Genomic DNA, 57,671 nt, shown 5'->3' with positions numbered 1-57,671 from the left:
AAGCATTTGGAACTGATTGATTGCGTCATCCCAGCGTTGCTGTTCTTGATAGAGCCAGCCGAGAAAGTAACGAGCGTCCGGTCTATCGAAGCCGCTCTCTAAGATTTGCTCACAGAGGTCGATAGCATCATTGAAACGACCCTGGTCTTGAAAGATCTGGGCCTGCTTCAAAACCCCTGTGACCTGGTTGGCTGTAATACGATTGCGAGGCGTGCCCCCAGGTCCGTTGAGTACCTGAGATGAGTCAGGACTCATCCCACCGAAGTTTCCCGCGCTACCCATGTTACCCATGATGCCAGTGTTACCTCCGCTGATATTACCCGCTGAAACGGTATCATTTAAAAAGTTGTCGGACATATTTGCTTGAGCGTTACGCGCTTGTGCGTGTGTGTCAGAGGGAGCTGGCATGACCTCTGACGACGTTGGAGTCGGTTTCCCAGGGGAAACCCCCTGTGGTTCCGGTCCATTCATGATATAGGTGAGCAATTGCGACGCCTGGACATTGGAGCCATCGGCTCGTAACACTTCCTCACACTGTACACGTGCCGCATTCAGGTCGTTCTGCTGCATAAATCCCTGAGCGGCTGCCAGACGTTGCTGAATCATGGCTGCGATATCTTTTTTCTCAAAGTAGTAGCCAGCCAAACGCTCGTGAGGCTCGGGGCGACCGGGCGAGAGTTGAATTGCTTTCTGCCATGCCGCTTCCGCGCGTGCGCCTTGCCCTGCCTGTGAATAAAGGTCGGCCAGATGCAAATAGGCGTGATAGGCATCCTGACGCCGATTGAGTATCCCGTACAGTTCTGCGGTCTTGCTTAATGCAATGACATTGCTCGGGTCGCGCTCAAGCGCGAATGTATATTCATCGAGTGCCTTTTGCCACTGCTTCATCTGCATGTAGCAGAATCCTAGCCCACTACGTGCAGTCGCATCTTCTGGGAACTCCGTGAGTGCTTTCTGATATTCGTGTAATGCCGCACCCCACTGGCTGTCCCAGCGGTAACGGTCAGCGGCATTTACAGCTGCGCTAAAGGCTTGTTGGTTCCCAGGCATAAAATCAACTTTCTCAATCGAGAGAACTATACACCCTTCTTTGATGGCCAGGAAGGCGGCGAAATGCGTCTGGCTTTGCCTAATCAAAAATTAGCGTACTACAAATATCCCACCTGGACACTTATTTTGGTACTAAAGTACTCTAGGCAGAACCAGGGAAGAAAACGCGCGTTCGCCTGTATGCTTTACAGGGGACATAAGGCCCTATAAGCGACTCCAGGTATTGATTGGGGGATATAAACGTACCCTCCTCTTACCTGAGGTTCTTCTTACTAGCAGGTCAGTTCTCCAGGTGGTTCTCTCATGATTGCCTTTTTCGCCTGGATAGAACCTCATAAGTCTCCTTCTGGCTTAGCAAGGGAAACGCAAAGTTTGTTCCCTTCTTGTTTCCCTGCTTCTAGAAGTAAACGTTATGTACGTGCCTGTTTGGCGTTGGTGTGGTTGGTCTTTTGTAATGCGTATGCTTCAATGTGCATCGTGATGTATTACTTAGGTCTTCTACGCAAACCAACCCTCATGTGAGGGGGCTAATTGGAAGGAGCCTGGCAGAGCCCACCAGCATGACTAGTATAGACGTGCTCAGGTTCTCGTAGAAGAGTTAACCACGATAATTGATGTATTGCAGAGGGACTGGGAGGTCTTTCTCTTTCAGGAGCGTGATGACGGCCTGAAGTTCGTCGCGGCTCTTGGCGGAAACGCGAACCGCATCTCCCTGAATCTGAGCTTTGACCTTGGGATACTTGTCGCGAATCGATTTTGTAATCGATTTGGCAAGTTCTTGTGAAATCCCCTGCTGTAGTTCAATGCTCTGGCGTACACGCCCTCCCGCTGCCTCCTCCTCTTTGCCAGGCTTGAAGATTTTCAATGAGAGGCCACGACGTACCGCTTTAGATTCGAGGATGTCGCGTACACCTTTTAGGGTTAGGGTACTCTCTGTATTGATAAGGATGGTGTCGTTGTTTTGTGTAATCTCAGTCTTGGTATCTTTCAGATCATAGCGCGTCTGTATCTCACGCCGCGCCTGATCAAGCGCGTTTACGAGTTCTTGCTCGTCATACTGCGAGACGATATCAAATGAGCTTTCTGCCGCCATGAAGGTCCTCTCTATCAAGTGACATATTAGTCACGCTAGAACGTTTGTAATGTATGGTTTTTCGGCTTCTTTCTCAGGTTGAGGAAGTGGTTGGTGTTTACAAAATAGAGCCTGACATTCAGGCATGTGAGATATGTTTTCATGTGGCATTGTAAACCATTTCGCCGATCATTGCCACTCTATCCCCCAACTGGGACATCGATTTTCTTTTTGTTTCATTGTGTTTCTTCGGGCTGTTTGAGACGTCAGACTGCTTTTATGCTCTGTTACCCACTGATGCATACACATGTAGAGAATAATCTTGGGCTATTCTCTCAGTGGTTTTAGCTAGCTAGCCTGGGTCAGACATGGTTTCTCCCGGCGCGTGGCAAGCGCATTCTCTTAAAGCAAGACCGTCTGCTTGATGAATTAAGGTAATTACTTAACCTTTTTATAGTACTTTTGTCTTTTGGTGGTAGTGTCCATATCTACTTGTGGTCGACCCCTTTTCTGAGGGGAAATAAATGCTTGCACAACATTGTGAGCGGTTTTAATGCTTGCTAAATTGCTGAAAAGTGGAGAGAAATGCTTAATCGATACTGAGAATGATGCTGCTTGCACCCTTGCTTGTATTTGCCCAACGGTAATGCTAGAGTCAAAGTATGAGGTGTATGTTCCTCGCTGGTCGATATTAGTTCCTTTGCAGCTGGTTGAAAGGTAGTTCTGTGCCATAATGGCGAAGCATATAAGGACGAGATTACTCCCCCAAGAGGGCGATCCCTCACCTGCGGCGGTGACGATCTCACAGTTTTGGGGCGGCAGCGAGATAGAGACCGAAGAGCAGGCGCGAAAATTCGAGCTTCTGAGGCTAGCCTTTTTTCTTGTGAAGCTACGTAAACTGGAAGAAACACAGGCTCAACCTTTGGCTCTGGAGAGAGATGAAGAGTTGGCTTTTCGTGGTAATCTGCTGCGGCATGTTATATTTCAGCAAGTCATTACCCTAACAAACCTGAACGCACGCCAGCAGGCACTACAACTTATTGCTGCCTATCGCCATGGGTAGAGTGCTGTCTGTATTGATATTAAAGAATGTTCGTAACTAGGCAAGGCCTCTTGCTATGTTAAGGCGCCCTGTGAGTTCCGGAAGATGCTTATATCAATAGTTGGGCAATACCTGTGGCTTGCTCTTGTGTTAGTGATCCTATAATACGTATGCCGATCCCCTTTTCTGTCCAAGAGAGGCTGAAGATGCCATTGGTCTGGGCAAAGGTGGCCTTGATTCCACGCAGGTCAACACTTTGTCCTGGTATGCCTGTCAGGTTCGCGAGTGGCTTGCCTTGCGAAATTATGAATGTCTGATTGCCTTTCATATAGTTGAGAGAATAGATGGTGTTCTGGGGCGTTCCCAAGACTGTGACACCATTCAGGCTATATTCACTGTGATCTCCAGAAATGCTCAACAAGTGATAACCAGACTGCTTCTGAGCCTGCCCCAGGGTTAGTGTATCTCCATTGCTGTTTGTTGTGTTGGGAAGCAACTCTTCTTTAACACCCATTGGTGGCGAGAAGCGAAATTTGTCTGCGCCAATAGATATGTTGAGGCTGAGTGTGTCAAAGTTCAGGCTTACTGGACCAATGCCTGAGAGATTCAAGTCCATGCGCAATGGTTGCTCGCTATCCCTTTCAAGATAAAGCTCTCCCTGGTAATCCAGGCCTCCTGTAGGAGTGTTGGATTGGTTACTACTTCCCTGTGGCACAATGTGAAGCTGGTACGTTTCTCTCCCATTAATGCTGGCGTTATTCTTAACAAGCGTGCCATCGCTGGTGCTGAAAACTGAGAGAAGGGTATTGAGTAGTAACTGTACCTGCCCTCGTCCCGGGATAGTTAAAATGGAGCTTGTTTGCTGGGCTGGTCCCACATAAGCGATTTTCTGAGTGGGATCATATTGCCATAGTTTTTGTCCATCGCTGACGGTTAGGCTTCCCGTTGTGACCTGGGGAAGAGTTGAGGAGGTCACCTCGTTGCGACTCTTGCCGGGACTGGCGCTCCATTGCTGTAGTTTGATTGTGCCTGCAATCGCCTGCCCTTTGAGAGTAAGTGTAAAGTTCCCCTGTAGTGTTTTCGCTGTGTTAAGGCGTTGCGAGACTCTGTCTAACAACTGCTGACCCTGGTTCGTGGTTGTTGTTGCTGTTGGGGTGGTATCGAGGTTTGTGGGTTGTATACGCGCGCTCACATTGGCCTCTGTCGATGATGCAAGCGCACAGCTTCCCAGAATTCCTCCTGCTATGCTGATGAGTACGCAAAATGCGATAAAATGATAGAAAGAATGGCGGTGGCTAAACATTATCTATCCCTAAAAAGGTTGTGACTCCTTGCGTAACCGTAGGTGTAGAGGAGTCGTGAGCTGTTAAAAAGGTTATATAGCGAATTGCCTCATTTATTATAGCGCATATGATGGAGATGAGGCATGCCTATCAATGCTCGTGGTCAGGTGCTACACGTGAGCTTTAGCTTGTCACTTCCGCAGGAAACGCTTGGAGTGCCGGTTCAGGAAGATATCAGCTGATAGAACGAACGATTAACGAGAGGTTACCTTGAAGCTTGTGTTCTGAGTTGGTGATCCGGGGCCTCTATACGCACTTGAAGGAGCCAGGAGCCACTCATGGAAAACTGAAAGTTAGTGGTGTAAGTGCCATTTTTTTGCAATTTTGCCTCGGCCTGATTGGGACTCATATTCATCTCTGGCATCTCGCCTGATATAGAGACATGTGCATTGGTTAGTAATTGCTGTGTTCCGCTACGCACAACCTGGATAATGATAGTTGCTGGCGTGTTGATGGAGGGCGGGTTGGGGTTGACCTGGAGCGTGATTTCGTAGGGGCCAGCCTGCTGCTTCTGGATTTGTGCGCTAGCCTCGTGGGGCGCGTCTTCATAGTTGGAGATAAAAGTTCCGAACAACGCTGTCAGCACAAGGAAGCCGATACCCAATGCGAGTATCAGCATATTTCGACGTAGATGTGGCTTCATGTAGTTGCCCCACTCCGTGGTACTTTGACATAAATCTGATTATCCTGGATACGTGTTTCCAGACGCGGTAGCGCTGTGAGATACATGACTGGACCCTGCATCGGTTCGCCGTACTTGCTGAAGAGCCCACCGTGGCAGGGGCAGGCAAAACAACGCTCATCGCTATCCCATTGTACCAGGCATCCCATATGCGGACAAGTTGCCATAACCGCGACAACTTCTCCTGTTTTCTCGGCTCCATCATCCTGGTCGCGAAGCACAACGTAGCCCGCAAAGGCATGGGTTTCAAAGCGCACCGCGCCTGCACCTACCTCATTCAGGTTGGCGACACGCTCCCAGCGTGATGGAACTGTATCAGGAACAACCTGCGTAGTGTAGTAGTCCTGATGGCTCGTTCTCTGTATCTGATTTTCCGCTAGCTCTTCATTCTGTTTATGTACCACATCAGCGCTTAAGACGGCTCCTACCGTAAAGGAGGCTGCGGCAACCGCTCCATTTGTGAGGAAGGAACGTCGTGAGAGATTTGTCCTTTGAGCAGCGAAGTCACGTGTCAAAAGTGCCTGTTGCTCATGCCTGGAAGCGTAAATTTCAGTATGCTGCTCCAATTGAGTTCGAAGCTGTTGGCGTAAGTCATCGACAAAATCGGGGTCAGGTTCGACATGCTGAGTAGTAATGGAGCGAAAGAGAGAGAACACTCTTGCGATAGGATGCAGCTCCGGCGCTAACTCGCGGGGAGGCTGCGATATCTGCTCCTTATGGAGTGCTTCTATATAGTTCTCAAGCTCATCATATTCAGCATGTAGTTCCTGGTCCTCATCTGACATGTCTCACACTCCAGATACATGGCATAGCTATCCTTGCTCGGCCAGGACGTTTTCAAGTTCAGCCGCGCGTTTGAGAGCGCGAAACTGAAGGACTTTGACGTTGGCTTCACTCAGGCTCATTTTTTGTGCCGTCTCCTTAATGGAGAGGTTTAAGAGAAAACGCGCGATAAGTACATCACGATAATTGTTTGGGAGAGCATTCAGAATATGCTGTACGCGCTCGGATTGTTGGGTTGTGGCTATGATGTCTGAGACCTGCTCTTCTTTCTCCGATGGGCCCTCCCAACCGGCTTCCAGCAATGCATCAAGAGAACTAGTGGAGACGCGATAATAGTTTCGCCAGTAGTCTGCCAGAGTTGTCTGAGCGATGCGAAAGAGCCATTTTTGGATGCTCTGAGGTGTTCGTGCCTCATCTAGACCGTGCACAGCCTTCATAAAAGTTTGCGCGGTCAGGTCTTCCGCCTCTTCCCTGTTGCCTACCTTACTATACATATACCGGTAGATCGAACTGACATGATCCTCATAAAACTGTTGCAGCACTACAGTCGCATTCCGTACGCCAGGCTGCGATGCACCTTCTTTTCGCTGGTCCATAGCGAATGCCCTGTTCTGCTTCGATGTGTATAACTACGTTAGGAGTTACAGAGGGGGCGTACCTCTAATGTGAGTATAGAAACTTCGTCCAAAAAGGGATGGCGCACCTCGATATTATGCCTTTATGGGGAAGAAAAAGGTGCCAGGCTTTTGTTGTGAGTAATCAGGTGGTAGTGTATGTGGCAAATAAGGTATTCACCTGATAGCTGTTGGACGCCATTTGCTATAGTATAAAGGTATAAGTTTTATAGAGCGCTCATTCGCAGAGATATCGATGGAGTATAAGGATTGCCCCTTGATACAAGAAGGTATTTGGCTGTGTAACCAGGGTAGAGGAGCACTGTTTTATGTATGATATTGCACCAGAGGTGGTGACTATCGCTGAGGCTTGCCTGGGTGGGCTGCGAGGTCGGTCTGCGCTATTAATTGGCCCTGACGAGCGACGTGGCCCTTACGCCTATCTCTTGCGTAATGCTCAGATGCGGCAAGTTTACCAAGAAGATACACCGCTGCATATCGTCTCTCTGCTCCCAACTGTTGAGTTACTCATTAGCCTTCCATCGCCCGATGGTTCTGGATCTCGTTTTCAGCTAAGCGCAGCAGCACTGGCGACGGCATGTGATGGTCGTCGTAATCCCCTGGTAATATTCGATCTCTCGCCAACCGCTTCAGTAGAAGAACTGGCGGGATTGCTTCCAGCTGTTTGTCTCTATACGCCTGACGATTTGCGACGAATATTAATAAGAAACAGAGAGATGAAGGCTTCTTGATCCATATCGTATACTCAAGTTGTCTTATAGATATGCGTTGATGTTTTATCGGTAAAAAAGGACAGCGATGGAAGTTATAAAAATCTCCCCTCGGGGCTATTGTTATGGAGTCGTTGATGCGCTTAAAGTCGCTGATAAGGCGGCTAAAGATAGTACACTCCCTCGCCCTATTCACATCATTGGGCAAATCATCCATAACCGGCATGCTATTGAAGACCTTTCCAGCAAAGGCGTGATTACGATTGATGGTCCAGATCGCCTGTCTATTCTTGAGCAGGTGAAGGAAGGTACTGTAATCTTTACTGCGCATGGTGTCTCACCAGCCGTGAAGCAGCGAGCCCAGGAGCGTGGACTCTATTGCATCGATGCGACATGTCCTGATGTAACAGTTACACATGATCTGGTGAAGGATCTGGTCGCAAAGGGATACTATGTTATCTATATTGGCAAGAAGGGGCATCCAGAGCCAGAAGGTGTCATTGGTGAGGTTCCGGGGCATATCAGTCTGGTGGAGGTGGAAGCCGATGTCGATGTTTTGCAATTGACCGAAGAGCAGCAGCAGAAATTAGCGGTTTCAACGCAAACGACCCTCTCTCTCTGGGATACCCATCGCGTCATCAAGCATATTAAGGAGAAATATCCTCAGACAGAAGTCTATGTCGATATCTGCCGAGCGACGCAGACGCGCCAGGAGGCGGTCGCGGAGCAGGCGAGAGGCGCGGATTTGACCGTTGTCGTTGGTGATCCACGTAGTAATAATACCAACCGCCTTGTCCAGGTTTCACAGGAGAAGGCAGGAGTACCAGCGGTCCGTATTGAGGATCTCTCACAATTGGATACAAACTTGCTTAGAGGCAAGAAAAAGATTGCGGTAACGGCAGGGGCTTCGACACCAAGCCAGATCACTCGCGCCGTGATTCGCTTCCTCGAAGAATATCAGCCTGAAGAAGCAGAACAAACATCGAATATCTAGCCTCGCAAATTTTCTCCTTAAGAGTTCTGGTGTGTGAGGATGTCGGTATTCTATATCAGCCATTCTCATACACTAGCATCGAAGATCTCCAAAGCCCACTGCGCTGAGAAACTATGCTACACTTATGAAAAGACGCTGAAGAAGCGCTCAAAGAAAAGGTGTACATTGACGTTAGATGCCACCTGATGGCGTGGTTGCTGCGTTCTGCGGTCTAGCTCCGTTTTGCCTAACGTAATATCATCTCTTAATTCCACATGTACAGTACCAGGTGTAAAATCGCAGAGATGCTCATCAAAGATCGTAGTCGCGGCCAACGGATCATGAAAGATGATACTTTCTTGATGCTGAAACCATACCTCGGCGAAGTCGCGTACAGGCCTCAGTAAAGGTGCTGTACAGCGCGCGCGAAACTCGGCGGCGGGCATACGCAGTTGCTCAGTGATCTCTAACCCAATCGACCGATGAATAGGAACATTGGCGCGATAGACAATAGCGGCGGCATATGGGTCGTTGAGTACATTCCACTCCCGTCCTGGTGGCTCAAATTGCCCGCTCATCAAGATGAGGCCTTTCAGCAATTGAGGAATATCAGGTTGACTGGCAAAGAGAAGCGCGATGTTTGTGAGGGGACCAATGCCGAGCAAGAAGATCTCGCCAGGATAAGCTCGAATAGTATGATTGAGAAATGCGATGGCTTGGCCGCGTGGGAAATCGGTATCATGTTTCCAATTGGTGAGCGCGACCGCTTGAGTGGCTTGTGGCTGGCGTATAGGGGTTAGTAAGGGTCGATCAACGCCAGGATAGATAGGAATATCCTGCGCCGCGATTGTACAGAGGCTACTCGCGATCATTGCGCGCTGATATGGCTCCCCTGTCACAGTGGTAATTCCTAACAGGTCACATTGAGACTGGGCAAGCAAGTAGGCCAGGCAGACAGCATCATCAATATTGTTTCCAATGTCGGTATCCAGGATGACTTTAATACGACTTGCAGAGGGTGAAGCCATGATATATTGCTGCCTCCTTCGCTGTCTGATTCATATGCCTAATCCATTATAGCGGGCTAAGACTAGCTAAATGAGTTGGCGGGCTGATAAGAGTTTTTGGTATAATCCTAGCTGAACCACTGCCATGACATATGCTTCGTTTGTTTTCAGCAATCTCTCGGTGCTCAAGCGTTGTAAAGATTCCTGGAGCATGACGAAGTATCTATAGAAGCAAGAGGGACTAAAGAGTTATAACCATGCGTGAAATCACTATTTTCAGCGGGAGCGCTCATGTTGAGCTAGCGCGCGAAATATGCCACTATTTAGAGGTGCCCCTATCCCCAACAACTATCCGGCGTTTTGGCAATGACTGTTTACATGTGCAGCTGAATGCGAATTGTCGTGAGAGCGATGTCTTTCTCATCCAGCCTCTTGTTCCTCCGGTGCAGGATAACCTGATGGAACTCTTGCTGATGCTTGATGCCGCGAGGGGCTCATCAGCTGCGCGTACAACCGCAGTCATTCCTTACTATGCATACGCTCGCTCGGATAAGAAGGATACCTCTCGTATCTCTATCGCTGGGCGTCTGGTTGCCGACTTGCTAGCGACTGCGGGTGCGAATCGGGTGCTGGTTATGACATTACATGCCGCGCAGGTACATGGTTTCTTTAGTGTGCCGACGGACCACCTGAATGCGTTGAATGTGCTGGCGCAGCATTTCCGTAATCGCGACCTGAGTAATTCTATTGTCGTATCGCCTGACCTGGGGAACGCCAAGTCAGCTTCTCACTTCGCGCGCCTGCTTAAATTGCCTGTCGCGGCCGGTAGCAAGCGCCGTCTCGATGATAATCATGTCATTATCGATACTATTGTCGGTGATGTTGAGAACAAGGACGTGATCGTCATTGACGATGAGATCGCGAATGGCGGCACAATTATCGAAATCCTTGAGCGCTTGCGGGAGCGTAACGTACGCCGGATCTCGGTTGCTTGCACACATGGGATCTTTAGTGGCAAGGCCATCGAACGTCTGAGCCAGCAGACCGATATCGATGAAATTGTGGCGACGAATACCGTTCCTATTCCCGAAGAGAAACGCTTACCCAATATGACGGTTCTCTCTATCGCTCCTCTCGTCTCTGAGACTATCCGCCGTATCCATAATGGCGAATCTGTGAGCAGCCTGTTCGCTGACCTCTAGAAAAAACTGAAATGGGGTGTTAGGATTGGTGCAGTTCTGTGCCAATCCTAACACCCCATTTTCAACGGGTAATATACGTACGCAGGCGCTGCGATTTTTCATTCGGTAGGGGATAAGGATTGAGCAATGAGCCTGTGCTGACCTCACTCCTCTCAAGAAGAAAGCATAGATGCGCATCGAAGTTATCACGGCAACTTCGATAATTGCACTTACTTGTCTGATTCAGGCTCTCTGTGATATGCTGATTATCTGGTGTGCATGCGAATGCGCTGTTTTTTATGAGAAAGGAGGGCACAAAGATGGGAAAGTATATACAACATATGGATATGTCCGCTGGAACCAGGCTGTGTGCCTTCTCCTTTGATATTGGTTTTCTCCCTTACGCTTAGCGCTGTATGCCTGAGCGAGTTCCGCATCCTGGTTTACCTCCGACTCGACAATCCTCCACAATTTATGAAGTATCTTTTGGGGACCTTTGGTTTGTTTGTAATATCTCTCATTTCTACTAATAGGAGCTTAACGTGCAAGAATTGTCAATACGAGAGGCAGGTCTTCTCCAGGCGCAGGACGCGCCGCTGTATTATGAAGTCGCGGGACCAGATGAACCAGAGAGCGAATTGCCAGTGCTGTTTCTCCACGCGGGGATCGCGGATCGTCGCATGTGGGATGACCAGTTCGCAGCATTAGGGTCGCGTTATCGCCTGGTGCGCTATGATTTACGCGGCTTTGGCAAGTCGACCTTTCCTTCGGCGCGCTTCGCGAACTTTGAGGACCCTGCCTTGCTTCTGAGCTATTTGAATATCCCTAGAGCGCATATTGTCGCAGCCTCTTTTGGGGGCTAGTCGCGCTTGATTTTGCTCTTAGTTACCCCGATCTGGTTGCCTCGCTCACGCTTGTGAATCCCAGCGTGAGTGGTCTTCAGCCGTCTGCTGAAGTAGTGCGCTTTGGCGAGGAGGAAGGCGCGTTGTTGGAGAAGGGAGACATTGAAGGAGCGACGGAACTCAATCTGCGCATGTGGGTTGATGGCCCCTTACGCGTAGCGCAGGATGTAAATGCGACCGTACGTCAACAGGTGTATGAGATGCAGTTCCAGGCGTTTAAGATAGAGGAACCAGAGGAAGCTGAGTTGGTGAAGCTTGATCCTCCCGCCAGTGAGCGCCTGAGCGAGATTGTCGCGCCAACACTAGCGATTTTTGGCGAGTTGGACTGGCCTGAGCGCTTTAATATTGTTTCGCTGCTAGCGGGAGCCATGCCGAATGCTCAAGCATTGACACTTGCGGGCGGCGCGCACATGGTGAGCATGGAACAGCCTGGAGAGTTCAACCGCCTGCTGCTGGAGTTCTGGCGCTCGCTTGAGCAAGCTGGGGAGTAGGCCCAAATTTCTGTAAAGATAGTCAGGCTGCTCATGAAGCAAGCAGCCTGACTATCTTTATTATGCCTTGACGGGTGTTTTCTCGCTGGCTTGCTTCTGCTCGCGAGCCGCCTCAGTGGCTTTCTTGAACTGGCGCTCGTCTCGCCAGTGCTTAAAGTCGAGCAGAGTACGGTATGCCTGATAGACGAGGGGGTTGTAGACCATATCCTGAGTTGGGAAGAAGCGGAGAGGATAACCACCGAAGCCCCGCTTAAACTGGTAGACTCCCCAGAGCTCCTGACCCTCTTCGAGTAGATCAGGAATGCCCCGGAAGTTATAGTACTTACAGCCCTTCGATTTGGCCCATTGCATGCTCGTCCATTGTAGCAGGTGGTTGGGCATGAGGTTGCGCTGCTCGTTAGAGGAAGCCCCGTACATATACCAGCTCCACTCGCCTATCCAGGCAATGATGGTGCCCGCGATAGGTTTGCCCTCATATTCAGCCAGGAAGAGAGCTACATGGTCGCCATCTTTGTAGAGCTCAAGGAAGCGTTGATAGAAGTTTTTGTCGTTGATATGGAAGGTATCACGCTCACTGGTAGTCTCATAGATCTTGTAGAACTTCTCCAGATCTTCTTTTGTTTCGCCGCGACGGATGGTGATACCCTTGCGTCCAGCCAGGCGGATATTATAGCGCCACTTCTCTTTCATTTGCGCGAGAATGCTCTTCTCATCCTGGCTGATGTCGAGTACCCATTCATGGCGGATGTGCATGTGGTGAGGATTGGTACGGAAGCCGTAGCGCTGCATAGCACTGTGCCATTCACGATTATCATCGGCGACACTCGGCTCTACCTTCAGCATAAACGCGCCACGTTTGCGCGCCTCCGCTTTGACGAAGTTGAGCAGAATGACCAGGGCAGGTGAGTGTGGGTCATCTACGACGGGGCCACGTGGAGAATAGAGATAGGTTTGCCTGATAGCAGGCGCGCGCGAAACGGTGACAAGCATCCCTGCGCACAGCTTGCCCGCGTCATCAAGCACGCCGATGCGCAAGATTTCTTGCACTCCGAGCAGAGGCAGTTCGCCCCATTCATAGGATTGAGTGATGTTGCAGCAAGGGGATGACGCGATGAAGTCATTCCACTGCTGGCGATCAGTAATAATGCGGGCTTCCATGAATAAATCCTTTAATTGTCACTCTGCGTAACTCTTTGGGCCAGTAATGCTTCGCGCTAAAGCGCTTCTCAGGGGATGATAAAGTGCTGGTGAAAATTACACAACACTTTATCACCCTGGCTAATCGTGGCATGAGCCTCTGCGAGCCGCCGCAGGTTGTGAGATATCTTCTGAAGACTTACTACGACGATGGCGAAGAGGTCGTGATCTGGTCGGCGTCCTGCTGACCTTTTGCGTTTGTCTGTACTTTTGCCGGAGATGATGATTCTTTAGGCGTGGCTGGTATCTCTCCTGGCGCATCATCCTTCCGCTGGCTCTGGCCTCTGGCGGCGCGCTCAAGCTCAATCTTCTGGCGGGCCTGATGGCGCTTGGCGCGGCGATACTCTACAAGCTTGCGCCAGAGCGTATAGATGACTGGGCGATAGACATAGTCCTGCGTGGGCATGTTCAGGCGCGAGAAGCCCCCAAATCCCTTCTTATACTCATAAACGCCCCACATCTCTTCTCCTGGTTGGAGAATTTCTGGAATGGTGCGGAAGTCAAAATAACTGCAGCCACGCGACTGTGCCCACTGGAAGCAGGTATATTGCAACAGATAGGCTGGTTTGAGGTTGCGTTTCTCGTTAGAGGTTGCGCCAAACATATCCCAGCACCAATCACCAAAGCGGATCAGCATCTTCGCGGCGATAGGGGTTCCCTCATGCTCGGCAATATAAAGAACTGCATCACCCTTGCTGGCGAAGTGACGCAGGATCTCCCGATGATAATCTTTGTTATGGATAAAGAAGGCGTCACGCTCGCTGGTCACCTTAAGGAGTTCATAATAGGCGTCAAAATCGGCCTCGTCGTCGCTGGTGATTTCGCGAATGATCACACCCTTGCGTTTGGCGGAACGCACGTTCTGTCGCCAGGTCATCTTAAATTGCGCGAGCAGTTCTTCATGATTGGGGCGTATATCAAGAACCCAACTTCGGCGACCGTGGACTGCGATGGGATTGGTGCGGAATCCGAGGTTGTTATAAGCGGCAAGCCAGACATGCTCGTTGGGGTCGTCATCGGCGATATTGGGTTCGAGACGGAGCACGACGGCGCGTTCTTTCTTCGCGATCTTATGCGCCTGCTCAATAAGCGCAGGGAGCGCGGGTGAATCGGGGCTCTCCACCGTGGGACCACGTGAGCTATAGAGCCAACTTAGCTTGAGACCGGGAATACGCGTGGGCAGGGGGACGGGATTGACCAGGAGTAGCATGACTCCTATCAAGCGTCCGTTCTCCAGGGCACCCAGGCGATAAATACGGCCTCCAAGATACTTGTTGAGTTCACCCCACTCATACGATTGCAACAGGTGCCCGCGAGGTTGTCGGGTGAGAAAATCATTCCATTGGTCCCGGTCTGTGATTTCCTGGATGGTAAGAGACATAGACTTTCCTATTCTTCTCGCGTTAGCTTCTCTAAAAATTCGTTTCTGAGCAGGCTGTAGACGCGCACATCATGGTAGGTGCCGAAACGGAGGATGACCTGACGCATCGTTCCCTCATGTTTAAAGCCAGCCTTTTCGTCCGCGCGCCATCCACCGACATTCTCTTCCATATCCTGCGTCTGGATACGGTTCAAATTAAGTTCGAGAAAGCCATAGCGCAGCATCAACGTAGTGGCTTCGGTACCGTAGCCTTGGCCCCAGGCAGAGCGATCTAGAATGATGTAGAACTCTGCTGATTGATTGAGCGTATTAATATCTTTCAGCCCAACCAGTCCAATCAGGTTGTTATCGCTCTTAAGCGCTATACCGAAGATGATATGCCCGAAGCTCTTATAGAGATTCTCGATGCGCTCTTTGGCTCGCGTGTCACTGGTTGGATAGACGGAAAACCAGCGACGCACATCGGCATCGTTGAGCCAGGTTGAATAGAGATGGTTATCCTGAGATGGCTCTAGAGGCCGAAGGTAGAGGCGTTCGCCAATAACGAAAGGGTTCTGCATCTGGGTAAGATCGTCAGCCATGTAGACATCCTCCAAAACATACTGCTTCGAGGGCAGTATAGCATAGTGGCTGAAATCGAGGCAATTGAACAGGCGCATATATAGTTCTTTTGTAGCGCTCCCCGCCGTGTGCATTCGTGCGAAGCGGGGAGCGCTTGTCAGATATGCAAATATGTCTCTTGTCTTGCCAAATGGCGTGATGTGGTGTATGGTGTGATATTAAGAGAAGATACGGCTCTCTTGCCAGCGCATATGGCGTTGTGGAGTCAAGGTGGTGGATGATTGGAGGTCGTGATATGCTAGGGAATCCTCCCCCAAAGCAACAATCCTATGTTGATGATGGCAAACCCCAGGAGAAGCCTGTACAGGTTACACCTGGATTCCTGGTGAAGGCTTGCCTGCGTCCCCCTTTAAAACTGTGCTATTATAGCTTACGTTATCTTGGTCAGCATCGGCGAATTGTAGGCCTGAGCCTGCTCCTTTTGCTCATAAGTTTCGTCGTGACATTCAGGTTAACAACTCAGACGTGGCCCCTGAATATTGGGAGCGATTCCTTTCGCCTGCAAACCGATCCGGTTCGTGGGCATGACGTGGGAGATAAGATCAAAGGCTGGCTCTACGCCCTGCGCAAAGGCGATCCAACCGCTTTACAACTCGCCAGTGCTACATTCTCTACACCTCCCGATACCAGTACGCTGGCACAGTACATCGAGAGCTTAAGCGAGACTGATTCACGCCGGTGGGGCGAGATTAAGGTTCTGAGCACTCAGGCGCAGGCTGATACAACTGTCGACTACTTTGTTTCGGTGGATATTACGACGCGTGGGCCCGGCGGTAAGAATAGTGCTGTGGCCTATTTCTATTTTGCCACGGCTCCCGATGAGAGTGGTGAACACTTATTACGCGCGGATTATCTCTTTATGCGTGCGCTTGGCTAGCAGGGAGGTGGATTGTGGTTACGAAACAGCGTCAGCAGCTAAAACAGGAACAGGAGCGTGACCTGGATCGGTCAATTGATGTGGGGCTTACTCAGTTTGGACGTTTTGTGAAGTATCGCTGGCTATGGTTGCTACTTGCGGCCATTTTCGGTTGGTACTTTCTGACTTCTGTATTGCCACAGCTCACGCCTCCTAGCCTGGGCTCACTTTTCCTCTATATTATTCAGGTTGTGTTCGCGATCTTTTATGTCCTCATCCAGTTTGTTGCTATGTTCTGGTTTATGGGGCGTCCCCGTCTGTACTGGGTGATGCCAGGAGAGACCGGCCTGGGTTTTAAAGACTATAAGGGAAATCCCGATGTGTTGGAAGAGGCGCGCCGCATCGTGCGCATTCTGACTGGTATCAAAGAATACCAGGAAATGGGCGGACATCCTGTGCGTGGCCTATTGCTCTCTGGCCCTCCTGGAACTGGCAAGAGCTATCTGGCACAGTGCATCAGCACCGAAGCCGGTGTGCCCTTCGCCTATGCCAGCGCGGCTAGCTTCCGAGGTATGTTCTGGGGCATGGATGTGCTCATGGTCAAGAATCTGTATCGCAAAGCTCGACGCTACGCGCGCGAATTTGGGGCTTGCGTTGTATTCATGGATGAGTTCGATGCTATTGGCATGTCACGTACAGGTGGCGAGGGTTCTGGCGGCTCGCATAGCGGAATGGGTGGACTCTTTGGAGGTGGTAATGGTGGCCTGAACGAACTGCTCATGCAGATGGACCCGCCGCCCATTGAGAATGGCTGGCTGAAGAAGCTCTTACGTGTGCCTGGACTCTATCAGGGAAAGGCCCAGTCTCAGCCTGTGTTGACCATCGGAGCGACGAATGTGCCCCAGGCGCTCGATCCAGCTCTCCTACGTCCGGGGCGCTTTGATCGGCAGATACGTGTGCTACCGCCTACCGACAGATATAGAGGCGAGGTTATTGAGTATTACCTGAATAAGGTACGCCATGATCCCGCTATCTCGCTACCCGCGCTCGTCCAGCGCATGTTTGAGTATACTCCTGTTGCCATCAAGCATGTCATCAATGAGGCTGTGATTATGGCTCACTTCGATGGACGCGATATGGTAGCATATAAGGATATTGCCGCCGCTCAGGATAAACATGAATTCGGTATTCGCCAACTTAGTGATCTGACTCCTATTGAGCGCCGTCGCCTAGCCTATCATGAGGCTGGCCATACCGTGGCCTGCCATTACTTGATGGAGCGCGAGTTTCCCTCATATGTTACTCTGCACCGCCACGACAGCGAGGAAGGTGCCGAAGCCTTTGCGGCGTGGCGCAACAAGGAGACGGTCAAGACCAGGAGCAAGCAAGAGGTGTTGGCTCTCCTCAAGGTCTATCTGGCTTCGCGCGCTGCTGAAGAGTTATTCCTGGATATCAAGCTTAACGGCGTCGCTGGTGATCTCGCGCAGGCAACGACGCTGGCAGGTCTCTATGTTGGAGCCTATGGTATGGATGGGACTTTTGTCTCACATCATAACACGCTTAATATCACGGTACCACGCCTGGCTGAACGCGTAGAAGAGGTGCTACAGCAGCAGTTTCGCGAGGTAAAGCAACTCTTTCAAGAGCACTATGAGGCTGTGATCGCGATTGCGGAGGCCCTGATTGAGCAAGACGAGCTACTTGCCGACGATATCAAGCGCTTAATTGATGAAGCTGATGCGCGTAAGGTTATGGCTAAAATAACTTCAGAAGCCGCTTTGGCCTGAGCACTTGCTCTCCTCTTGTTCTGTCGAGGTGTATCCATATCAGATAAGATGGTGTGCGTCGCTATACCGATGCACACTATCTTATCTCTAAGCAGTGTAGGCACGAAATCACGACTGTGATAAGAGCGTTGGCGAAACCTCTGTACTATTGCTCTAGACAGTTGGTTGATTATTGGCGTGAATTTTGATAGGGTTACAATGATAGTGTTCGATATTGTTGTTCGAAATAGCGAGATGGCTCCTGCATGAATACAAATTTATTTGTTGCTAGCCCTATGTCTTCACGCCTTCAGCGATATGCTAGAACTCTTAGCACCTCAACTCTCTTCTTTGTTCTGGTCTCGCTGGCTATTTTTCTCCTGGCGTTTTTGTTGCGCCTGTATAAACTAGATATTCCTATTGATCGTGATAGCTATGATGAGGGCGTTTACTGGCAAACTCTACGTGCGATGAGTGGGGGCCACGCCCTCTATCAGCAGACATTCTATTCGCAGCCTCCTTTCTTTGTGCTCTCCATCTATCCCTTTTATCTTCTCTTCGGGCAAACACTTTGGGCGGCCCGCGCGGGCATTGCCCTGGTCTCAGTAGTGGGCTTGCTTGGCGCTTATGTGATGGGTTATGCCCTGGCTCGGCGACCCGGCGCGCTGATAGCCTTATTGCTGATGGTCCTTGACCCGCTCTATATGGCTCAATCACAAATCATCCAGGCCGAGGCTCCCTCAGTCGCCTTTATGACGCTCTCTGTAGGGTTTGCTTTTCTCTGGTGGGAGCATCCGAGCGGTCGGAAGGGTTACCTGTTCTCCGCGCTTTGTGCCATCGCGCTCGTCCTTGGCATCCTCGCAAAGCTGTACGCTTTTGCGGCCTTGGCTCCCATTGGTATCCTGATGCTTGCGCATATCTGGCGTGTCTTCCGCCAGCCAGGAGAGAAACGCTTTGTCGCCTTGCTGCCCTTGTTCAGCGCCCTTGGCTTTGCTATACTCACGACGTTAGTGGTTATGGTGCCCTATCTGGGGTCCTGGTCCCAGTTCTGGGATGGCGTTGTAAGTTTTCACGTGGTGGCGGAACATGTGATGGCAGAATCCGCCTCCAAGAATCTCTCGATGTTGAGCCAGTTACGACATTATCCCCTGACCTATGTCGCGCTTGGCGCGTTGTTCTTCGCGGCCTTGCGACGTGATTTGCGTATAGTGGCTCCCCTGGCTTGGTTTATGGTTCTGCTCTTCCTGCTCTGGAGACAGGTACCGCTCTTTGTGCATCATCTGGTCATGTTAGTGCCTCCTATGATTGCGCTGGTTGTCGTTGGGGTTGCTCCTCTGATTGATATGGTACGGAATGCTGAACTAAATGTCTCGCGCCTGGTGCGCTGGACGAGTTGGCTGCTGCTGGTGGCCGTGCTCTTTGCGGCTGCGAGCGATGCTGTTCTGGTACGTCGTGCTTTCCGTGGTTTGCCTGAAGAGACTCCCTTGAGTAAACAGGTGGTTTCAGACCTGCGCGCCAATATTACTCCTGGACGAGAGATAATGACCGACGCGCAATTTCTGGCGGCTCTGGCGGATCGTAGCACGCCTCCCTCGCTCGTTGATACCTCTACAGTACGGATTCAAACGCAGTACTTGACTGAGGATCAGTTGATTCAAGCTGCCAGTCGCCCTGAAGTGCAGGGGATACTCTTCTATACTGGACGCTTGACAAATATTGAGGTTGCGGGTTTCCATACCTGGGTGACGCAGCACTATAAGCTTGTGCGTCGCTATGATAATGGCAAGGAACTTTGGATTAAGATATGATAGTGGTAGAGGGTGTCCACTCGTAATCTGAAAGAGAGGTTATAATGCCAAAAAAGAAGACATTTAGCACTATGGAGATCATGCTGGCCTGTGTGCTAGTGGGTTCGCTAATCCTCTCACTGCTTCAAGCCCGCAGGGACGAGAAGCAGCAAGAGGATGGGCGCTAGCTGGCCCGGGCTGTAATGAGCGGGCGCGAGGATTCAACCACTTGGTAATAGCCGCGCACAAGGCTTTCCATCGCCTTATACCAGCTATAGCGATTGGCCTCAATGCGCGCGGCTTTACTCATTGCCAGGCGTTGGTCTGTTTGCGTTATTAGGCGACTCAAGTTGCGTTGGTATGATTCTACTTGCTCTTCAATGGTGAGCCCCTCCGCCGCCAGAAGAAGTCCAGTCTGCTGGTGGTGCACCAGATCACGTACTCCCTCCGCATGAAGTCCAACTACGGGTAGTCCGGACGCCATCGCTTCCAGCACCACTTGCCCGAAGGTTTCGGTATAAGACGGAAAGGCGAAGAGGTCTGCCGTAGCATATGCCTGTGCTAGCTCCTCACCACGAAGATAGCCCGTAAAGGTTACTGGCAGGTCCTCAACCTCATGCTGTACCTCGTCGAATGCTGGACCATGCCCGACGATGACCAGGTGACAGCGCTCATGGTCCATCTGGCGATAGGATTGGAGCAGGAGACGCAGATTCTTCTCCCATGAGACACGCCCTACGTAGAGCAAAACAGCTTTTTCTTCAGGCTTCTCACGGTTCTGTAGCCAGTTCGCTCGCAGTTCAGCTGAGCGTTGCCGGGGGTGAAAGAGTGTTGTGTCGACCCCACGCGGCCAGATGCGGAGATGTTCAAAGCCTTGACCGCGCAGCATCTCAGCTGTTGAAGGGGAGGGACAGAAGGTTAGCTCACATTGGTTATGGATAAAGCGGTTGTAGAGCCACATCGGACGTGTGAAAAACGAGAAACCAAAGTGCTCGCAGTAAGCGGCGAGATTGGTATGATAAGAAGAGATGAGAGGCCTGTTCAGCAGGCGGGCCGTAGCCAGCCCAGTCGCGCCCAGGATAACCGGGTCGACGATGTGAATAATGTCAGGCTGGAACTCGATGAGGCGGCGAACGAACAGGGGGCGGAAGAAATTAAACTTCAATTCTGGATAGAATGGGAGAGGCAGGCCTGCCGTTCCAACTACTTCCGCGCCTGCATACTGCTCCATCCCGCTCTCAGGGCCTAGGACCAGGACTTGATGCCCGGTCGCCTGTAAATGCTCAAGCAGACGTGCCAGGGTTCGTGTGACGCCATCAAGCTTGGGTAGAAAATTCTCTGTGATAATCGCTATGCGCATAGGACACCGTTCTGTCTTGTGGAGTGCGAGGCATGACGATGATTTATCTCTGGCTGGCTATGCCAGTGCTCTACCGCAAGCGTACCCGAAATGCATTATGGTAGCGTTATTGGAAAATTAAGCCAGGTTTAGGATTATGTAAAGCGATGGTTAGAGGCTTTCAGGCTTAATGTACCAATATGTCCTATTCTCAGCAACGAAGCGAGCATAAGCGTGATGTTTTTCCTGGGAGAAACGTTATACTTGGTAGAAATAAATAGACATATCTTTGTGTATCAATACGAATGTGAACCAGAAGTGATGTAGCGTGGCGGAAACGCCTCTCAACAATGGTAGGGAGTGATGCTGGCGTGGCCTGAGAATGAGAGGGATTGGAGCGAGGTTCTTATGCATAGAAAATAACAATAACAGTAAGTGTGAAGGAAGCAGGTAATTACCGTGAAACGTCAATTTATGCATATCAAGCCTTCGAGTGGGCAGCATCCCCCTGCGTCACCGCCGCAGGCACCCTCCCCTCAAAATCCCGGTGTTTCCCCAGGTTCCGGTGAGTTTACCCAGAATATAAATCAGAACTCAGATTTTGCTACTATGCCTGTGTCGGAGCATAATTCAGGTATTAGCAAAATGCCTATGAGCGGTCATGGCCTTCTCTCTTCGCCCTTCGTCTCTCCAAATGAGAGCAATGGTCCCACTCCCTCGCCCTTTAACAAACCGAGCGCGAGTAATGGCCCTGCCCCTTCACAGTTTAGTAAACCCGGATTTGGCCGTGGTCCTGCGTCGTTGCCTGCCGTTAAACCGAGAGAGAGCAAGGCTCCCTCCTCTTCACCGTTAGGAAATCCGAGCGCGAGCAAAGGACCTGTGCTTTCGCCGTTTGGCAAATCCAAGCAGACCGCGTCACCTGTAGCCGAGCCTGCCAGTCGCTTCCCTGGCAATACACCTTCTCAGGCTGCGCCTTTCGCCAACGTATCGACGCCTGTCGCTCCAAAACCATCTCGCCCACAGACAGGAAATCTCAATCCCGGCCCTATGAGCGTACCAGGTATACTTGGAAGTATGCCTCGTCCGCAGACAGGAAATCTCAATCCCGGCCCTATGAGCGTATCGGGTATACCTGGAAGTATGCCTAGCATGTCGGGCATTCAGGCTCCGCTGTTGATTCCCCAGGGAATGGCCTCGCGTGCGCCGGGCCAGGCGTTTCAAACGCCCCCACCCACACCTCTCAGGGGAAAGATTGGCAGGAAGAAGCGCCGCTTCCCCATCTGGGCGCAGGTCCTGGTGGCTGTCCTGACCCTCTTAGTGGCTGTTGGTGGCGTAGGTTTTTGGTACTATCAGGTAAATTTTGCCTCCTCTGTAGGTCAGATTACAGGCAGACAGGTTACCAAATTCGATAAAAATGGTAATAAGACCACTGAAGAGAGCTCGCAGAATACTGGCAACAATGGCGGTATGCTTAGCGGTGGTCGTGTGAATATCCTTTTACTTGGCAGTGACAACGATGGTAAGGGCAATGACGGCAAGAGTGGATCGCCCCTGGCGCAGACTGATATTGTAGTAACCATCGATCCTTCAACAAATTATGTAGGCATGCTCTCCATCCCCCGTGATATGCGTGTCTATATCCCCGGCAATAGCGCGGGTAAGATGGACTTTGCCTTCTCCTATGGTTATCAGAGTGGGGCTTCCAAAGATCCATATGCAGACGCCGCTGGTCTGGCCGAGGCTACAGTTGAGAAAAATTTTAATATTCATATTGACTATTATGCCTGGGTTGGTCTGGATGGCTTTATTAAAGTCATAAATACGGCAGGAGGCGTGGATGTTGACGCGCTTCATCCGATGGTCGACGATGTTTATCCTAACGATGTTAAAACGAATGATATCTATGGTTTTAAGCGTTTATATGTCGCGCCGGGCCCTCAACACATGAGTGGTATAGAGGCTCTGGAGTATGTGCGTACCCGCCACTCCGATCTCGGTGGTGACTTTGGGCGCTCCGTGCGTCAGCAGCAGATTCTAACTGCCCTCAAAGGGAAGCTTCAGTCCTCTGATACTGTGAACAAGCTCCCGGAGTATGCCAAAGATCTGACAGGCTATCTGCGGACCGATATGCAGATACCTGATGTGATCAAGATGGCGAACTTCGCACGTACTATTGATGCCGCCAAGATCAATAAACTCGTCTTGAGCCCTCCATATTCCACGTCGATCTCCGGATCATCGGACTACGCGCCTCTGTGTGGCACGATCCTGCCGGACTTGCAGAAGATGTTTGGCAATGAGGCGAGTTGTATGTCAGTGCTTGGCAATACGACACAGCCTCTATCTAAGCAGGACCAGGAATTGGCACGGAACAATCCATCCCATGTGAGTGCCAATACCTCAGACGAGGCGCTGGCTTCCGCTCAGCAGATGACTTCCATGAGCACCATGAGCGTACCCCAAACGCTTGGCGATCCCTTTGGCGTGCGCAGTCTGTTGGATCTGATGTGCATGGTCACCTTTGAGAATATCAAGGTGTAGCTGGCGGTGGGTAGCATGAGCTACGTTTGCTATCCACTGTACACTATGTTGTACATCATCCCTCACATCTTGAAGTGGCTTCGGGTTGGGAAGAACCTGTCACATGATAAATATGCAGTCAATGGGAAAATGACGATGAAGAGATATAAGAAGTATGGAGCCCTGGTCTTGCTGATGTTGCTCTCATTCAGCTTGCAGAGCTGCCTGGGCATCGGCGATAACAAGGGCGATACCTTTGAACATAAAGATAACAGCTCGATAGGTATCAACAAAACTGCGCAAGCCGTCTTTAGTGGGAAGTTCTATTTCACCATCGACCGCAATTTGTACATGTTGGACAGCCAGCGTAACCTCAAGCAGTTGACCAAAGGAATGGACGTGCGCGATCCTTCGCTCTCGCCCGATGGCAAGACGCTGGTCTTTGTAATACGACATGACAATTACTCTGATCTGGCGACCATACCTGCTGGTGGTGGTAAGGTCTCGATTATTCGTAGCGGGAAGGGTGACTACTATAAGGTACCAGGAACAGATATCGTCAAATCAAATGCAAATTGGATTAGCCAGCCTTCTTTCTCAGCAGATGGTAAGAAGGTCCTGTTTCTGAGTGATAGCGAGAAAGAGGACTGGTACAAAGAGACAGGTGTAGATGCCCCCTTGCTTGATCCCATGGTGCAAACCGTATTACTATCTGATCCATCAGCAGATCCTCAGGATGTCGCTTATGGCGATTTCGGTGCGGGCGGTGACCGCGATCCAAGTTTTCGCCCCAGTACACCTAATGAGATTGTGTATACCCATTACACCTATAATATTAAAAATCCCTCTGACCTCTTTACCCAGATCTATCTGGCGGACTCGACCTTGATTGCTCAATATCCCGGTAAATACAGACCTGGCTCGCAGAAGCAGCAGCCTGACACGGGTGTTGCTCTCACCCCCGAGGATAAGGATACGCGGAACTATCAGCCCGCTTTCTCGCCCGATGGCAAGTATATTGCCTATACGCGCAGCACCACAAACAGCAATGATATGAGCATCTATGTGCAGAAGGTTCCCACTGGCATTACCGCAACTCCAGGCGATGAGGCTGATGAGAAAGGTCTGGCAAGCTACAAGGGCGCGCAACTGCTGGTGAAGGGACAGTATGTCTGTCAGCCTGTATGGTCGCCTGATGGAAAGTCGCTGGCATACATCACCTATAACAACAATGCCTTTGATCTGTGGTTAGCGCATGTGAGCGTCGATTCCAAGGGAAAGTATAAGCTCAATGGCACTCCTATCCAATTGACTGATACAGGTAACAAGATTAACGCTGATTCTCGCCCCGTGTGGGCCAAGGCTTAGAGCAGCGTGTGAGATCTGGCTGTTTCTTCCATGCAATGCCAGAAAACAATGAACATGGACTGAATTACCAGCAGCAATTCAGTCCATGTTCATTGTTTATTAATTGTGGATTTCAGGTTGCTCCAGTGCGTGTTAGCTGTAGATGAAGAGTATTTCAAGCGATATGTTCGCCTCTCAAGCGGCTTCGTTGTGGCGCATGAATGGCATGATAGTACATAGAACTCGACGCCATAACGCATTGATGATATACTACCCTCTGGACGTATATATCCTAATTCCTTATTTTCGTCTTACTCCTTATTCGGAAACCTGAGTGCATCAGTACTAGCTGCGACAGCGACATTGGTTTTCGCATAAGACCTTACTCTTTATTTGAAAGCTTGAGCATGCTCAGGTTTTCGCATAAGACCTTACTCTGTTTCGCCCAGGTCGCTTGAGGTAGGTACGTTGAACCAATTTGAAGGCACGTTAATTGCTGGACGGTACGAAATTCGTGAGCATATCGCCACAGGTGGTATGGCAAGCGTCTTCAAAACCTGGGATCATCGCGTCGAACGCATTGTGGCGATCAAAGTCTTGCGCTCGCTTGACAAGAACGATCAGCGTGCTGTAGAACGCTTCCGCCGTGAAGCTCGCGCCGCCGCAGCGCTCGCGCACCCCAACGCCGTCACTATCTATGATTTTGTAGAAGAAGCGGGCCAGTATTTCCTGGTAATGGAATATATTCATGGTCCGACATTAAAGCAGCTCATCGGACAGCGCCGCCAGCTTCACGCTCGCGAGGCGATTGAGATCGCTTCTCAGGTTTGTGCTGTGTTGCAAGTTGCGCATGCCCGTGGCTTTATCCATCGCGATATTAAACCGCAGAACATTATGCTTGCCCGCAGTGGTGGTGTGGGAGGTGGACTGAGTGACGGGGGAGCATGGGTGAAGCTGACAGACTTTGGTATTGTGCGCGTTGCTGAGGATGCAGGTTTGACGAATAGTGGCATCGTGCTAGGTACCGCTGATTATCTCTCGCCCGAACAGGCGCGAGGTGAGACGTTGACCGCCTCTTCCGACCTGTATTCGCTGGGTGTGGTGATGTTTGAGATGCTGGCTGGCCGCCCACCTTTTGTCGGTCCAACGGCTGTCTCAATTGCTATGCAGCATGCTTCCGCTCAACCACCCCCTCTGCGTCCTTTCAATAACAATATCCCATCTGCTGTGGAGCAGTTGGTGACGCGTTCATTACAAAAGGAACCGGAGGACCGTTTTACGTCCGCCGCTGAGATGCAGCAAATCTTACGACAGTGCTCGCGTGAGATCTCGAAGCCTAGAACGGCTGCCTCTCAACCGGGACAGATGTATTCTCCTCAATACACCCCCGGCATGGATGGGCAAGGGCGCATTCCGCCTTCGGGTCGCAGTCCCTATTAAACATATTGGTGGCTTGTCATTCATGACTAGGCCCAGATGTTTTGTGTGAAGATTGATAGATTGTTGTGCTGGTGAGTCGTTGGCTTGCCAGCATTATCCATCATTGTAGAGGGAGGCATCCGTAAGGATAGCCGCACCTGTGCTTGTGTAGTGGTGCATCAGGCGGTGTTCACATATACCAAACACAGCATATACCAGTTTTGTAGGAGTGGAGAATAGTTTTATGGAACTCAAGAAGATTCATACGCAAGAGGCCCCGGCTGCCATCGGACCTTATAGCCAGGCGATCCGCTATGGTCAGTTTATCTATACTTCAGGGCAGATCCCCCTTGATCCAGTTAGTGGCGAGATCGTTGGTGAAGATGTTACCGCTCAGGCGCATCGTGTTTTGCAGAATCTTCAGGCAGTACTTCAAGCTGCTGGCTCTTCCCTTCAGCGTGTGGTGAAGACCACCGTCTTCCTGACTACCATGGATCATTTCCAGGCTGTCAATGCTGTGTACGCAACCTATTTTACTGGTGACACCTTGCCCGCACGTTCCGCTATTGCGGTCGCAGAATTGCCACGCAAATCTCTAGTTGAGATCGAGTGTGTGGCGCTGGCCGAAGAGTAACGCTATCATCTGGTAAACCGCTAAGGTTTATGCGATCGGGACTCTGGCTGTCTCAACATGATTGGCACCAACATGTTCGGATTTTCGTATAAGGAGAGGCTCACAGTACCCGCGTGAGGGTGCGGTTTGACTGGTTGGACCCAAAACGGCCCCGCAAGGGTATGGTAAGAAAGGAGGGCGGCGCATTCCTCTGATTCTGCATGGATAATGAGGACCTATGCCGCTTGCTTACGTGTGAACACTGCTACAATCTGGCGCTCAACGCTTGAGCGACTTCAACATGCGTCCCTTGATACAGTGAGCCGTCAATGGTTGCAGGGCGCACAATTACAGGCTTCAAAGGCCTCCGCCGCTGATGATGCAACTTCGGATGGGGATTCTCTCTATCTGACCTTGCAGGTGAATAATGACCTGGCTCGAGATGTTATCGAGTCTCACTGGCGTCAGGTAGTAGAGGAAGCTTTGAGCGAGGTCACAGGAGCGCCTGTTGTGCTGGTGGTTGTGCACGAACAGGAAGAGAAGAGGCCCATTGAACCTAAAGGCGTCGTTATGCCTCGCCCACCTATCCCTACTCCTCCATCATCGAATAGTCCTCTTCCCCAGCAAAATACAACTTCAGCTTATAATCTCAATGTCACGCGCTCTGCTTCTCAGAGGATGATGCGCTCCGCCGATGTGCCATACGAGGCGGACGGAGGGGCCTTGGGGACACGAGAGCAGTGGGATAATGAGCAGAAACCAGGAATGCTCACCAACAATCGCCTGAACCCACGCTATAGCTTTGATACCTTTATTGTTGGTGGCAGCAATCGGTTAGCTCATGCCGCTTCGCTGGCGGTCGCTGAGGCCCCAGGAGAGTCATATAATCCCCTCTTTCTCTATGGAGGTGTAGGATTAGGAAAGACTCACCTCCTGCATGCGATTGGGCAGCAGGGAGTGCAGACTGGGCTGGCGGTGCTCTACGTTTCCTCAGAGCAGTTTACCAACGAGATTATTAACGCTATCCGTTATCGCACAACTGAGGAATTTCGCGCCAAATATCGTTCAGTGGATATTCTGCTGGTTGACGATATTCAGTTTATCGCAGGTAAGGAATCGACAGAGGAAGAGTTTTTCCACACTTTTAACAGCCTGTACGAGATGAGCAAACAGATCGTGATTTGTAGTGATCGTCCGCCCAAGGCCATTGCCAGTCTGGAGGAGCGTTTACGTTCACGTTTTGAATGGGGTTTAGTTGCTGATATCCAGCCCCCGGACCTGGAGACGCGTATGGCGATCCTGCGCGTTAAGGCTGATGCGCTCCATTATCGCGTTCCCGATGATATTATCTCGTATGTCGCAGGTCGTGTGCAAACGAATATTCGTGAGCTTGAGGGCTGCCTGAATCGCTTGATGGCATATCAGCAATTGCACCGGGTTGACCTGACGATTGATGTTGCACGTGCCGCTATGTCGTCTTTGGGTGCTGATCATCGCGAAACAAATCTGGATGGTCGTCAGATTGCCCAGACGGTCTCTGAGTACTATAGTGTGCCTTTCGAAGCTATGTGTGGTAAGCAGCGTGATAAGCAAGTCCTTGTGCCGCGTCAGGTTGCGATGTATCTAATTCGCCAGGAGACGCAGGTCTCGCTCTTCGAGATCGGACAACTCTTCGGTGGTCGCGATCATAGTACAGTGCTCCATGCCTGCGAGAAGATTGAGCGCAATCTGAAGCAGAATCCCACCCTTCGCCAGGATGTATCAGCTATTCGTGAACAACTCCTGCGCGCCTAGCTGTCTCGCTTATCAGAAGTCCTAAAGCGTTGCCATAAAGGCTTGCCAAGGTCGATGATAGTAGTGTGTACACCATATGAAGGCAACTCTTTAGGATCTTTCACCATCTGCGGTGGTTTACAGGGATCATGGAGGCGCTATAAAGCCCATCTTACCACCTGCGGTGGTATGGCAGGGATCATAGGGTGTGGGCGGATTTGCCATTGGCAAATCCGCCCACACCCTATGATCCCTGCGAAGCACGTCAGCGCTGAGAAGTCTCTAACCTGAAGAGGAACCTATACAGAATCATTACATGGAGATGTATGTTACCACCATATACTACCTACCTGATTGACCTTGACGGAGTCATTTACCGGGGCGCAACCCTGGTACCGGGCGCGAAGGAGTTTGTTGACTGGCTTGAGCGTACCGGGAAGAAATATCTCTTCTTAACGAACAACTCCTTTGCCAGTGAGCAGCAAGTGCTGGATAAATTGCAGGGCTTGGGTATCCATAGCAGCTTGCAACATGTCCTGGGTGCGGGCCAGGCTGCGATTCGCCAGATTGCGCGCCGCTTCCCAAATGGGAGCATTCACTTGATTGGCGAGCGCCCGCTCTATGAGATCGCGCAGGCTTATGGCCTGAAGATTGTGAATTCCCATACAGAGCATGCCGATGCCGTACTTGTGGGTCTGGACCGCGAGTTCACCTACGCGAAGCTCACTGAGGCGATTCTGACCGTTCGTAACGGAGCCGAGTTCATCGCCATTAACCGTGACCCTCTCTTGCCAGTTGCTGATGGCTTTATCGCTGGAACTGGCACGATGGTTGCCGCGATTGAGGCTGGTAGCTCAACTGCCCCTGAAGTGATCGGCAAGCCGCAGCCAGCCTTGCTTGTAGAGGCTATGCAGACGCTTGGAAGCACACCAGATGAGACGGTCATGATTGGAGATGGCCTGGACGTGGATATACTCGCGGGTAAAGCCGCGAGCACCCATACACTACTGGTACTCTCTGGTCGGGCTTCGCGCGCGACACTTGAACATTCCACTATCCAGCCTGACCTGGTTTATGAAGACCTTGCTGCTGTGCTTAAAGATGTAGAGGACTAAGGTTGCACGGGGAATAGGAGAGCGGGGCATGTCATACGCGACATGCCCCGCTCTCCTATTATTTGGCCGTGTTTAAGGTATATTTATTGTTTAGAGGAAGCTGCTTTGAGCGAGTTCGTGTGCTCCTCTTCTTCCTGGCGTTGGGCTTCAACCTCACTGTAGGAGGGGGCGAGCTTCTTGAAGAGCGCGTAGCCCGTGAAGAAAGCCACAGGCCAGAATAGCACAGTGAGTACAATTCCCCCGGTGTTCTCCCAGGTAAGATAGGCTGTATGGGTTGAGGCTCCGTAGATATCGCGTAGAATGCAGAACAGTGGAACTCCATAGAGGAGAACCTTCGCGAACCAGGCTTTGGGTCCGGCTTCAAAGCGCCAGATGAGCAAGTATACCAGCGCACCAAAGACCAGCGCGGAACTGACATAAAAAGTCACGGGGAAATGGGTAATCAGATTGTAATAGTCTTGGGGCCGAATATTGAGTGGGAATTGCTGTGTTGGCTTGGGCGCGGTAAACGTATAATGCCAGAAGTGAGCCAGGTAGGCTACCAGATCGACAAGTACATTTATGACCGCCATAACCAATCCACCAAGCAGCGCTGCTACAAGGACAGCTCTCGATGGACGAATGAACAGCAGTAGCCCCAGAAAGACGACAATGATAAACGAGAGCACGAGTATAGTAAAGTCTAAGAGTTCCATGCGAGAGTCAAACCTTCTATCGTATTAAGGGTAAAGCGATTCTGATTACGGTAATGCTTTAACTAGTACCATAATAGGTAATGTGGTTCTCGTCAAGAGCGAAAAGGGGGTGGCGAGCTTGAACCTTCCAATGACTAATTGTTAGCCAAGATTTTCTAGGTGTCATCTTCACCCAGAGCGTTTTTGCGTCGCGCCTTTTGCAGAACCGTCAGCCACCGTGGGTCCTGTGAGGGTAGTTCAGGTTCTTGCAAGAGCTTGGTTCTCGTTGTGTCCAGCCATTGTAGCTCGCTTTCGAGTCGCATCTGGAGGTATGAGAAGACTAGTGAGGTATATTCGTCGACGAAGGTGATACCATCATGCTGAAGCCCGCGTATATGATTGAGGAGTTCTTCAGATTCTTCACGTCGGGCTTGCAGGTGTTCACGTAGGATGGAACGGTCTGCTCCCGCGATTCCCCAGAAGAGTAGTTTGACCAGAAGCTCGTCACGCATAGGGAGGGGATACTCGGCGGCCTCTTCCATCAGCCAGCGTTGTAATTCGTGCCAACCTTTTGCGGTTAGCTCATAGACCTTGCGCTTGCGACCGTCCTTCTCCTCCTGCTCCATCCGCACCAGGCCGTCTTCTACCAGGGCTTTGATACGCGGATAGATGCTACCAAAGCTCAGGGCTGAGAGCAAGCCGATGCTGCCTTTTTCTACTTCAGCGCGCATATCATAGCCTGAACTGGGAGCCAGGCCAATAATCCCCAACACAATATGATCAACTAACATCACACCGCTCATTCCATCACGCCAAAGAGGCTAGTGGTCTCTCCAAACTCTGTCCGTAAGATGTGCCGCTTGCGGCGCTTTACTCTTCATTATACCATTAAGCCTGGGGATCGTCATCGAGTAATGATGCTTCATGTTGTTGGAATTGTATGCTATGGGCTATGTTATACTCAGGATAGAGACACGTACGATTTATGAGGTATAAGGTAAGCTTCCACATATTCGATATTGCTTACCCAAAAGGGTCCGTGCGCGACATTTTTTCACTTCATTCGTTTATAGTGGTAAGCAGACAAATTCTGCGACATCACTGCCTCTGCGCAAGGACCATAGAACGTGTCTAATAGACAGAGGTGTAAGTAATTCATATCGATAATTATTAGGCAATAAGTAGCGCATGGGCCAGGCTAGAGGAGGAAGCCTGGCTGACGAGGTGGAGGCTGTTCGGAGCATCAGCGGGGAGCCTCCAGGGCCGGTCACAGCCCTGAGAAGTAAGCACACAAAACTGGGTGGTAACACACAGGCCAAAGTGTTTACGGTGCGGTAGCAAGAGCATATATGTGTCACACACTCCTTATGTGTAGACAATAGGGAAGTTATGCGCTTTTTTAGACATGGGAGCGTGGAAGCGCTCTTGTGCTCCTAAAGCGCGCATGCTCGGCTATGCTGTGCTCTGCTACAGGTGAAGAGAAAGGTTTCTTCCTCATATGTGCGGCATCATTGGCTATGTTGGACCTGAAAGCATTGATGTTACTTCTATTCTGCTAGATGGATTAAGCAAACTCGAGTATCGCGGATATGATTCCGCTGGTATTGCCGTTCTCACAGCCGCTGGCAAGCTTGAACTCCACCGTCGCGCTGGAAAAATTGCTAACCTCGCCGCATCTGTCTCCAATGGTTCGCGTCCTGGGGCTGGTACGCTGGGTATCGGTCACACACGTTGGGCAACCCATGGACGCCCTGATGACACTAATGCACACCCCCATACAGACTGTAGTGGTACATTATCGCTTGTCCATAATGGTATCATCGAAAATTATGTCGACCTGCGCCAGGAATTGATCGCGAATGGTCATGTCTTCCAGTCTGAGACTGATACTGAGGTCCTGGCACATCTTGTTGAGCACACCTACTTTGGTGAAGCACAGCGCGATCTACCTCAGGCGCTCCAAATAGCGCTGAAGCGCGTTGAAGGTACCTATGCCATAGCGGTTGTTAGTCGCGAACAACCCGACCTACTGGTAGGTGCGCGCCACAATGGGGGGCCATTGATTGTGGGCTTGGGCGAGCGCGAGAACTTTCTAGCATCCGATATCCCTGCTCTCCTTAAGCATACACGCAACATCATTGTGTTAGAAGAAGGTGAAATCGTTGAGCTACGCCCGCATAGCGTCGTAATTACTGACTCTGCTGGGAGTAAAGTACTTCGTAAGCCGCTTGCTATTGATTGGGATATTGAGGCTGCTGAGAAAGGGGGCTATTCCCATTTCGCGATCAAAGAGATTAATGAGCAGCCAGAGGCCCTACGGCGTGCTTTGTTAGGCCGCGTACATCAAGGTGAGCTCCGCCTGCCAGAACTGGATGCCTTACGTGCCTCCGGTACTCTGGATAATATTCTGCGAATTGTCATTGTCGCCTGTGGCTCATCATATCATGCTAGCTTGCTAGCCAAATATGCTATCGAAAAGTGGACGCGGATTCCGGTTGAGGCAATTACGGCCTCTGAGTTTCGCTATTGTGAGCCTATTATGGGGCCTGACACATTGTGCGTGGCTGTGACGCAGTCGGGTGAAACTCTGGACACAATTGTGGGTGTTCGCCAGGCGCGTGAGCATGGTTCACCTGTGATCGCGATTACTAACGTTGTCGCCAGCGGAATTACACGTCTCTCGGACGCCGTACTTTACCTGCACGCGGGACCCGAGATCTGTGTTGTGTCTACTAAGACCTTTGTTAACTCAGTCTCTGTCCTCTACCTGCTAGGTCTCTATCTGGGACAGCAGAATGGACAGGTGCAACCCGAGCAAATGCGTAAGCTCCTTGATGAGTTTGAGCGATTGCCTGGACAGATCCAGGATATCCTCGATAAAGCAAACGCCCCTGACGATATCATTGCTCCCCTGGCTCAAAGAATGGCTCAGGTCCGTAGCATGGTTTTCATCGGGCGTGGCGTGGGCTACCCGACGGCCTTAGAGGGAGCGCTCAAGCTGAAGGAGATTTCATATATCCATGCGGAAGGCTTTCCAGCAGGTGAGCTCAAGCACGGTTCTATTGCCTTGCTTGACCCTGAGACGCCGTTGATTGGTATCGCGACTGCTTCGCATGTCTATGATAAGATTGTTAGCAACATCCAGGAGGTGCGTGCTCGCGACGCGCATGTCATCGTTGTTGCCACCGAAGGGGACGAGAAGATTAAGCAACATGCTCACGATGTGCTGTATGTGCCGTCTGCTCTGGAAGCCTTTAGTCCATTGCTGGCGACCATCCCACTGCAACTCTTTGCCTATTATGTTGCTGTCGCGCGCGGATGCAATGTTGACCAGCCTCGCAATCTCGCCAAATCCGTCACGGTCGAGTAAGCGAGAGCGAAATCCCTTAATCGAGACCTGAATAGCGTAAAGAAGAGAGTTTGCAAATCATTACAAGCTCTCTTCTTTGTTTATGCTGTTGTGCTCTGACTCTTGAGTCTGGATAGTGACAAGAGTGTGATGTTCCATATTCGCAAGCAGCTAAGCAGCATGAACATTGCTATATCGGCCAATGGCTTTCTTGAAGGTAATAATAAAAGCCCCAATTCTCACAAAAGTGAGAATTGGGGCTTGAAGTGTTGCTGGAAAGGGGAGGTTACTCAGTCATATCTCGACGGCTGTAGAGAAGGTACCCACCGAAGAGAAGGATGAAGAGATAGATTAACAGAATAATGAAAGCGGTGCCAGGATTCATAACGTCAGCACTACTGGGGGGGGTTGGGTCATGGAAGAGTAGTGCTCCTGCTCCATTTAGTACCGTCTGAGTGACGGATCCAGGTAGCCATTCCACGATATGCGTGATTGTTCTTGCTGCGTTCACATCGAAGAGGCTGGCAAGGAGCATGAGAATACTGCGCACCAGGATCTCAAAGATTTGATAGCCAAGAGCGACGGCTGTGCCCGCGATAGGGTTGCGCCCTAATGTGGCAATGAATACGGCTATGGTGACAAAGAAGTAGATGTTGAGAGTATGAGTCAGCCAGTATAGCAGCAAGCTACCCCAATCACCGCCTACTGGTAAGGCCATCTTCACACCAAAGGCAGCGCCAAGGATGAGCGAGAGCAACAATCCGACCAGGAGGGTGATACCTGTCACCAGGAACGTAATTGCCGCAAGCGAAAGGAGTTGTGCCGTATAGACCTGGGCACGGCTCATGCCACGCCCAAGTAACTGGCGTTGGATGCCGTAAGTGTATTCGCTGCCAATCAGAGTCGCAGCTAGAATTGGTAGAAGAAGGGGGCCTAGCGAACTCATGACCGCGCTGAAGTTTCTAAACAGGCTAGGGTAGGCTAGCAGATCATGTTTATTGATGGCAAGGAAGATGCCAAGCATGATGAGTAGCGGTAGGATATAAATAAGCCCCAGGATTTTGCTCATCATGCGTCTGCGCATCTGGTAGACATTCCACCCAACCATGCGCCAAACCTGTGTGAGCCAGCTACCGCTAGGTGTTACCTGGATGTTGGTAATCATCGAATCGGCTTTCATTAAGCATTCCTCCCTTGCCCGGTTGTTGATAATTGTTGGATATGGGCACTTGATTGTGTGCTATCTGGCGCCTGGCCCTCGGTTAATTCCAGGAAGAATTTCTCCAGACTTGCCTCCTGACGGCGAATTTCAGCGGCGTAGATGCCTTTCTCGCCCAGGAGAGCGTTGATTTCCATTGCGTAGTCAATGGGTGCCTCTACTTGTAGGAGAGTACTTCCCACCGGGGCCCAGGAGCCTGGTTCGGCCTGAATGCAACCTGCGCTCTTTAGCCAGGGGGTCTGGGCTTGCACTTCTCTGAGCACCTGTTCGGCCTTGTGAGCTTGATCGGGATATTTAAAGCTCAAGAGAATGCCCTCTCGGTCTGAAAGCAGTTCGTTGACACTTCCCTGTACCAGTAGTTTTCCAAATTTGATGATGGCGACGCGTGAGCAAACCTGTTGAATTTCGTACAGAATGTGGCTGGAAACGATGACGGTAATACCTTGTTGTGCGAGTTGCCCAATGAATTTGCGAATTTCAACAACACCAGCGGGATCAAGCCCATTGGTCGGCTCGTCCAGAATGATAAGTTCTGGTTGACTGAGCAGTGCCGCGGCGATACCCAGGCGCTGTTTCATGCCGAGCGAATATTTTCTGTAAGAATCGTTGGCACGCTCAGCCAGGCCAACCTGTTCTAATACTTCGTCAATACGTGCATGTGTCATGCGATTGTTGGCCAGGCCTGCGAAGGTTGCCATGCCACGCAGGTTTTCGCGACCCGAAAGGAAGGGATAGAATGTTGGTTGCTCAACGATTGAGCCTGTTCGGCGTAGGGCCTGGAGATATCCATGCTTATCTGATGAGCGCTGATCTAAAAGGGTAATCGATCCATGATTAGGTTGAAGTAGACCCAGTACCATACGGATCGTTGTAGTTTTTCCCGAACCGTTGGGGCCTAGCAGACCAAAGACATCGCCTCGGAAGACCTCTAACGCCAGGTCGTCGACAGCGGTACGTGTGCCGAAACGCTTTGTTAGATGTTCTGTGCGTAAGATTGCTTCTTGCTGCATTTATAAGTTCCTACTCTCGTTGAATTAACCTATCTATGAGTATTAAACGATGACAAGAGTATCGCCTAACATAACATCTTTTGTTATCAGCCTACAGCATGACCACCTTCTCGTCTAGGACCTTGCTGTGAAGGCGCCTGCTTATGACCCACTAGTCCTATTTAGAACCATCCTTCACTTGCTTTGGCTCCCAAGGATGAGAGAATATCGGTAATCTTCGCTGATACTTCTTGATCCAGAATGGGGTTGGGTATTGAGGCGTTATCTTACAGGCATAGAGTGAAGTGTAACAAAATCTCACTCGTTTGGTTGATGACATCTAGCGTGCGGTATTTGTAGAATGGAGGGCAAATTGTAGGAATGCGCCAGAGTTTGTCTGGCGGGTGGTAAAGGGTCGCTTTTATGCTCAAGTCGACACAGATTAATAGCGCTCCTGGTCTTCAGACTACTATCCAACAACTTGGGAGTTACCGCTTGATTCGGCTCTTACGATGCGGGGGATATGCAACGTTGTACCTGGGTGAACATCGTTATTTGAAGACGCAAGTTGTACTCAAACTACTCAATACCTGGTATGCGACTGAGAGCGATGTGCGCTCGCTGCTCTCTGAGGCAAGACTGCATGCCTGTTTCCCCCATACGCATATCGTACGTGTCCTCGACTTTGGCAAAGCGGAAGATATTCCCTTTATGGTCATAGATTATGCGCCTCATGGAACGCTGCATGAGCACTTCCCGCAGCAGCGAGTAGTCACATTACAGGTTATATTGCCATATGTTCTTCAAGTGGGGTTGGCTCTACAGTATCTTCATGACGCTGACATTGTTCATGGAGATGTAAAGCCGCAGAATATCTTATTGGGGCCAAACTTTGAAGCCTGGCTGTGCGACTTTGGAGCGGCCAGATCGGTAACCCAAAGTCTACACTTAGGGGATGAACAGATACCACGTGGTACGGTCCTGTATGCCGCTCCTGAGCAGATTCGTGGACGGCCTGAGCCTGCAAGCGATCAATATGCCCTGGGTGTGATGTTATATACCTGGCTTTGTGGTCATTATCCCTTTCAGGGGAGTGCAACGCAAATCTGTCATCAGCATTTATATGCTGAGCCGAAAGGGATGCGTGCGTTTATGCCCGAGATCCCTGATGCGATTGAACAGGTAATTCTACGCTCACTGGCAAAAGAACCTTCCCGCCGCTTCTCCTGTATCGCGACCTTTATGGATGCTCTCCAACAGGCTACGTGCTGCCCAGCTTTTCGTCACCGTACCCCCCTTATGTATGTGCGCTCGCTTTTAACAAAGCTGCTGTCTCGCGAAAATAGTTAAAATGTAAAAATGTTGTATTTAGGGATGAAATTCTCTGTTATGTCGCCCTCTGTGCTATTCTGCCCCGCTCGTAGATAAAATTTGCCCTCAGCTAGCTTCTCGATGAAATCGATTGTCGGACGTTTTGACGTCTAACTGGGACCGAGGAGTCTCGTGTTTCTATGCATTAATAGCTGAATGTAATAAATCGGTTTTATTTAAAGGAGATAAATGGGTGAGTGCCTCACTCTATAGGGTTGGTTTACGCTAGCTTGGTAGAATGAAAAAGGAGGAGATAGGATGTAAGCTTTTGGCAACATACAAAAGAGTGATGTGTAAGGTCTTTTGCGATAACCAACACCTTCATCGTCGTTAGCGTTGATGTGCCTGAGTATTTGCATAGAGATTAAGGCGTAAGACTGAATCTCACTCTGAGGTAGGAGAGTGTAAGTGATGATAAATGTAGTGATAGTGGATGACCATGGAATGGTACGTGAGGGATTACGTCACTTTCTAGCCGAGGATCCTGAGATCGTAGTTGTGGGCGAGGCAAGTGATGGAGCCAGTGCTTTGCAACTCGTACAACGAGTCCGCCCGAGTGTCGTCTTGATGGACGTTATCATGCCTGGTATGGATGGTATCGCAGCCACAGCCTCTATTCATAAATTGTGCCCTGAATGCCGTATCATAATGTTGAGCAATCATGTTGAGCGTTCAATGGTCATCCATGCAGTCAAGGCAGGGGCGGTTGGCTATTTGTTGAAGGACACAATGGCGGAAGATTTGTGTCATGCGATAAAAGAGGTTATGCTGGGAAATGTACAGTTTTCGGCCCAGGCGTCTATGTATCTCTTGCACGAAGTGCGTGAGCCTCATTTACCCGAAACGCTAACAGAGCGCGAGGCCGATGTTCTCAACTTGTTGGCTCAGGGGCGTTCAAATAAGGATATTGCGCGCCATTTACATATCGTTGAGGACACGGTGAAGACGCATGTGCGACATATTTTAGCAAAGTTGGGTGTGCAGAGCCGCACCCAGGCAGCACTATACGCGACGCGTCTCAATCTAGTTTCCTCACGGGAATCTGAGGAGAATGTGCAGTTCACTGAAGTATCTGGTGTTCGGCCGCTTTAGGCGCGGTGGTGAGCGTGATGTGAGTTGACACTCTGCATCTCTAGATGATGTGTGTAGACGTGGGTGCGTGGTGGCGTGTGGCTGAAACTCAACGTTTAGTTTTTCCGTAATGGAGGCAAGACATTATTGAGCGACACACGTATTTGGGAAGGAGGTTTGAGCTAATGGCTATGACGCAGAAGATTGTTGCGGTAGGTGTCTTTGAAGAAGCGGAGAAAGCCAGGAGTGCAATTGATGAGCTTCGGCGTGCTGGTTTTAGCAACGATGAGATTGGTTATCTCGCACACGCACGCCTGGAGGGGCTTTCAGAGGCTACTGTTGCCAATACCACGACGGGGATGGTGGAGGGTAGTGTATTGGGTGGTGTATTAGGGGCTGTCGCGACTTTGCTCATTCCTGGTATTGGCCCGGCAATCGCGGGTGGAATTCTGGCTGCGACGCTGGGTGGTGCCGCACTAGGTGCAGCTGCTGGTGGTTTGATCGGCTCGTTTGTGCGTATTGGCATTCCCGAAAAAGATGCGGCTTTCTATCAAAAGGAATTGCAGGCAGGACATACTGTTGTGACAGTGACGACGGCTGGCGAGGATAGCTATGGTGATGCCCTGGCGATTATGCGCGCCAATGGCTCGTATGATGCCAGCACCAAGTTAGGTGTAATCAATACTCCCCCACCTATGCGCCCCTATGGCGTTTCTGGTCCTCCGGCAGAGAGATCTGATGAAGATGAGCCTGAGCATGAGGACCTCTAATTTCTCTTGCTCTGAGTGACAATGTAACCTCATTTTTCCCTCTTTTAATGTTAGCCTTCATTGGGTGGCAAGGTGAGATTGTTGCGGTTGTGGCTCTTGTGCATGTCTTCCTCCTTAATTCCAAATAGGCTGCTGTTGGGGATTGGTAAGAGTTTAGAGATAGTAAAGGCAGAATTGCTCAAGAGCTAACCGCCAAATGTTCTAGAAACAGAGAGAAGAAGTGCTCACAAAGCCTGTTTTTGGTATAATAGTTCTTATGCTGACTCCAGATGGTGTTCAATTGTGCTAGTGGTGATCTGGGCGAGTCAAGTGAGTAGGCAGAATAGTGAGTTTAAAGCATTAGCCAACGCCGCCTGAGCGGGGGCTAGCTTCGTCAGGCAAATGAGAGGCAAACAGGAGAGTGCTTAAAATGGATGGTCAGAAGGATAGGCCGAGGGGAGATCGCGAGCATATCTGGTTGCGCTATGCGACTGAGTTTACCAGCGGGGGGCGTAAGCATACGATTGAGATGGGTGTGCCTATGCCGCTGGGAGCCAACGATGAAGAGCGTGAGAGCCTCTTAAACGAGGCTGAGCAGGGGATGCAACAGTTGATAGGTCGGATTGAGAAGAGTGCGAATCAGGCATTTCAGCGCGCCCAGAGTGGTCTGGTGGGATCAATTCAGGCCCCACAAAGTGGACGCCCTGCTCAAACTCCGCAGAAGCCTGCTTCAATGCCTGCCCCCAGACGAGTGCGCAGTCATCTCCCAAAGGCGCACAGGTTCGCGAGAGTGCAGCGTCTCAATCGGGGGCTGCTGAGGTTCCGACGCCGGCTGGTCGTGCCGGAATTGGCCCCTTACCAACTACGTCGACCTCAACGGGCGATCAGGGCAGCGATATGCATCTGACCGATTTTCTGCATTATATTAAAGAGACGTGGGGGATTGGGTCGCGCGAGGCGATGCAGTATTTGAATGTGCGCTCTTTGTCTACCATTAATCGTCGCGCAGCAGTCGCACGCTTGCATGAACTGCTAGATAAAGAGCAGAGGACAGGGCAGGAGGCCAGTCAGCGCTCTATGCCTGCTCGTTCGAGTGAGCGCCCACATACAGCCCCTTCGGTAGACACACAACCTCCGCAGATACAGAATCGTGTCGGTATGGCGAATGTAGATGCTCCAATGCCTACCTCCGCCCCATCCGCTCAAGCAATTGCCAATCAGCCAATACGTTTGGTGCCTGAGGGGACGAATGGACATGCCCCTGGCGCGAAAATCATGGAGGTCATGGCACCCGCAGAGCGCGGGCGTCCAGTTCGCACCTTTGATGAGGAGATTGAACCAGAGGATCTAGAGGGACTTGCTGATTTAGAGGAAATTGGCCCTGCCAGTGCTCCTTCCGCTTTGATGCATCTTGCCTACGATAAACTACATCAGCTTCGTGAAATCAAAGGGGCGACAGTCGTGCGTGAGCATCGCCTCAAGGTTTTGAATAATGTGGTTGGCGATCAGATCAGCGAGGCACAGCTTCAGAAGCTAATTGAAGGCATATGGAATGTGCCAACCCTGAAGAAGCTAAAATTAGACCAGAATGAGGCTCTGATTACCTGGGCAAAGGAAGACGATTTTGTTCCTGAGGCTGAGGCCGTCTTACAACTGTTGGAGGAAGAACAATAATGCGGGTAGTAACTGGTGAGGCCAAGGGCAAGCGTCTAAAATCGCCCAAGACTATTGGGACACGTCCAATTCTTGATCGCGTCAAGACTGCGCTTTTTGATATTCTCTCGGGCGAGATAAGTGGAACTCGTTTTCTAGATCTGTTCGGAGGTGTAGGGAATGTCGGGATCGAGGCTTTGAGCCGTGGGGCGGCCCATGCCACATTCATTGAAATGAATGCCCAGGTATTTCGTATACTGCGCGAGAACTTGCAAATAACGGGCCTCATTGATAGAGCTGAAACCATTCGAGGTGATGCCTTTAAATTTCTTCAAACGGGCATGACTCCAGGAACTACCCGAAGAGCTTTCGACATTATCTATGTTGCGCCTCCCCAATATCAGGAGATGGCGGCGCGAGCTTTGGAGATACTTGATCATTCGCCGCTGGTCGCCGATGAGGGACTAGTCATTATTCAGATTCATCCTAAGGAGCGTCCAGGCGTGGCGGCGGTTTCATGCCAGCGACTTGTGCTCAGCGATGAGCGGCGTTATGGCAGCACGCTGTTGATGTTCTATCGCCTACCAGATACAGAAGCCGAGTGATGCATCATATGGCATTGAATCAAGCATGATCAACGGGCCATTAGCGGAATTATGTACAGCTGTTTGGGTAGAAATGTTATAGGATCATCTGTAATCACTACGTTTTAGTCGTGATTGCAGATGATCCCATTATTTTGCGTCTGTTGAGGGAAGCGCTAAAGGGAAGCCCCTATATTGTAGCTTGGCGTGGTGGCTGGGATGGGCGTGTTGGGTGCGGGGGTGCGGCTTAGCCGCGTTTGTGCAATGGTGGGGAGGGTAAAATGAAAGTTGCTGCCTTGTCCAGGAATGCCTCGACTTTCTACCCAGATGTCCCCTTGCATGGCTTCGACAAGGTGTTTGCTGATATAGAGGCCTAGCCCTGTGCCACGAATAGGCCCGGCAAGATTCTGGGGTAGGCGTACAAACTGATCGAAGAGGAGGGTTTGTTCCTGAACGGGAATGCCTGCTCCTTTGTCACTAACAGTTATACGAACCTTTTCACCATCCATGTATGCACAAACCAGGATAGGGCTGCGTGATGGTGAGTATTTGTGGGCATTAGAGAGAAGATTATACAGTACATGTCGGATGCAATGAGCGTTTCCACGGGCAAAGACGTGTGGCGAGATGTCAAGGTGGAGCCGATTATGGCACTGGTAAAGTGTGGCGAATTGTATCATTACTTCGCGTATAATACGGTAAAGTTGCAGGTTTTCTGTCGCGATCTCTCCTCTGGTATTGGCAATAGCCATTGTATCCAGAACGTGATTCACAAGCCGTTGTAGCTCATCACAGTAGTTGAGAGAGTTCTTAAGGTAGACCGCGTGTAGCTCGCGCGTGAGGTATCCTGTCTGCTGAAGGAGCTGATAAAGCATCTCTAGATATCCATAAGCGGCGGTCAGTGGCGTGCGTAGCTCATGATTGACGTTGATGATGAATTGATTCTTGAGTTGATTAAGCTGGCGTAGGCGCTCGTTGGCTTCATGTGCTTGCGTGCGCGCCTCCTCTTCGCTGCGCTGGGCTTCCTCGGTTGTGTCTAACATGCTACGAAGCGTACACATAAGGTATCCCTCGATGAGTAGCACAACAATGCTCCCGATCAGGGAGTAAATGTACGTGGGCGTCACTGTCCATTGTTGATAAATGAGGGTGTTGTAGAGAACGAGGGCTATGATGTTGCAAGTAAAGATGCAGAAAGCGCCATATTTGTTAAAGGTCCATGACGCGAGAAGCATGGGTATCGCAAGTATATAGCCAGTATGTGTAAAGGGGAGTGTATAGTAGTAGAGCGCAGTGCAGGCGAGAAAACATAGTGCGCAGATGAGCAACTGTATCGTAAAGGGAAGGCGTAGAAATAGACGGGGCCAGGTACGAAGAATATTACTCCACATATCTGATGGTCCTCCACTCTCCACTTGAATGACGAAATCCTACAATGAATACATATGTATTGAAATACGTGAAATTAGTGTAACATGGATGAATATCACTATACTATGGATAATTACTTTTGTGCTATATTATATGCTTATATGCTTGTCTTGTGCTACAGTTGGCCTTTCCGCGTATCCTTGATTGTCCGTTTGGACAGGTTTGTTGATGGTGGTATGCGCTATAATTGGGGTGGCTGGCGCATTCATTTAGTCACCTCCTTACCTCATAATCCCGATAAGCTATGATAAGAGTGGGGGACATGGGTCGCAAAAGAGGTTAACTCTTTGTCTACTGCCAAATGGGTGAGGAGGGTGGCGATGATGTGGGTAATTGTGTTTTGGTGGGGGCTTTCTTGTTGCTTACTATTCGTCTGTTGAGAATAGAGAAGATTTCGTTTAAATGCGTGGGATATGCTGGGATTACCTGCGCGATGGGAGAATAAATGTATGTTGAATAAACCTGGGGGGCCGGGAGGTCGTTTTGCCTTTGTTGACGCAGGAGAGGCTGCACGTCAATTGGGAGTAGATCGTATAACGTTAGAGCAATGGGTAAAGGATGGGCGCCTCAAGGCACGGCGCGGAGTGGGGCGAGAATCGTTCTTCCGTACCTCCGATGTGCAGGCGCTCTATAGCGAGTTACATCCAGAGGCTGCGCTTGCGGAGGCTGTGGATGCTGATGAGCGCGAGAGTGCTGGCGAAGTTTCTACCGCCCCTGTGCGTAAGAAGCAGGATCCACAGATGCGTGTGTACTTGCGCTTGCAGGCCGATGCCAAGTGGTACGATGTATCGCAAGAAGATATTCAAACCTGGGCGAAGCAACTTGCCCCCGATGGATATGAGCGCAATAAGCGCAATGTTGAGCATGCCATCAGCAAGTTGCAATATCTGGCGAGCCTGCTCGAGGAGGCACAGCAGCGCCAGGCTGATTTATAAATGTAAGAGTGCAAGGCGTCCATCTTCGGATGCCTTGCATTTTATGTTAGTACATGTAGTTACCGCCGTCGATGATAAGTTTCTGACCGTTGATGAAGCTTGCTCCCGGTGAGAGCAAGAAGTCTATGGCCTGTGCTATCTCTTCAGGCTGTCCAATGCGCCCAAGTGGAATGTTTTCAACGATCGCACGCAGGCGCTCAGGATCGTGTGTGCCATAACGTTCTTCAACCTCCTGAGTTTGGATGAAGCCTGGAAGAATGCAATTAACGCGAATTTTGGGAGCTAGTTCCATCGCCAGGCATTTCGTCATGACCAGGATGCCCGCTTTGGAGGCGCAATAGTTTAACCCGTTTTTGCGCCCGGTAATCCCTGTGGTGGCGGCTATATTGATGATGCTTCCGCCATGCTCCTGTTCGAGCATATAGCGCGCGGCGTACTGTGAGCAGAGGAATGTTCCCTTCATATTCGTATCCACAACCTGGTCCCAGTCTTCTTCCTCCAAATCGAGCATAGGCTTGTCGCGATTAAGTCCCGCATTATTGATCAATACATCGATGCTTCCGTATTGTTTGCTTGCTAGGCTGAAAAGCTCTTCTACCTCTTGCTTTCTGGCGACGTTCGAGCGCAACATTGTGGCACTGGCCCCTGCCTTTTTACATTCCTGCTCAGTATCATGTGCGGCTCTCTCGTCTGTATGGTAGGTGAGAACCAGATTATATCCTTGCCGCGCCAGGTGTAAGGCCATTGCTTTGCCCAGTCCCTTAACGCCGCCAGTAATGATGGCGGTTTTTGTCATGATCGTATGCTCCCTGTATATTGTGGTTGGAAAGTCGTTGTGAAGTGGTATATACCGCTTGCTTGATCTATTTTATCTTATCTGAGAACCTGCACAGTGATAGTGATATCCTCCTGAGAAAATCTGGAGTGTACAAGCTCTGGAAATGGTGTTGGTTTTCGGATGAATAGCATATAAGACTAGATAGCGTAGAGGGATGATGTTCTTTAGGTGGAGAGGAGCTATAATATGCAATGCATTTTGCAACATCTAATCAGAAGCGAGTAGCGATCTCGCGTGAGGTTTTGGGTGAGTGAGAGATTCCTCAGACAAGGGAACGGAGATTTGCCGTGATAGTGGCAGGAGCAGTCCTAATTGGAGCGGTTGGAGCAATTGGAGGGATTGGGTACTACGCGCGTCGTATTGAGCCAGCCTGGATTGACGTGAATGCGATTTCATTGCGTTTACCGCGCCTGGATGTCGCCTTTGATGGTTACCGTATTGTGCATATTAGTGATATCCATGCGGATATGACCTGGATGGGGTATAAGCGCCTGTCGCGGATTATCCAGTTAATTAATAAACAAGAGCCTGATATGGTCGTGATAACGGGTGATTTTGTCTCGGCCTATCAGGAGCAGGCCCTGGAGACGATGACCGCTTTGCGTTTCTTACACGCGCGCGATGGGATCTTCGCTGTCTTTGGGAATCATGATCATCGGATGAAAGAGCACGGTCTGACGTATCTGCGAGCCCGTTTTCAGGAGTATGGTATCCATGAGATGACAGGAGTCGTACATACGCTGGAACGTGCTGGAAGTAAGCTACATCTCCTGGGGTTTGACGATCTCTTCGCGCAACGTCGGACGCTGCCCCGCGCAGTGTATCGCGAGCAGTTCACAACCCTCATGGAGAAAGTTCCGGAAGAGGGGGCAGCAATCCTACTGGTCCATGAGCCTGATTTTGCTGATCTGGCTGCGGAATCGGGGCGCATTGATTTACAACTTTCAGGGCACTCGCATGGCGGGCAGGTGCGCCTGCCATTTCGAGGGGCGCTCGTCCTGCCCGCGCTGGGTCGCAAGTACTCATGTGGCCTCTATCGCGTTGGCTCAATGTGGCAATACACAACGCGGGGTCTGGGGACAACCGCGCCTCAAGTGCGTCTTAATTGTCGCCCTGAGATCACAGTCATCACCTGTCGTAGTGACGCATCGTAGTGTCCTGAAGGCATACCATTCATTCGCTCAGGCGGCGTTGGCGAATGCTTTTTATAACTAGCTGACGGTTTCGAACAGGTCGAAGAGGTCTTCTACCGATGGCACAATAATCTCGGCACCGCGCTGCTTATAGAGTTCTACCTCAACCTCATTGACGCTCATAGCGCTGAGAATAATGGGTTCTTCCGGGGACCTGATTGCCATATAATTGCGAACAAGATCGCGGTCATCGGCTGTATCGCCAATGTAGAGACCGCCTAGTGCGCCTGTGAGTTGAATAGCCTGGCGTAGGGCTTGAGGATTTGGCTTTGGGCAGACATCAGCCGGGATAACGAAGTCCCACCAACGTTCGCCGCTATAAGCCTCCATCTGTTCCAGGGCACACTCGACCTCCGGTCCGACACGACCAGTAATCATACCGAGATGTTTAATGCCAGCGGTTCGTAAGCGACGAAAGAAGTCAGGTTGATAGAGCATGCGCTCGCGACGGTATAGGCCAGGGGTATCTGGTGAGAGGTATTGGGGATCTCGTTGATAGTATTTGCGCATCCCTTCGCCGCCCCAGTAGTATTCGTGATAGATATTGCCAATAGTGGCATAGTCGATACACGCGCTCGCGGGAATGTTCTCCTCAACCCAGATGCGCCCGCCTTGCCCATGCAGGTGAGCCTCGCGGGCAAGGGCCGCCCAGTGAGCGTTAGTGCGTGTCGCGAATTCTGTACCCTGCCACTCTCGGAGCTTCGCTGTATAGAGGGAGGCCAGTAGATAGCACATATCCCAATCGTTGTTATATCCACCTGCCTGTTTAAAGAGATCTACATCTGTCACTGTCAGCAGCGGGGTATTTTCTGCCTGGCCCCAATGTAGGCCATGTATGGTGCCAACGACATACTCGGCTGTCGCGATATCAGTGGCGTGAAAAGAGTCTGTAGTGTGGATCAAGATACCATCAACATCAAAGAAGATGCTATCGAATGTTGGGGGGATACGCAGTTCCGGGTGTCGCCAGATTGTCATGAAGTGGTCTTTCCTCTCAGATATTGTGGCTTGCAGCTTACCAGCGATGAGCTACGTTCACGGTTGGCATTGTACCACTTATTGAGAGATGTTGCCCTGCCGATAGAGAAAGAGTATGGGACTGATTGAGCAGGGAGGCTTAATAGGATGGACGCGTGACCAGAAGGCGGAGGAAGCGGCGAACCAGGAAAACGCCGAGCCAGTATACACCGATGGCGACCAGAACTGAGCCATCGATGCTATATGCGTTAAAACGAGTAATAGGGAGGAAACTGGTAAATGGGAGCATAAAGGGTGTGCTGGCAATGAAGATCCATTGAGAGAACAGGCTCCGACTCAGACTAAAGAAGGTGAGCAGAAAGCGTACTATCAGAAGTAGTGTTAGTATCCAAAGTAGAAAGCCGAGAACCTGATTGATCTTACGCACAATAGCGGCACAGATATTTCCCATTACCCACAAGGCTCGTCGATGCCAGGGCTGCTGCTGGTAGTTTACTGGCAGTGGTGCGGTTGAATCGGGCCACCAGTTGTCAGTGGTAGCATTATTGTGAAATGTGATCTGATTGGAATGGAGCGCATCACGTAAACGCCCATCATTGGTTCCCTGGTTCTGGTTGCGAAGAAACATGGCTCACGCTCATCCTTCTGCCATAAAATAGCTGAGTAATAGAGAATTGCTGCTCTCCTATTGGTACTGTATATTGTACCATAGATGCCTGAAATTCGCATATGCGAAGGAGATGGCATGAGGGCTAGAGCCCAGCTGGAGGGCCGTTTTCATATGTACGATCAGGCTTCGGGATTAGCAGGTGGGGAGGGAAGAATTGTGAGATGAATGTTTGCCTCAGGGGCATTGATATCCGCTTCACTAAGCTGATAAACCTGATGCCAACCTTCGCGCGGATATTCAGAGAGCAAGTTCTGTAGTTGTCCGAAATGATAGTTAATGACGTCAATACCGACGCGGCGCTGGCGCTGTTGCTCATGACGGAGGCAAATCTCAGGCGAAATATTGAAGATAAAGAGGCATGTAAGGTAATTGTGCCGGTGGGCGAGTTCGAGCAGTTTGTGGCGTGCGTCCCAGGTTAGCGCGGTACTGTCCGCGATGGTAGGGCGATTTTGCAGCATACGCTTGGTGATGATAAAGTGGAAGAGGTCAAAGGTTTCGCGGTTCGCCTGCTGATTGGTTTCATCGTCGAAGATGATGCGTCGGCAGTAATCGGATGAAATAACCATACTGGGCGCGAAGCCAGCATGCAGATTCTGATGGACAAGGTGTTGAGCGAATGTGCTTTTACCTGCGCCAGCGGGTCCACAGAGTACGATAAGTGAGCGCTGGGGCAGCGTGATCTTAAATGGTCGCTGACGTTGTAGGGGGCTTGCTATGTCCATTGCGGTGGTTCTTCTCCTTTGATATAATGCGCATGCATATATACGCCTTTTGGCCGCTGAGATGAATAGGTGAGACCAAGGGTTATATGCACCTTTTATGTATCATTGTATGTGAACAAACAGCATTCGCCAGCATCGCCTGTCGGTGACAGGCCCGGTCTTAGAGCATTCGCCAACACCGCTTGTGCGGTGGCAAGCGCACAAGCGCTCAGGGCGAATGAACGACAGGCGATAATACATTATCTATTGGCTTTTTCATTCATTATATATTGTCTCTTTGGGTGTGGAAACATAAACGAGTGAGCACGTTTCGCTCGTTTATGTCGGCGGCTCCAGGCTACCGAGATGTTTCACTAAAGTTCACTCTCATCGTAAGAGACGCTCCCATAGCTTGAGGAGGTTGCTGTGTCTGTTGAGATTGCTCTCACGAGCACGGAAATCCGTGCGCGTTACTTAGATTACTTCGCGAGCAAAGGCCACGTCAAGGTCCCTAGCTCGTCCCTTGTGCCTCGCAATGATCCGACTGTGATGCTGACGACGGCGGGCATGCAGCAGATGATCCCATATTTTCTGGGACGCGAAACCCCTCCCGGCTCGCGCATGACATCGGCGCAGAAGTGCTTCCGCACGACTGACATTGATATCGTTGGCAATCAGCGCACGCTGACCTTCTTCGAAATGCTGGGCAACTTTTCGGTTGGTGATTACTTCAAGCGCGAAGCAATTACCTTTGCGTGGGAGTTCTTGACCCAGGTCATCAAATTGCCTGCTGAGCGTCTTCACCCTACAGTGCATCCTGATGATGCCGAGGCACCTGGCTATTGGAGTGAGATCGCGGGTTATCCAGATGATGCTATTGTACGCCTGGAAGATAACTGGTGGGGGCCTCCAGGAGCTTCTGGCCCTTGTGGACCTGACTCGGAGATCTATTATGACCGTGGTGTAGAGCATGGTTGTGGGCGTGCCGATTGTAAGCCTGGCTGCGACTGTGAGCGCTTTCTTGAGATCTGGAACCTGGTCTTTATGCAGTACTTCCAGGATCGAGATGGCGTGCGTACGCCCCTGCCCAAGACCAACATTGATACTGGCATGGGTCTGGAGCGACTTTCAATGGTCGTCCAGGGCAAAGAATCGGTCTTTGATACTGACATCTTCCGTGCCATCATTGACCACTTCGCGCAACTGACGGGCGTCCGCTATGGTCAGGATACACGTGTCGACACCTCTCTGCGTGTTATTGCAGACCATGCACGCGCTCTGGTTTTCCTTGCTGCTGATGGGGTCCTGCCAAGTAATGAGGGACGTGGCTACATCTTCCGCCGTGTTCTGCGCCGAGCTGTGCGGCATGGTAAATTGCTGGGGTTAGATAAGCCCTTCCTCTCCATTGCCGCCGACACCGTAATCAAGCTCATGGGAGACTACTATACCGAGCTACGAGAACAGCGCGACCGCATCGTTGACGTATTGAGCATGGAGGAGAAGAAGTTTAGTCAGACGCTCAACACGGGCCTGCAGCTGCTTACTGAGTTGCTTACTGAGTTGCGTGCGAAAGAGGTCTCAGTTATTCCGGGGGATGCTGTCTTCAAGCTCTATGACACACATGGTTTCCCAGTCGAACTGACGCAAGAGATTGCTTCGGAGCAGGGCTTCACCATTGATAGCGCGGGCTTTGAGCATGCTATGCAGCAGCAGCAAGAGCGGAGTCGTGCCGCCAGTACATTCAGCCAGGCGGATCACGAGACCAATCTGGATGAGGTACTCAAGCGTGTTGGTCCAACACGCTTCCTGGGCTATGAGGGCGTGATTGGGACGGGAAAAATTGTGTCTCTGGTCGTAGATGGCAAAGAGGTTGAAAATATTAGCGCACCGCAACAGGCGTTGGTAATTCTCGATGCTACCCCCTTCTATGGCGAGAGTGGTGGTCAGATTGGGGATCGTGGTGATTTAAACTCCCATGCTGGTGTCTTTAAGGTGCAGGATACGCGCCGCCCTGTGAAGGGGTTGATCGTGCATTATGGTGAGATCTCTGAGGGGCATTTGCGTGTTGGCGATACCGTGCAGGCGGAAGTTAATAGCCAGCGCCGCGAAGATACAATGCGCAATCACAGTGCCACGCATCTATTACATAAAGCGTTACGTGATCTACTTGGGACCCAGGTGCAGCAGCGAGGATCGTTGGTGGAACCCGAGCGCCTGCGCTTCGACTTTAGTAGCCAGCGCGGGTTGTCCGCGAACGAAGTTGAGCAGATCGATGCTCAAGTCAATCGTTGGATTCGGGCCGCATCTCCCGTTCATACCAATATCATGCCTATTCAGGAGGCAATGGCGACTGGAGCCATGGCCCTCTTTGGTGAGAAGTATGATGATGTTGTGCGTGTAGTCTCAATGGGTGAGAGTATCGAACTGTGTGGTGGGACTCATTGTGCCTCTACAGGCCAGATTGGCTTGTATATTACTGTGCAGGAGACAAGTATTGCCTCTGGTATTCGCCGTATTGAGGGCCTGACGGGGCGAGCGGCTGAAGCCTATCTCCGCCGCCGGAGCGCGCTGGTCGATACCCTTGCCGCCAAGTTCCAGGTCCAGACTGATATGCTGGAGATGCGCACGGAGCAGATCATACAAGAATTGGCGGCAGCTCGCCGTCAGATCGCGCAATTCCAGCGCGAAGGAGCAGCCCGGCTGGCTGAGAGCCTAGTCTCTCAGGCGCGAGAAGTTGCTGATGTTGCTGTCATCACCACAGTGGTCGAGGTTCCCGACGACAAGATCTTGCGTGAGATGGGTGACATGGTCCGCACCGGATTGAAGCGCCCAGGTGTTGTAGTCCTGGCGGCTCCTTTTGAGGAGCGTATCGCGCTCCAGGTCAATGTCGCGCCTGAGCTTACAAAGCGTGGCCTGCATGCGGGCAAGATTGTATCGGCGGTTGGTCAGAAGATTGGCGGCAAAGGCGGCGGGCGCCCGGAAGTAGCGCAGGGTGGTGGCAAGAATAAGGCTGAGTTGGGAGCGGCCCTCGATCTTGTGATAAGCTTGGTACAAGAGAACTTGCGCTAGTTTTGTCAAAGCCAGATTTTTTGGGCTATAGGGCCTATGTCATGCATGCCATCTGTGAGGAGCATGCATGATATGCCGTGCATTTGCTTGAGTGCTGCTAGCTGTCACATCGGTGACAATGGTATATGCTAGCGATAGTTATCGCGCAGGGTGGTGTGAGGATAGGCAATCCGCTACCTGTGGAATAGCAGACAAAGAAAAAAATCAGGGAAGACAGCTTATGAATCTCTTTCAGCGTCTACGCCAGCTTTTTTCGAAGGGACAAGAAGAGATCGACTATTATAGTGACGATCTGGATGAAGAGTTTGATGAAGATGAGGAGTTGGAGCCGGAAGTTACAGAGCGACAACTCTTTACCGCATTAGACATTGGCACTGCCTATGCCAAAGCTATGATTATTGAGGTGCAGGGCGATAGTGCCGAGGTGCTGGGTGTAGGGCATCACCCGCAAAGTTATATGCACATGTCTGATGGGATCGTGACTGATATTCCTGGGGTGATTGCCAACTGCAATGAGGCTCTGCTGAAGGCCGAGAGAGCGGCGGGAGGGGTTATCGCGCCCTCGGCTATTATTGGTATCGCGGGCGAACTGGTTAAGGGCTGTTCAACAACAGTGAGCAAAAATCGGCAGCAGCCAGCGCGTCCAATCACCGCAGAGGAACTAGAAGCGCTTATGGCAAGCGCACAGAATAAACTGCTGAAGAACGCTAAGGAACGTATCGCTTCAGAAACAGGTTATAATAATATTGAGGTCCGTCTAACTAACACCGCTGTGATCGCGGTGCGCATCGATGGGCAGACTGTGTCAAATCCCATTGGTTTTCCGGGCCGCTACTTTTCGCTCACGCTCTTCAGCGCCTTTGCGCCTTTGATGCAATTAGGGGCTCTGGAAGCGGTGGCGCAGGGATTAGATCTCACATTGCTAGCTATTGTCGCCGAACCCTACGCTCTGGCACGTTGCCTGAGTACGAACGCGGGGGCGGATAGTGGCGCAATCTTCATAGACATCGGTGGAGGTACAACCGATATCGCGCTGGTGCGACAGGGAGGAATTGAGGAAACCCGCATGTTTGCATTGGGTGGACGAACCTTTACGCGCCGTATCGCGACAAGCAAGGGCATTTCCATTAGGGAAGCAGAGCGTTTGAAGCTTGGTTATAGCCGGGGCGAGATCAAGGGTGCGGGTCATGAGGAGATTCGAGCCATTCTAGAGCCGGAGTGTCAGACCTGGATGGATAGTGTTGAGCTATTGATCGAGGAATTGGCGAAGGGAGAATTGCTACCACCCGCGATTTATGTGGTTGGCGGTGGTTCGGCTCTTTCTGACCTGTTTCGGAAGCTGGAGGCATTTCCTTGGACGGAACGCTTGCCGTTCTCTCGCCCCCCCATCATTAGCACCGTCCAACCGGAGATGGTAGGACATATCATTGACCCTGAGGGGATGCTACAGAGTGCCCAGGATATTACGCCGATGGCTCTGGCTTATCAGTCGGTTGAATTGCAGAATGAGAATACTATTCTGGAGCGAACGTTAGACCGTGTACTAGACACAATGCGTATCTAGGTGAGCGTGTTGGTGGTAACGTTTTGTGCCTATAAATAAAAGGGTTGCATTTTTCATGGCATTATGGGGTATGCATGGAAAATGCAAGTTTGCTATAAAATGCGTATCTGGCGATATCAGATGCTTCAAATAAAAATAAGAGACACAGGGATGTAATGCTATACTATAGTATAAGAGAGCTGCACAGCCCGAACTTCATGAGGATACAATAATGATGGGGGAAAACTGGGCTTATGAATGATGAGCAGAACATGCAGACAATATATATAGGACCTGAAGATGATTTGACGAGCGTACGCGAGCGCCTGCAAAATGTTGAATCGCGTCACGTGACCCTGGTTATACCCGCACAGACCCAATTGCGTAGCCATGTTGCCTGGAAGCTGTTACATGCACGCGCAAGAGAGATGGGAAAAGATGTCCTGATTGTCAGTTCTGACCCCCAGGTGCGCTCGGTTGCTCAGGCTGTGAAATTTAAAGTAGCCCAATCGTTGGAAGCGCCTCCCAGTAAGCCACGCCAGATGAGCCGCTCTGTGCGCTCATCTCCCCCTGGTAGAAGTCGACCTGCTTCCCGTAAAACTGTTGAGGGACGCGGTCCTAGCTCTCGCCGCTCTCATCAGTTAGAACGTTCGTCCGGTCGCTGGCATGATGATCTACCTGCTCCTTCGCCCCTTCCCCCCTCTTCTATCGAACCGGTGATTGAATCGATTCCTGAACCTTTGAAGAAGCCCTCGCAGGAATTAAAGCGTAAGCCTTCGCAGGTGGATAAGCTCTCTTCTGCTGAGGTCTTACCCGAGCCAGAGCATGGCGCATCCTATAACTTTGATGTGGATAGTGTACCGCCGATTCGTTCTTTGTCACCACAGGAAATGGATAACAGCGATGAGCCTGACCAGCTCTTTGAAGACTATAATCAGGCTCAGAGTATTCGTCGTTCCGCCATGCGACGGAAGACAGGTGAGCAGGCGGCCAAATCTGAGGAAGCGTCCCCGCCACGTGGGCAGGATGAACCGACGCCAGCATATAATATGTTGCCCATCTCATCAACCGAGATGGCCTTTGTCGATCCTTTCACCTATCTGGAAGATGAACTCCCCCCGCCGCCGCACTCTGAGCAACGCGGGTCGGTAATGATGGATCAACTTGATAGTGGCCTGCACCCCATTCCCGAGACGCCGGTTAGCCGAGTCTCGGAGCCTGGGATGGAGAATGTTATTGAGGATCTGGGCGACCTGGGGCGTATCGAGGCATTTCCAGGTCGGAGCCCGCTCATTGAAGAGGGCGTCGATGAGGTGCCGCCGCCTTCTGCTCCTCCAGTGCGCCCTAGCAAACGCTCCGTGCCACTCTCCCCTCGTCTCCGTTCTGAGCCAGAGCCAATAGAGCCTAAAGAGATTTCCGCGTTCCAGAGGGAGGAGATTGAAGATCAGCCGACAATTGTCTTTCCTCAGCGCCCTGCGGTTGAAGGCTGGCGTTCAAGTGAGCGTGAGCAGCCCGTACATTCCCGAGCGGTGCGGCCCGCGAGCGGCGTAACGGAACATCCTAATCAGGTTCGCCCCTCTTCTCGTCAGAGCCAGGCCTCACAGCGCCCAGCAGGCAGGCGTACAGGCCCAACCACCGCGCGCAGCCGTCGCTCAATTGTCCAGTCTGGGCGTCAGAAGCGTAGTGGCTTGTGGGTGGCAGTAAGTATTATATTTGTATTACTGATAGTAGCTCTGGTGGCGTATTTTGTGCCGAGCGCAGATGTAACGATCACCTTTACCGGACGTAGTTACTCTCATGCAGTCACGCTGGTGGCAAGCCAGAATGGAGTGGTTGGCCCAGCAAGCTCTAGCAGTGCGAGTGTGCCTGCACAGAGTTTCTCGCGTGACTTTGACCAGGATGGTAGCGGTACAGCTACGGGGAGCAAGATGGTAGACAATCGCACCGCTACCGGGAGTGTTACTTTTACGAATACTGGCAATACGAATATTACCATTCCCTCGGGAACTATCGTGGAGACGCAAAATGGGATTCAGTTTGCTACCACGGCGGAGGCTGTCGTGACGACGTCTGGTAGTGGCCTCAATGTCGTAGACATGCCGATTCAGGCGGTTAAGCCAGGAGCAAGTGGTAATGTTGGACCTGGAAAGATTACGGTGCTGACAGACGAGGGTAAAGACATGATTGTCAGGAGTAGCCATCTCTCCTCTCCAAATCAGTTGAAGTTGAAACTCACAAATTCATCTGCGACCACAGATGGTGGCTCAGGTAAGGTCACAGTAGTCGCGCAGGATGACCTGAACAATGTCACTAAGAAATTACAGGATGCCCTGAGCGATGATATTCAGGCTTGGTTGTCGCAATTAAAGAAGTCCTCTCAGGATGTGGTTGGTAAGCCACACATTGAAAGTACCTTGACAGATGCTCCCAAGGAGGGAGTACCAGTCGAAAGTAATATCTTCCCAGCGCACTTGCGAGCGCATGTACTGGTGATGGTCGTGCGTGCCAATGATATTCAGAAAGCAAGCATCGCTCCATTGAACACCTTCTTGATACAAGAGAAGAATCAATCAGACTATACTATTAGCCCTGATGCCGCTTCTTCAATCCAGATTCAAGATCTTAAAACGAGTGGAGAGGGGGCTGCCCTGACACTAAATTTTACTGCTCAGGCCAGTACTACGCCATCAATGAGCATCGAAGCTGTGCAACGCCTGATCAGTGGAAAATCGGATGGTGCCGCGCGTGACGATATACTGAGAACATATCGGAATTTAAATGTGCGAGATGTTCAGATTACCAATTTCCCGTCATTTGTCTCCTGGACACCTTTTTGGCCTCCTCATATTAATATTCATCTGGTTCCTGTAAAGTAGGTTTGAAAAGAGATGCATGCTTTTTCATAATTAACGAAAAAGCATGCATCTCTTTTTATATAGGATAATGCGCAGCTGTTTCTGGTGCGTTTATGCTACTTCGGGGGGGCAAAGTGGACAAATGTCAGCTTGCTTAGCTAGAATGGTTGTGAAGAAGGGGCGTTGGATCCAATGAAAATATGTGCCAACGTCGTCTGCTGGTGGCTAGCATTCTCTGGTTCATGGATCGCAAGGTTCTTAAAGCATGCGCCAACGCCGCCATTTGGCGGTCGGCATAGCTCAGGCGCATGAATGGCAAGGGGTAATTATGGGGAGAATGTTAGCTTTAGATGTAGGTGAGGCTCGCATTGGAGTTGCGGTAAGTGACGCGACCGGTTTGCTTGCCTCTCCATACACAACGATTTATGTGACACGGGACGAAACCAAAACCTGGGATGCGATTGTCCGTATTATAGAAGAGGCAGAGATTGAAGGATTGGTGGTGGGCTTGCCAATAAGCCTGGATGGACAGATACACGCGCAAGGCGAGCGTATTATGGCCTTTGTAGAGCGTATGAAGCCCTGGGTCTCATTACCTATCACCTTCTGGGATGAGCGCCTTTCTACCGTAGAGGCTGAACGCCTGCGAGCTCAACAGGGGAGAGGCAAGGGGAGATCGCATAATGCAGGAGGGCGGGGACGCCCTCAGGCGAAGCGTCGTCGCCAAGGGCATGAGATTGATGCTCTAGCTGCGTCCGTTATCCTTCAGGAATATCTGGATGCGCAAAGAAGCAGCTAATTGAAGGAGGGTGAGCTATGAAACAACCCAAGAGATCGCGTGCTGGAATGATTTCAATGTTCCTGCTGGCGGTGCTTATATTTGGTGGCGCCCTATTTTCCTGGAACACATTTACTTCGGTCTTTCAGCCGGTTGACACCAATAACCAGAAGACAGTTGCTCTGGAGATTAAGCCAGGAGAGAGTACGGCGCAGATTGCGGATCGTTTGCAGCAGATGGGACTCATTCGTAATGCCTTGGCCTTCCGGCTCTGGGCGCGTATCCGTGGACTGGATAATCAGTTACAAGCGGGCGTGTATAAGAAACTCTCTCCAAACATGACTATCGATAAAATTATCGACCAACTGTTGAATGCGCAGCCTGATGCGGTGGAGATTGTCATCCCAGAAGGATGGCGTTTAGAGCAAGTTGCGAATGCCTTCTCCAAGTCGTCTCCTGTGCTTCCTAATTTTAAGAAGGCCGATTTCTTGAAGTATGTTGGAAGCGTCTCTGCCTTTGATAGTTATGTCAAAACCAAGTATAAGGTTTCGGCAACGCAGAAGTACCCTATTCTTAAGAGCATTCCCAAGGGCAAGAGCATGGAAGGTTTTCTCTTCCCAGCTTCTTACCAGGTCGATGTGAACGCTGACGCGGGACAGTCATTAGGCTTGCTTCTCACACAGATAGAAACCATCATCAAAGATAACAATCTGGAAGAGCTTGCCAAGCAACATCAGATGAGCCTGTATGATATGGTTGATCTAGCATCTGTTGTTGAGCGCGAAACAGGCCAGGCAGCTGATCGTAATGATATCGCTAGCGTCTATTGGAATCGCATCTACAGACCAAACGATGAAACGAATGGTAAGCTGGATGCCGATCCTACGGTGCAGTACGCGCGCGATTCCGCCGAGGATACGGATACGTATTGGAAGCCACTGGAAACTACAGGTGGTGAGACCGCTTCGGATAGTCCCTATAATACGTATAATACAGCTGGCTTACCGCCAACACCGATCTGTAGTCCTGGACTGGCGAGCTTAAAGTCTGTCGCTGATCCTAAGAAGACGGATTACTACTTCTTTGTGGCGGATAAGCATGGTAAGTCTCATTTCGCCAAGACTTATCAGGAGTTCTTGAAGGTTCAGGAGCAATACCTGGACAAATAAAAGGCTTAACGAGAGATAAGGGTGCATGAATATTGATATCTGGCAGACGATAGTTTTGGCGCTTTTACAGGGGGTGACCGAACTCTTTCCGATCAGCAGCCTTGGGCATACGGTGATTATCCCAGGGCTGCTCGGTTGGGGCAATATGACAACTGATACCGCGTGCGGGGGTGAGAGTTGTTTTGTTCCGTTAATTACAGCATTGCATTTGGGCACGAGCTTCGCGCTGCTGTTCTATTTCTGGCGT

At 50.8% G+C, this 57,671-nt stretch carries 52 protein-coding genes (2 of these 52 running past the window's edge); 31 read left to right on the top strand and 21 right to left on the bottom strand.

Annotated features, from left to right (window positions below; genetic code table 11):
• Positions 1 to 1,050, bottom strand: the beginning of a protein-coding gene (locus K3T82_RS10345; protein ID WP_220193395.1) for a tetratricopeptide repeat protein. Its footprint begins 3,081 nt before the window's first position; 1,050 of the gene's 4,131 nt are visible here — the first part of the coding sequence; it begins with the start codon at positions 1,048 to 1,050; its stop codon lies beyond the left edge, outside the window.
• A 598-nt stretch (positions 1,051 to 1,648) separates the two neighbouring features.
• A complete protein-coding gene (locus K3T82_RS10340; RefSeq protein WP_220193394.1) occupies positions 1,649 to 2,143 on the bottom strand; it encodes a YajQ family cyclic di-GMP-binding protein in 495 nt (164 codons plus the stop codon).
• Between the two features lie 712 nt (positions 2,144 to 2,855).
• Here K3T82_RS10340 and K3T82_RS10335 point away from each other — a divergent pair.
• Positions 2,856 to 3,185 (top strand): hypothetical protein, encoded by a 330-nt coding sequence (locus K3T82_RS10335; RefSeq protein ID WP_220193393.1) that lies wholly within the window; start codon positions 2,856 to 2,858, stop codon positions 3,183 to 3,185.
• Positions 3,186 to 3,273: 88 nt separating this feature from the next.
• Here K3T82_RS10335 and K3T82_RS10330 read toward each other — a convergent pair whose 3' ends face one another.
• The 4 genes from K3T82_RS10330 to K3T82_RS10315 all read right to left on the bottom strand — a co-directional run bounded on the left by K3T82_RS10330 (position 3,274) and on the right by K3T82_RS10315 (position 6,568).
• Entirely contained in the window at positions 3,274 to 4,467 is a 1,194-nt protein-coding gene (locus K3T82_RS10330; protein ID WP_220193392.1) for a LolA family protein, read from the bottom strand.
• 245 nt (positions 4,468 to 4,712) lie between these two features.
• On the bottom strand, positions 4,713 to 5,150 hold the full coding sequence (locus tag K3T82_RS10325; RefSeq protein ID WP_220193391.1) for a FixH family protein: 438 nt from the start codon (positions 5,148 to 5,150) through the stop codon (positions 4,713 to 4,715).
• Positions 5,147 to 5,974: a QcrA and Rieske domain-containing protein gene (locus tag K3T82_RS10320; RefSeq protein ID WP_220193390.1), complete on the bottom strand. Its 828-nt coding sequence runs from the start codon at positions 5,972 to 5,974 to the stop codon at positions 5,147 to 5,149. The genes K3T82_RS10325 and K3T82_RS10320 overlap by 4 nt, the downstream gene beginning before the upstream one ends.
• A gap of 27 nt (positions 5,975 to 6,001) precedes the next feature.
• A complete protein-coding gene (locus tag K3T82_RS10315) occupies positions 6,002 to 6,568 on the bottom strand; it encodes an RNA polymerase sigma factor (protein ID WP_220193389.1) in 567 nt (188 codons plus the stop codon).
• A 347-nt stretch (positions 6,569 to 6,915) separates the two neighbouring features.
• Here K3T82_RS10315 and K3T82_RS10310 point away from each other — a divergent pair, with 347 nt between their 5' ends.
• Together K3T82_RS10310 and K3T82_RS10305 are read left to right on the top strand one after the other, a co-directional pair.
• Complete coding sequence (locus K3T82_RS10310) at positions 6,916 to 7,338, top strand: glutamyl-tRNA reductase (protein WP_220193388.1); 423 nt, start codon at positions 6,916 to 6,918, stop codon at positions 7,336 to 7,338.
• Between the two features lie 67 nt (positions 7,339 to 7,405).
• A complete protein-coding gene (locus tag K3T82_RS10305; protein WP_220193387.1) occupies positions 7,406 to 8,311 on the top strand; it encodes a 4-hydroxy-3-methylbut-2-enyl diphosphate reductase in 906 nt (301 codons plus the stop codon).
• A 122-nt stretch (positions 8,312 to 8,433) separates the two neighbouring features.
• Here the strand turns inward: K3T82_RS10305 and K3T82_RS10300 are convergent, their stop codons facing one another.
• Positions 8,434 to 9,318: a nucleoside hydrolase gene (locus K3T82_RS10300; RefSeq protein ID WP_220193386.1), complete on the bottom strand. Its 885-nt coding sequence runs from the start codon at positions 9,316 to 9,318 to the stop codon at positions 8,434 to 8,436.
• A 236-nt stretch (positions 9,319 to 9,554) separates the two neighbouring features.
• On the opposite strand from K3T82_RS10300, the gene K3T82_RS10295 reads away from it, so the two are divergent.
• The 3 genes from K3T82_RS10295 (at position 9,555) to K3T82_RS47595 (ending at position 11,871) form a co-directional block, all read left to right on the top strand.
• The gene (locus K3T82_RS10295; RefSeq protein ID WP_220193385.1) at positions 9,555 to 10,499 is read left to right on the top strand and encodes a ribose-phosphate diphosphokinase; all 945 of its coding nucleotides are present in this window, start codon (positions 9,555 to 9,557) and stop codon (positions 10,497 to 10,499) included.
• A gap of 521 nt (positions 10,500 to 11,020) precedes the next feature.
• Complete coding sequence (locus K3T82_RS47600) at positions 11,021 to 11,341, top strand: alpha/beta fold hydrolase (protein ID WP_236031087.1); 321 nt, start codon at positions 11,021 to 11,023, stop codon at positions 11,339 to 11,341.
• Between the two features lie 65 nt (positions 11,342 to 11,406).
• Positions 11,407 to 11,871 carry an alpha/beta fold hydrolase gene (locus K3T82_RS47595; protein ID WP_236031085.1) on the top strand — a complete coding sequence of 155 codons (465 nt, stop codon included), beginning with the start codon at positions 11,407 to 11,409 and terminating at the stop codon, positions 11,869 to 11,871.
• Positions 11,872 to 11,931: 60 nt separating this feature from the next.
• Here K3T82_RS47595 and K3T82_RS10285 read toward each other — a convergent pair whose 3' ends face one another.
• The 3 genes from K3T82_RS10285 to K3T82_RS10275 all read right to left on the bottom strand — a co-directional run bounded on the left by K3T82_RS10285 (position 11,932) and on the right by K3T82_RS10275 (position 15,030).
• Positions 11,932 to 13,029, bottom strand: coding sequence for a lipid II:glycine glycyltransferase FemX (locus tag K3T82_RS10285; protein WP_220193384.1), 1,098 nt, complete (start codon positions 13,027 to 13,029; stop codon positions 11,932 to 11,934).
• Between the two features lie 181 nt (positions 13,030 to 13,210).
• A complete protein-coding gene (locus tag K3T82_RS10280) occupies positions 13,211 to 14,449 on the bottom strand; it encodes a lipid II:glycine glycyltransferase FemX (RefSeq protein ID WP_220193383.1) in 1,239 nt (412 codons plus the stop codon).
• A gap of 8 nt (positions 14,450 to 14,457) precedes the next feature.
• Entirely contained in the window at positions 14,458 to 15,030 is a 573-nt protein-coding gene (locus tag K3T82_RS10275; RefSeq protein WP_220193382.1) for a GNAT family N-acetyltransferase, read from the bottom strand.
• Between the two features lie 257 nt (positions 15,031 to 15,287).
• On the opposite strand from K3T82_RS10275, the gene K3T82_RS10270 reads away from it, so the two are divergent.
• The 4 genes from K3T82_RS10270 to K3T82_RS49045 all read left to right on the top strand — a co-directional run bounded on the left by K3T82_RS10270 (position 15,288) and on the right by K3T82_RS49045 (position 19,667).
• On the top strand, positions 15,288 to 15,947 hold the full coding sequence (locus K3T82_RS10270) for a hypothetical protein (protein ID WP_220193381.1): 660 nt from the start codon (positions 15,288 to 15,290) through the stop codon (positions 15,945 to 15,947).
• Between the two features lie 14 nt (positions 15,948 to 15,961).
• Entirely contained in the window at positions 15,962 to 17,713 is a 1,752-nt protein-coding gene (locus K3T82_RS10265) for an AAA family ATPase (RefSeq protein ID WP_220193380.1), read from the top strand.
• Between the two features lie 245 nt (positions 17,714 to 17,958).
• Positions 17,959 to 19,500 carry an ArnT family glycosyltransferase gene (locus K3T82_RS10260; RefSeq protein ID WP_220193379.1) on the top strand — a complete coding sequence of 514 codons (1,542 nt, stop codon included), beginning with the start codon at positions 17,959 to 17,961 and terminating at the stop codon, positions 19,498 to 19,500.
• 44 nt (positions 19,501 to 19,544) lie between these two features.
• Positions 19,545 to 19,667, top strand: coding sequence for a hypothetical protein (locus tag K3T82_RS49045; protein WP_268886624.1), 123 nt, complete (start codon positions 19,545 to 19,547; stop codon positions 19,665 to 19,667).
• On the opposite strand, the gene K3T82_RS10255 is transcribed toward K3T82_RS49045, so the two are convergent.
• Positions 19,664 to 20,839 carry a glycosyltransferase family 4 protein gene (locus K3T82_RS10255; RefSeq protein WP_220193378.1) on the bottom strand — a complete coding sequence of 392 codons (1,176 nt, stop codon included), beginning with the start codon at positions 20,837 to 20,839 and terminating at the stop codon, positions 19,664 to 19,666. The two genes, K3T82_RS49045 and K3T82_RS10255, sit on opposite strands and share 4 nt — an antisense overlap.
• A gap of 438 nt (positions 20,840 to 21,277) precedes the next feature.
• Here K3T82_RS10255 and K3T82_RS10250 point away from each other — a divergent pair, with 438 nt between their 5' ends.
• From K3T82_RS10250 to K3T82_RS10225, 6 genes are all read left to right on the top strand, one after another.
• A complete protein-coding gene (locus tag K3T82_RS10250; RefSeq protein WP_220193377.1) occupies positions 21,278 to 23,359 on the top strand; it encodes an LCP family protein in 2,082 nt (693 codons plus the stop codon).
• Positions 23,360 to 23,494: 135 nt separating this feature from the next.
• Positions 23,495 to 24,706 (top strand): TolB-like translocation protein, encoded by a 1,212-nt coding sequence (locus tag K3T82_RS10245; RefSeq protein WP_220193376.1) that lies wholly within the window; start codon positions 23,495 to 23,497, stop codon positions 24,704 to 24,706.
• Between the two features lie 447 nt (positions 24,707 to 25,153).
• Positions 25,154 to 26,125, top strand: a complete 972-nt coding sequence (locus K3T82_RS10240) for a protein kinase domain-containing protein (protein WP_220193375.1) — start codon at positions 25,154 to 25,156, stop codon at positions 26,123 to 26,125.
• 223 nt (positions 26,126 to 26,348) lie between these two features.
• On the top strand, positions 26,349 to 26,738 hold the full coding sequence (locus K3T82_RS10235; protein ID WP_220193374.1) for a RidA family protein: 390 nt from the start codon (positions 26,349 to 26,351) through the stop codon (positions 26,736 to 26,738).
• A 234-nt stretch (positions 26,739 to 26,972) separates the two neighbouring features.
• Positions 26,973 to 28,511: a chromosomal replication initiator protein DnaA gene (gene dnaA, locus K3T82_RS10230; protein ID WP_220193373.1), complete on the top strand. Its 1,539-nt coding sequence runs from the start codon at positions 26,973 to 26,975 to the stop codon at positions 28,509 to 28,511.
• Between the two features lie 305 nt (positions 28,512 to 28,816).
• Complete coding sequence (locus K3T82_RS10225; RefSeq protein ID WP_220193372.1) at positions 28,817 to 29,605, top strand: HAD-IIA family hydrolase; 789 nt, start codon at positions 28,817 to 28,819, stop codon at positions 29,603 to 29,605.
• Positions 29,606 to 29,688: 83 nt separating this feature from the next.
• Here K3T82_RS10225 and K3T82_RS10220 read toward each other — a convergent pair whose 3' ends face one another.
• The 3 genes from K3T82_RS10220 to K3T82_RS10210 form a co-directional block, all read right to left on the bottom strand.
• On the bottom strand, positions 29,689 to 30,300 hold the full coding sequence (locus K3T82_RS10220) for a hypothetical protein (RefSeq protein WP_220193371.1): 612 nt from the start codon (positions 30,298 to 30,300) through the stop codon (positions 29,689 to 29,691).
• Between the two features lie 155 nt (positions 30,301 to 30,455).
• Positions 30,456 to 31,070: a PadR family transcriptional regulator gene (locus tag K3T82_RS10215; protein ID WP_220193370.1), complete on the bottom strand. Its 615-nt coding sequence runs from the start codon at positions 31,068 to 31,070 to the stop codon at positions 30,456 to 30,458.
• Positions 31,071 to 31,449: 379 nt separating this feature from the next.
• Positions 31,450 to 31,626, bottom strand: a complete 177-nt coding sequence (locus K3T82_RS10210; RefSeq protein WP_220193369.1) for a hypothetical protein — start codon at positions 31,624 to 31,626, stop codon at positions 31,450 to 31,452.
• A gap of 151 nt (positions 31,627 to 31,777) precedes the next feature.
• Between K3T82_RS10210 and glmS the strand changes: the two genes are divergently transcribed.
• Positions 31,778 to 33,649, top strand: a complete 1,872-nt coding sequence (gene glmS, locus K3T82_RS10205; RefSeq protein ID WP_220193368.1) for a glutamine--fructose-6-phosphate transaminase (isomerizing) — start codon at positions 31,778 to 31,780, stop codon at positions 33,647 to 33,649.
• Between the two features lie 265 nt (positions 33,650 to 33,914).
• On the opposite strand, the gene K3T82_RS10200 is transcribed toward glmS, so the two are convergent.
• Both K3T82_RS10200 and K3T82_RS10195 read right to left on the bottom strand, forming a co-directional pair.
• Positions 33,915 to 34,808 carry an ABC transporter permease gene (locus K3T82_RS10200; RefSeq protein ID WP_220193367.1) on the bottom strand — a complete coding sequence of 298 codons (894 nt, stop codon included), beginning with the start codon at positions 34,806 to 34,808 and terminating at the stop codon, positions 33,915 to 33,917.
• Positions 34,808 to 35,857 carry an ABC transporter ATP-binding protein gene (locus tag K3T82_RS10195; RefSeq protein ID WP_220193366.1) on the bottom strand — a complete coding sequence of 350 codons (1,050 nt, stop codon included), beginning with the start codon at positions 35,855 to 35,857 and terminating at the stop codon, positions 34,808 to 34,810. The genes K3T82_RS10200 and K3T82_RS10195 overlap by 1 nt, the downstream gene beginning before the upstream one ends.
• 402 nt (positions 35,858 to 36,259) lie before the next feature.
• Between K3T82_RS10195 and K3T82_RS10190 the strand changes: the two genes are divergently transcribed.
• The 6 genes from K3T82_RS10190 to rsmD all read left to right on the top strand — a co-directional run bounded on the left by K3T82_RS10190 (position 36,260) and on the right by rsmD (position 41,285).
• Positions 36,260 to 37,186 carry a serine/threonine protein kinase gene (locus K3T82_RS10190; protein WP_220193365.1) on the top strand — a complete coding sequence of 309 codons (927 nt, stop codon included), beginning with the start codon at positions 36,260 to 36,262 and terminating at the stop codon, positions 37,184 to 37,186.
• Between the two features lie 432 nt (positions 37,187 to 37,618).
• Positions 37,619 to 38,299 (top strand): response regulator, encoded by a 681-nt coding sequence (locus K3T82_RS10185; protein ID WP_220193364.1) that lies wholly within the window; start codon positions 37,619 to 37,621, stop codon positions 38,297 to 38,299.
• 164 nt (positions 38,300 to 38,463) lie between these two features.
• Positions 38,464 to 39,048, top strand: coding sequence for a general stress protein (locus tag K3T82_RS10180; protein ID WP_220193363.1), 585 nt, complete (start codon positions 38,464 to 38,466; stop codon positions 39,046 to 39,048).
• 409 nt (positions 39,049 to 39,457) lie between these two features.
• On the top strand, positions 39,458 to 39,934 hold the full coding sequence (locus tag K3T82_RS10175; RefSeq protein ID WP_220193362.1) for a hypothetical protein: 477 nt from the start codon (positions 39,458 to 39,460) through the stop codon (positions 39,932 to 39,934).
• Positions 39,925 to 40,701, top strand: a complete 777-nt coding sequence (locus tag K3T82_RS10170; RefSeq protein ID WP_220193361.1) for a hypothetical protein — start codon at positions 39,925 to 39,927, stop codon at positions 40,699 to 40,701. The genes K3T82_RS10175 and K3T82_RS10170 overlap by 10 nt, the downstream gene beginning before the upstream one ends.
• Positions 40,701 to 41,285: a 16S rRNA (guanine(966)-N(2))-methyltransferase RsmD gene (rsmD, locus tag K3T82_RS10165; RefSeq protein ID WP_220193360.1), complete on the top strand. Its 585-nt coding sequence runs from the start codon at positions 40,701 to 40,703 to the stop codon at positions 41,283 to 41,285. Before K3T82_RS10170 ends, rsmD begins: the two co-directional genes overlap by 1 nt.
• A gap of 155 nt (positions 41,286 to 41,440) precedes the next feature.
• Here rsmD and K3T82_RS10160 read toward each other — a convergent pair whose 3' ends face one another.
• Positions 41,441 to 42,655: a sensor histidine kinase gene (locus K3T82_RS10160; protein WP_220193359.1), complete on the bottom strand. Its 1,215-nt coding sequence runs from the start codon at positions 42,653 to 42,655 to the stop codon at positions 41,441 to 41,443.
• A gap of 489 nt (positions 42,656 to 43,144) precedes the next feature.
• Between K3T82_RS10160 and K3T82_RS10155 the strand changes: the two genes are divergently transcribed.
• Positions 43,145 to 43,630 carry a helix-turn-helix domain-containing protein gene (locus K3T82_RS10155; protein ID WP_220193358.1) on the top strand — a complete coding sequence of 162 codons (486 nt, stop codon included), beginning with the start codon at positions 43,145 to 43,147 and terminating at the stop codon, positions 43,628 to 43,630.
• A 46-nt stretch (positions 43,631 to 43,676) separates the two neighbouring features.
• On the opposite strand, the gene K3T82_RS10150 is transcribed toward K3T82_RS10155, so the two are convergent.
• The gene (locus K3T82_RS10150) at positions 43,677 to 44,426 is read right to left on the bottom strand and encodes an SDR family NAD(P)-dependent oxidoreductase (RefSeq protein WP_220193357.1); all 750 of its coding nucleotides are present in this window, start codon (positions 44,424 to 44,426) and stop codon (positions 43,677 to 43,679) included.
• Positions 44,427 to 44,755: 329 nt separating this feature from the next.
• Here K3T82_RS10150 and K3T82_RS10145 point away from each other — a divergent pair, with 329 nt between their 5' ends.
• Complete coding sequence (locus K3T82_RS10145; protein WP_220193356.1) at positions 44,756 to 45,622, top strand: metallophosphoesterase; 867 nt, start codon at positions 44,756 to 44,758, stop codon at positions 45,620 to 45,622.
• A gap of 57 nt (positions 45,623 to 45,679) precedes the next feature.
• Here K3T82_RS10145 and K3T82_RS10140 read toward each other — a convergent pair whose 3' ends face one another.
• The 3 genes from K3T82_RS10140 to K3T82_RS10130 all read right to left on the bottom strand — a co-directional run bounded on the left by K3T82_RS10140 (position 45,680) and on the right by K3T82_RS10130 (position 48,031).
• On the bottom strand, positions 45,680 to 46,639 hold the full coding sequence (locus tag K3T82_RS10140; RefSeq protein WP_220193355.1) for an HAD family hydrolase: 960 nt from the start codon (positions 46,637 to 46,639) through the stop codon (positions 45,680 to 45,682).
• A 139-nt stretch (positions 46,640 to 46,778) separates the two neighbouring features.
• A complete protein-coding gene (locus tag K3T82_RS10135) occupies positions 46,779 to 47,267 on the bottom strand; it encodes a YggT family protein (protein ID WP_220193354.1) in 489 nt (162 codons plus the stop codon).
• Between the two features lie 161 nt (positions 47,268 to 47,428).
• Entirely contained in the window at positions 47,429 to 48,031 is a 603-nt protein-coding gene (locus K3T82_RS10130; protein ID WP_220193353.1) for an AAA family ATPase, read from the bottom strand.
• Positions 48,032 to 48,436: 405 nt separating this feature from the next.
• On the opposite strand from K3T82_RS10130, the gene alaS reads away from it, so the two are divergent.
• From alaS to K3T82_RS10100, 6 genes are all read left to right on the top strand, one after another.
• Positions 48,437 to 51,079: an alanine--tRNA ligase gene (gene alaS, locus K3T82_RS10125; RefSeq protein ID WP_220193352.1), complete on the top strand. Its 2,643-nt coding sequence runs from the start codon at positions 48,437 to 48,439 to the stop codon at positions 51,077 to 51,079.
• Between the two features lie 220 nt (positions 51,080 to 51,299).
• Positions 51,300 to 52,643, top strand: a complete 1,344-nt coding sequence (locus K3T82_RS10120; protein WP_220193351.1) for a cell division FtsA domain-containing protein — start codon at positions 51,300 to 51,302, stop codon at positions 52,641 to 52,643.
• Positions 52,644 to 52,894: 251 nt separating this feature from the next.
• A complete protein-coding gene (locus tag K3T82_RS10115; RefSeq protein ID WP_220193350.1) occupies positions 52,895 to 55,498 on the top strand; it encodes a baseplate J/gp47 family protein in 2,604 nt (867 codons plus the stop codon).
• A 244-nt stretch (positions 55,499 to 55,742) separates the two neighbouring features.
• Positions 55,743 to 56,276 (top strand): Holliday junction resolvase RuvX, encoded by a 534-nt coding sequence (ruvX, locus tag K3T82_RS10110; protein WP_220193349.1) that lies wholly within the window; start codon positions 55,743 to 55,745, stop codon positions 56,274 to 56,276.
• Positions 56,277 to 56,293: 17 nt separating this feature from the next.
• Entirely contained in the window at positions 56,294 to 57,424 is a 1,131-nt protein-coding gene (gene mltG, locus K3T82_RS10105) for an endolytic transglycosylase MltG (RefSeq protein WP_220193348.1), read from the top strand.
• Positions 57,425 to 57,449: 25 nt separating this feature from the next.
• A protein-coding gene (locus K3T82_RS10100; protein ID WP_220193347.1) for an undecaprenyl-diphosphate phosphatase crosses the window boundary here: on the top strand, positions 57,450 to 57,671 show its beginning. 690 nt of this gene lie beyond the right edge of the window; the window shows 222 of its 912 coding nt (coding positions 1–222); it begins with the start codon at positions 57,450 to 57,452; the stop codon falls past the right edge of the window.

The organism is Ktedonospora formicarum (assembly GCF_016587355.1).
Taxonomy (GTDB): domain Bacteria; phylum Chloroflexota; class Ktedonobacteria; order Ktedonobacterales; family Ktedonobacteraceae; genus Ktedonobacter; species Ktedonobacter formicarum.
Note: the sequence above shows the minus strand (reverse complement) of the source record. Positions and strands in the feature narration are given on the sequence as shown.

Bases quoted from the DNA above. Each gene is read 5' to 3' on its own strand.
- K3T82_RS10190 (WP_220193365.1), top strand. From the start codon at position 36,260: ATGCTCAAGTCGACACAGATTAATAGCGCTCCTGGTCTTCAGACTACT.
- K3T82_RS10330 (WP_220193392.1), bottom strand. From the start codon at position 4,467: ATGTTTAGCCACCGCCATTCTTTCTATCATTTTATCGCATTTTGCGTA.
- K3T82_RS10150 (WP_220193357.1), bottom strand. From the start codon at position 44,426: ATGACAAAAACCGCCATCATTACTGGCGGCGTTAAGGGACTGGGCAAA.
- rsmD (WP_220193360.1), top strand. From the start codon at position 40,701: ATGCGGGTAGTAACTGGTGAGGCCAAGGGCAAGCGTCTAAAATCGCCC.
- K3T82_RS49045 (WP_268886624.1), top strand. From the start codon at position 19,545: ATGCCAAAAAAGAAGACATTTAGCACTATGGAGATCATGCTGGCCTGT.
- ruvX (WP_220193349.1), top strand. From the start codon at position 55,743: ATGCGCCAACGCCGCCATTTGGCGGTCGGCATAGCTCAGGCGCATGAA.
- K3T82_RS10130 (WP_220193353.1), bottom strand. From the start codon at position 48,031: ATGGACATAGCAAGCCCCCTACAACGTCAGCGACCATTTAAGATCACG.
- K3T82_RS10160 (WP_220193359.1), bottom strand. From the start codon at position 42,655: ATGTGGAGTAATATTCTTCGTACCTGGCCCCGTCTATTTCTACGCCTT.
- K3T82_RS10320 (WP_220193390.1), bottom strand. From the start codon at position 5,974: ATGTCAGATGAGGACCAGGAACTACATGCTGAATATGATGAGCTTGAG.
- K3T82_RS10300 (WP_220193386.1), bottom strand. From the start codon at position 9,318: ATGGCTTCACCCTCTGCAAGTCGTATTAAAGTCATCCTGGATACCGAC.
- K3T82_RS10140 (WP_220193355.1), bottom strand. From the start codon at position 46,639: ATGACAATCTGGCGACACCCGGAACTGCGTATCCCCCCAACATTCGAT.
- K3T82_RS10280 (WP_220193383.1), bottom strand. From the start codon at position 14,449: ATGTCTCTTACCATCCAGGAAATCACAGACCGGGACCAATGGAATGAT.
- K3T82_RS10340 (WP_220193394.1), bottom strand. From the start codon at position 2,143: ATGGCGGCAGAAAGCTCATTTGATATCGTCTCGCAGTATGACGAGCAA.
- K3T82_RS10225 (WP_220193372.1), top strand. From the start codon at position 28,817: ATGTTACCACCATATACTACCTACCTGATTGACCTTGACGGAGTCATT.
- K3T82_RS10315 (WP_220193389.1), bottom strand. From the start codon at position 6,568: ATGGACCAGCGAAAAGAAGGTGCATCGCAGCCTGGCGTACGGAATGCG.
- K3T82_RS10255 (WP_220193378.1), bottom strand. From the start codon at position 20,839: ATGCGCATAGCGATTATCACAGAGAATTTTCTACCCAAGCTTGATGGC.
- K3T82_RS10135 (WP_220193354.1), bottom strand. From the start codon at position 47,267: ATGTTTCTTCGCAACCAGAACCAGGGAACCAATGATGGGCGTTTACGT.
- K3T82_RS10335 (WP_220193393.1), top strand. From the start codon at position 2,856: ATGGCGAAGCATATAAGGACGAGATTACTCCCCCAAGAGGGCGATCCC.
- K3T82_RS10115 (WP_220193350.1), top strand. From the start codon at position 52,895: ATGCAGACAATATATATAGGACCTGAAGATGATTTGACGAGCGTACGC.
- K3T82_RS10310 (WP_220193388.1), top strand. From the start codon at position 6,916: ATGTATGATATTGCACCAGAGGTGGTGACTATCGCTGAGGCTTGCCTG.
- K3T82_RS10325 (WP_220193391.1), bottom strand. From the start codon at position 5,150: ATGAAGCCACATCTACGTCGAAATATGCTGATACTCGCATTGGGTATC.
- mltG (WP_220193348.1), top strand. From the start codon at position 56,294: ATGAAACAACCCAAGAGATCGCGTGCTGGAATGATTTCAATGTTCCTG.
- glmS (WP_220193368.1), top strand. From the start codon at position 31,778: ATGTGCGGCATCATTGGCTATGTTGGACCTGAAAGCATTGATGTTACT.
- K3T82_RS10185 (WP_220193364.1), top strand. From the start codon at position 37,619: ATGATAAATGTAGTGATAGTGGATGACCATGGAATGGTACGTGAGGGA.
- K3T82_RS10175 (WP_220193362.1), top strand. From the start codon at position 39,458: ATGGATGGTCAGAAGGATAGGCCGAGGGGAGATCGCGAGCATATCTGG.
- K3T82_RS10275 (WP_220193382.1), bottom strand. From the start codon at position 15,030: ATGGCTGACGATCTTACCCAGATGCAGAACCCTTTCGTTATTGGCGAA.
- K3T82_RS10120 (WP_220193351.1), top strand. From the start codon at position 51,300: ATGAATCTCTTTCAGCGTCTACGCCAGCTTTTTTCGAAGGGACAAGAA.
- K3T82_RS10200 (WP_220193367.1), bottom strand. From the start codon at position 34,808: ATGAAAGCCGATTCGATGATTACCAACATCCAGGTAACACCTAGCGGT.
- K3T82_RS10220 (WP_220193371.1), bottom strand. From the start codon at position 30,300: ATGGAACTCTTAGACTTTACTATACTCGTGCTCTCGTTTATCATTGTC.
- K3T82_RS10155 (WP_220193358.1), top strand. From the start codon at position 43,145: ATGTTGAATAAACCTGGGGGGCCGGGAGGTCGTTTTGCCTTTGTTGAC.
- K3T82_RS10170 (WP_220193361.1), top strand. From the start codon at position 39,925: ATGCATCTGACCGATTTTCTGCATTATATTAAAGAGACGTGGGGGATT.
- K3T82_RS10210 (WP_220193369.1), bottom strand. From the start codon at position 31,626: ATGCTCTTGCTACCGCACCGTAAACACTTTGGCCTGTGTGTTACCACC.
- K3T82_RS10245 (WP_220193376.1), top strand. From the start codon at position 23,495: ATGAAGAGATATAAGAAGTATGGAGCCCTGGTCTTGCTGATGTTGCTC.
- K3T82_RS10195 (WP_220193366.1), bottom strand. From the start codon at position 35,857: ATGCAGCAAGAAGCAATCTTACGCACAGAACATCTAACAAAGCGTTTC.
- K3T82_RS10295 (WP_220193385.1), top strand. From the start codon at position 9,555: ATGCGTGAAATCACTATTTTCAGCGGGAGCGCTCATGTTGAGCTAGCG.
- K3T82_RS10180 (WP_220193363.1), top strand. From the start codon at position 38,464: ATGGCTATGACGCAGAAGATTGTTGCGGTAGGTGTCTTTGAAGAAGCG.
- K3T82_RS10305 (WP_220193387.1), top strand. From the start codon at position 7,406: ATGGAAGTTATAAAAATCTCCCCTCGGGGCTATTGTTATGGAGTCGTT.
- K3T82_RS10285 (WP_220193384.1), bottom strand. From the start codon at position 13,029: ATGGAAGCCCGCATTATTACTGATCGCCAGCAGTGGAATGACTTCATC.
- K3T82_RS10215 (WP_220193370.1), bottom strand. From the start codon at position 31,070: ATGTTAGTTGATCATATTGTGTTGGGGATTATTGGCCTGGCTCCCAGT.
- K3T82_RS10260 (WP_220193379.1), top strand. From the start codon at position 17,959: ATGAATACAAATTTATTTGTTGCTAGCCCTATGTCTTCACGCCTTCAG.
- K3T82_RS10270 (WP_220193381.1), top strand. From the start codon at position 15,288: ATGATTGGAGGTCGTGATATGCTAGGGAATCCTCCCCCAAAGCAACAA.
- K3T82_RS10235 (WP_220193374.1), top strand. From the start codon at position 26,349: ATGGAACTCAAGAAGATTCATACGCAAGAGGCCCCGGCTGCCATCGGA.